The organism is Bradyrhizobium sp. 23AC (assembly GCF_054863025.1).
This window is the reverse complement of the sequence record NZ_JAVAYN010000031.1, coordinates 1-55,737: the sequence shown is the minus strand read 5'-3', so window position 1 is coordinate 55,737 and position 55,737 is coordinate 1. Positions and strand designations below refer to the sequence as shown.

Here is a 55,737-nt window from a genome sequence, read left to right as displayed (position 1 = left end):
TCAATTCGAGACCTTCGTCGAACCGGGCGAACTCGCGAAACCGCTTTGCGGCGCGTTCAGGCCGGGACATTTTCGCGGGGTCGCGACGGTCGTAAGCAAGCTGTTCAACATGGTGCAGCCGGACGTAGCGTTCTTCGGGCAAAAGGATTTTCAGCAGTGTGCGGTCGTGCGTCGCATGACCATTGATCTGAATCTGCCGATCGAGATCGTTGTCGTGCCGACCGTTCGGGAATGGGACCGTCTCGCAATGAGCAGCCGCAACCGGTATCTCAGCGAGGAAGACCGGAGGCAAGCCCTCGCCATCAGTCGTGGACTCTTCGCCGCAGCAGAGGAGTTCGGCTTGGGAGAGCGGAACGTGGACCTGCTGATTGCAATCGCCCGGAGGCATTTGGAAACGGTCGATAGTGTGCAGTACCTTGAGCTTGTTGACGGCGACACGCTCAAGCCCGCCGCAAGTCCGCTGCATCGCCCCGCGGCACTGTGCGTGGCGGCCTATGTCGGGTCGACGCGGCTAATCGACAACGTCGTACTTCAGCCAACTCCGTAGCGCGACTGGGCCGAAAGAATCGTCTTGATTGATGCTGCTCCGACGCGAAGCGCTTCCGGCAAGCTCCTCACCTCCGTGGGGCGGCTGAAGGGTCATCTTCGAACAGTTTCGGGCTGCGGACCTCAGGTTCTTGCCATTCCCGAGCTGAGTGCCAGATCGGCCTGATTGGGACAATGGTTCAGGCAAGGGCACGATGTTGCGGTTCGTGAACGGGTTGCTCCTGCCAGCACGCGGTCGCGTCGAGGTGGTGGGCCTCGAAACGGTGCGGGATCGCAAGGACCTTCCAGCCAGGGTCGGCTTTCTGTTTCAGAATCCCGACCACCACCAGCTCATCTTCCCCACGGTTGTCGAGGAGGTCGCTTTTGGACCTGCGGAGCGGGGACTACGGCGCTGCAGGCACGCCAACGGGCGCGGCACTGCTGGAGCGGCACGGCTGCACTCAATGTGCGGAACGCAACGTCAACGAGCAGTCCGGCGGCCAGAAGCAGCTGGTCTGCGTTCTGGCACTGCTCGCAACGGAGCCGTCATTTCTGCTGATGGACGAGCCGTTCTCCTGTCTGGACTTGCCGACACGATTGTTGCTGTACCGCAGGATCATGGCGCTTCCGGAGCGGGCGGTGATGGCTAGTCATGATTTCGAGCTGCTCGCGGAATTCGATCGCATCATGCTGGATCAGGGCTACATCCGCCTCGATGGCCGGCCCGCCGAAGTGCTGCCTGCCTACCGGGCCCATGCAACGATCGTTGGGGCAGGGGACTCCCTGACGTCAGGATGACCGCGCCACCGACCTGGTTGCACCGTGTGCCGGTCGGCGACTGGCGACTTCTGGCGGGCGTGTTGGCGGTGATTGCCATGCTCGACGAGCGTGGCTTCCTGCAGGCCGCCGGCCGTGCCAGCCGCATGATCATCACGGCCGGCAGGAACGCCCATCGGGAGGAGATCGAGCGTGTACTCGAGGGAATATCGCCTAGCCGAGGCGGGGTTCTTGGCGCCGTCGACGAACGTTGGGGCGAGCGGCTGGTGGCTTTGCTGAGGCCGGGTCCGGGTGGGTGCATAGCGTCTTCCGATCTGATTAGGCATGCCCGCCTGAGCCCGCCGCTCTACAAGATCCCGCGCCGGTCTGCCGTGCCACCGCACTGGCCGATGACCTCCTCCGGCAAGACCGATTTCCATGCACTGCGCCGGCTCTGGGAATCCGACGCCTGCGAAGTGCTGCGATGAGCGCCGCCTAGCTCGTCGCCGCACGCCGGACGGCGGTCGCGCCTCGGGGCGGCGCGTTCAAGACGGTAGAGGTCGACGAACTTGGCGCGGCGCCAATTCGGGCCGTGCTGGCCGACACCGGCATCGCGCCGGAGGCGATCGACGCCGTCATCTTCGGCAACGCATTGTACGGGGCGGAATCCCGCCGCGGTTCAACGAACGTTAGGGCATGTATTCATAGTCGGGACGCTGCGGATAAGCGCACGCTTGATGTCCGCTTTGTGGAGGGTCGCTCAGGCCACGTCGGAGATATCAGCTCAAGGATCAACGGCGTCATCCGCTCTGGGGAACCGTTTCATGGACGCTCGAAGTCGAACGACGATTTCGCCCACTCGCATACCGTCGTCGGCAATGCCATTGAGAACTCGCCGGACTTGTTCCAGATCTGGCGGTTGAACTCTTAGCCAGTTTATCCCGGCCTCTGCATTAAGGATTGTCGCTGTGAGCGCGTCCACGATGGCACCATAGGAGCGTACAAATTCCGCCGGGGTCTCCATAGACGCTTCACCCTCCACGGGGTAACAACTCGCCTTCGATTTCCAGGACATAGAGCGCTCCTCTACTGGGCGGTGAGTACGATTGGCGCTGTCGGCCGGAGGCGCCACTCCAAGATGATGCAGCGAGCCACTTTTTCCGGCCGGCTGAGTTTATGAGCGTTTGCCCAAAAAAGCGGGATACGCTCTGGCATCTCGGTCTTTAAGAGTACACGCCCTAGTCGGAGACCGAGCGCAAGGCCGTGCACTCAATAATTCCCGGGCGCGGTTCAGCCACAAGATCAGCGCCCGGAAAATTGCTAGATAGGCGGCCCTTACCCTCCGATCAGTAGTCATTAACACTGTGACCCCGATGGCAGGGACAAGGATCCAGATGGTCTCATTCCGATGGCGCTTCCTCGAGCCGATCTCGCACGGCCCTGATCAAACTCTGACGGGCCCATTGAGCGGCAGCTGCGAGGGACTTTAGGGACGGACCCACGAGTGGTAGACCCTCATATGCATCGCTCAGCCGTCTAGACGCCCGGAAACGCCCAGATGTTCATGGTGGCTATGCCTTGGCGCAGCTTCTTAATAGGAACATAGTCCGGCGAATTCCAGAACCCTTCGATGGCCTGTATGTCTGGAAACTCAAACATGACGACCGGGCGCTGGTCATGTTGGCCTTCCAACACTTCCACCTTCGCCCCTCTAGCTCCAAGTTTTCCGCCAAATTTGGTTATAAGCGGCACAACGGACTGCACATATTTCTGGTACTGCGCTTCGTCCGTGATTGTGCTTTGAACGATGAAGTAGGCCGGCATTGCAAACCTCTTTACGCTGACGAGCCGGGCACGAACGAACTGTACCCGAGCAAGAGTACGTGCAGGCTACCACTTGTTGGTCAATAAGCAAGCGCTAAATGATGGTGCATCGCGGCATCGTGAAGAAGGTCCACGCCAGCGCCGGCGCCACGCTGGCGGTGGACGCGCTGATTGTGGAGTTTAACTAGAGAGAAGCCGTCGGGTCGATCTGACAAGCTCGCCGAGGGGACGAAGTTCGCAGCTTTCGACGAAGAGTTTATAAAAGGCTGAGATGAACTCATCCGACGGGCCGCTGTTCGCCACCGCGGAGGAGGTGGCGCGCCGGGCGGTCAAGAACGACGTCCACATCCTCGGCGTCGCCTGGCGCCGCGCACCTCACCGCGGTGTCAGAATTGAAGGTTGCGCAAGAAGCGGGGCGCGAGCACATCATGAGCTCCTCGGAGGCGTCGTGCGCAGCCGGCTGACGACAAGCTGAATCGCTTCCTCGCAGGTCGGCAGCGAGGCATTTGTTCACCGTTCTGAAACCAGGACTCGGTTTTGTGGGATGCAAGCGATGGGACGCCGATCTGAGAAGTTGATGCCGCAAGAGGGGACTGCGGCCGCTATTGGAAGCGCGCAGGTGATCCAAGTCATATCGCGCGCTTTCGACATCCTGCGCTGCTTTGAGCGTCCAAGCATGCGCCTGGGCAATCGGGAAATCGCCGACCGCTGTGGCCTTCCTCGATCGACGGTCTCTCGCCTCACGTTCACCCTCACGCGGATCGGTCAATTGATCTACCTGCCGCAAGAGCAGAAATAAGCATTGGCTTCGCATCCGATCGTGACAAGCTGCGGCGCTTCCTGACCCAAGGGCGAGGTTATCAATCGACAACCGTGCGGATGTTCCACTGATGATGAACAAGTCTGAACGGCCCCCGACGCTCGTTATCGCCTTGATTGCTGTCCTGGCCGTCGCTGTAGCGCGGTTGGAGCGCGCGGGCGCTGCACGTCGCCCGCGACGAACAGGCCTAATATTCCGACCGGCACGTCCTGTGTGTCAGTCGTGCAATCTTGTCTGGTTGAAATAGTACTTGCTTTTCGCACAACAAGTGTTGTTAAAGGTACCTGCGGCATGTCAGCAAGCGCCTCACTTTAGCTGGAGGCGGGGACTGCCGGTTGTTGATCGCATCGGACGTCGGCGATAGCATCGCTTGCCGACCGAACTCACTCTTTATTCGCGTACAAGTTTGAGAGGCATCATCGCATGGCTACCTATATCCTTGGCGAAGTCAGATTCTCGGACCCTGAGCTCTATGAGAAGTACACGTCGGGCTTTCCCGCCGTGTTCGCCAAGTTTGGCGGCCGGGTTCTTGCAGTCGACGATGCCCCAGTAACTCTCGAAGGCAAAGCGAATGGCGAGCGTCTAGTCCTCCTCGAGTTTTCTGACCGGGAGGCCGCAGAGCGTTTCTGGAATAGCCCAGAGTATCGAGAGCTCGCCAAGTACCGCCACGCCGCGGCCGACTCACGAATATTGCGCTTCGAAGGTCTTTGACAGGACCCGGTGAGGAAACACATGGTTGCAGGCTGACAATGCAGATAGACCACTTAAAACTCCCAGCTTGGACATGGCAGCTTGTAATTGATGGAGTGGCCTTCGACGACGTAACGCAGGATCCTCGACGCCGTCCGAACCCAATGGGCAGGGGAAGGGAGGACGGATTTCTTTCGAACATTCACCCAGTTGATCTGTTCGCGACTGTTTTCAAAGGCGCTGATCAGTCGAAATGAGCTAGACCCCGTCACGGTCGGCGGCGTGGTCGTAGGCTGCGTCACCCAATCCGGCGAGCAGGCGAATGTCAGACGGTGGCAGTTTTCTCGCCCGGAGCGCCACTGCACGTCGAGGCCGCGGACCGTTGGTTGCGACGAAGGTGGAATGTGGCGTGGTTTTCGAGATCGCGAGAATCGACGAGCAAGCCGGGTCCCCATTCTGGGCGTTTTGCAGGACTCACCCGGGATTCCGCAGCGGCCCCCAATTTTCTAAAAAATCGAAACGGGGCGTCGATTTGTTGGTCATATAACAACTCGATCTTGAAGGCATACGATTTTCATGTGAATAAGGCCACTTCCCCTGCCACCCCCTTAGACGAGGTTTCGCATGACTTACCGCGCGCCGATTAGCGACATCCTGCTTGCGCTCAACCATGGTGCCGGGCTCCTGGCGGCGATAAAGGCCGGCAATTACGGCGATTTCGACGGCGCCGCCGTTGCGGACGTGCTGGAAGAAGCCGGAAAGTTCGCGGCGGGCGTGCTGGCGCCGCTGAACCGCGTCGGCGACAAGCACGGAATTAGGCTGGAGAACGGCAAGATCACGACCGCACCAGGTTGGCGGGATGCCTATAAGCGATGGAGTGAAGCGGGCTGGAGCGCAGTGTCCGGACCGGAAGCGTTCGGTGGCCAAGGCTTGCCGCTGGCGATCAACGCTGTTTGCACGGAGATCTGGAGCGCAGCCAACGTTTCCTTCGGCCTTTGCCCGCTGTTGACGCTCTCCGCGATCGACGCGCTCCATGCCCATGGCAGCGAGCAATTGAAGCGGATCTATCTCGGAAAACTGGTGTCGGGCGAATGGACTGGCGCCATGCAACTCACTGAATCGCAGGCTGGCTCGGACGTGGGCGCTTTGCGCACCCGCGCCGAACGCGCTGCCGATGGAAGCTATCGCATTACAGGCACTAAAATCTTCATCACCTACGGCGATCACGATATGACCGACAATATCGTGCACTTCGTGCTCGCCCGGCTGCCGGACGCCCCAGCCGGTAGCAAAGGCATTTCACTGTTTCTGGTTCCGAAATACCTGGTCAACCCGGATGGCACACTTGGGGCGCGCAATGACATCTATCCAACTGGCGTCGAGCACAAGCTCGGCCTCCACGCTTCTCCCACCTGCACCATGACCATGGGCGACCATGGTGGCGCCATCGGCTATCTCATCGGCGAAGAAAATCGCGGCATGTTCAGCATGTTTACGATGATGAATCAGGCCCGGCTCGGGGTTGGCCTCCAGGGCGTCGGCGTTGCAGACCGCGCCTATCAACTCGCTCTGGCGTTCGCGCAAGAGCGCCGTCAGGGCCGTGCCGTCGGCAACAATGGCAATTTTTCCAATCCGATCATCGTGCATCCCGACGTGAAGCGAATGCTGATGCAGATGCGAGCGCTGACGGCAGCCGCTCGAACCGTCTGCTACTCAACGGCGGTTGCACTTGATATCGCCACTCGTGCAAGAGAGCCAAAAGTACGGGCCGAGGCGGCTGCGCGCGGTGCACTATTGACGCCAATCGCAAAAGCCTTCTCCACCGATATCGCCAATGAAGTCGCTTATCTCGGCGTGCAGATCCATGGCGGTATGGGTTTCATCGAGGAAACCGGCGCCGCGCAGCATTATCGCGATGCTCGCATCACCTCGATCTATGAAGGCACCAACGGCATTCAGTCGATCGATCTTGTTATGCGCAAGCTCGGTGCAAACGGCGGCGCGTCGGTTTGGGACGCGATCAACGATCTCTCCGAGATCGTTGATCAGCTGGAGGCTTCCAACGACCCCGCCTTTGGCACCGCTGGCCGAAAACTGCGCGAGGCAATCGGCTCGCTCGACCGCTCAAGCAGGTGGCTGTTGGCGCGGATTTCGACTGCATCGGACGACGCACTGGCAGGGGCAACACCTTACCTGCGCTTGTTCGGTGTGACACTCGGCGGCTGCTTGCTGGCCGGCGAAGCGCTTGCCGTGAAAGGGCAGGGTGACGGTGAGTCTCGGCGTTACGTAGCCCTTGCGCGGTTCTTCGCGGAGAACATCGCGGTGCAGGCCGGCTCGCTGGAACTGACAGTGATGGAAGGTGCCGACGCGATAACCTGCGCGGATACGGTGCTGCTAGCTTAAGGCAGGTCACCGACCGTCACCCTGTCGTCCCAAACCACGGTGCGTCCCTTCCAGTTTGATGCAGCGTAATGCCGATGTGTCGGAGGTAACGTCGGCTCGGGCGCAGAATGGAGCTTTCTAAGCGAGTGGCAGCAAGCCGATCGGGTTCTCCCTAGACTTGGCCGGGATCCTTAGAAAGATTCCGGCCTTTTTTTGCTTCCTATCCTCTTCAACCGCATATTCCCACACACGCATCGGTCGCCCTACATTTCACATTTGTCATGGTGTTGGATATCCTCGAGCGTGGGCATGGCCCAACTCAATTCGATGCCCCGACGCATTGGCTTGCCGTGATTGCCGACTGACACACAGGCATTCCGTCGGACTACTTGGCCAGGTGCGTTTGCCGGGGTTACGAGGAAAGACCGCTGCTCTCCAACCGGCTACCGCTTGTTCGGCCAAGTCGCGGCGTTCGATGATCCTTTTGCGTGTTTGGTCCAGGTCGATCCCATCCGCGCTCTTCTTCCCACCATGTAGCGGGCGTAGACGCATGCAAGATCACCGCGCTCTTCCAAGGTTGAAGCCAATCGAATAAGCGATATGCGACAGGTCTCGGCCGGTTCGCACCGCATAGCTGTTGGCCAGCGTGGTGCGATCATAGCCCACAATCTGTTCGGGGTTCGTCATCCAGCCTTAGCCGGTTAGGCCAATAAATGCGACGGTTTGACCGCCGATAGAACCCAATAGGCGAATGATCCGGAAAGTGTCTTCTTCACTCACTCGACGCTTATGCCCGAGTCTTGAACCAAGCGACGCACCTTTTCACTTTCGCTACGATGAAAGGCTTCAACTCCTTCTTTCGCCTTTGGCGGTAACACTCGTGTACCCGTCGCCTCTAGGTGCGAGATCACTTCCGGAGCAGCCAATGCTTCAGCAAACGCCGTTGCCAGAAAATCCACAATCTGAGGCGGAGTGCCGGCCGGCGCGACGACCGTAGACCAGCCTGTCCATTCCACCGGATAGCCAAGTTCAGAGAGGGTGGGGACATCTTTCAACACCGGAAGGCGCCACGAAGCTGTCACTGATAGCGCCCGTAGCTTGCCGGACTCAAGCTGCGACTTTGCAGGGCTGTAGTAGTCAAACGTAGCGTCGATTACACCTGCGAGCAGATCGGTCATCGCCTGCGTAGAGGCACGATACGGGACATGGGTCGCCTCGAAGCCGCCAGCAAGCTTGAAGAGCTCCAATGCAATGTGTTGGCCGGTGCCGTTCCCCGCTGATCCGAAATTGAGCTTGCTTGGATTCTCCTTTGCATACTTCACAAGATCCGCTGTACTCTTGAAGGGGCTCGATGCCGAAACCAGGAGAATTGGAGAAGCCTCCTGTAGCGTATGGATGGGTGTAAACGACTTGAAGGGATCGTAGGCGAGTTTTTTCTTGTAGATCCACGGACTGGTGGCAATCGCTCCTGACGATGCCCACAATAATGTGTATCCATCGGGTTTCGCGTTCGCGACGAATTCCGTCGCAATCATGCCTCCCGCCCCAGGCCGGGGTTCAACAATGACCGGGCGCCCTATTTTAACGGATAGCACCTTCGCAATTATGCGCGCGTCAATATCCGTGACGCCACCGGGCGGGGATGGGACGACGAAAGTAACAAAATGGGCTGGATACGATTGGGCTCGAGCGGGCTCGGAAATGAGAAGCCCCACCAACGCAGTGAACAGAGCTGCGTATTCTGAGATCCTTTGGTTCATACATCCTCGATCATTGCTGTCAGGCAGTCCAGTACCCGGGAAAGCCGAACCCAACCGATAGTAGTGTTTGCCTTGGATTGCGTGCGTCCGACCCAGCTCCGACAACTCCGATCAACAGAGCATTGCAGCCCTAGGCTGCGGACTTCGCCAAACTGGCCACGGTCGCGGCCGACTATCATGCTCTCTCCAATGTCGTCGCTCACAGCTCCCTCATGACGGCCGGTGACGCGCGCGGCGATGCGTCACGACGAAGGCGAGGGTCACCATGCCATTTCCAATATCTCCATGACCTGCGCCGTGGACGTAACCGGTTTCGGGTTGGTTTTCATGGGCCCATCATGCAGAGACTTAAGCGCGATATCATCGAGCTGGTCGCGCTTGATACCGGCATCGCGCAGCCGCGTAGGCACACCGAGCTTCGTCGCGAACGCGCGCACCGCGTCCGCGAGCTTGTCACCGGTCACACCGATGACCCGGCCCGTATGTGCCTGCCGGGCGGCATTTGCATCATAGTTCCATCGCAGTACGGAGGGCAGGCAGATTCCTGTCGTATGTCCGTGTGGCACGCCATAGCCACCGATCACGTGTCCGATGGCATGGCTCGCTCCCGCTGGAGAGCCACTGCCAGCGCCAAAAATCGATAGCCACATGCCGAACTGGCAATCCATCCGCATCTTCAGATTGTCATTTGGACCACCGAGCTGCGGCAACGACGTGTACAGGAGTTTCAGAGCGGATGATGCAGCGGCGTCCGCGAGCGGCGGCGGATCAAGCCCGCAAAGCCGCTCGACGGCGTGGTCGACGGCCTTCATGCCGGTCGCAAGCAGGAGCGGTATTGGCGTCGCCAGGGTGGCAACTGGGTCGAGCACCACCACTTGCGGCACCAGCAGCGGATGGGCGAAGGGTTCCTTCACATGGTGCGCCGGCTCGCTAACCCCAGCAAACCAGGTGAACTCGGCAGCCGAAAACATCGTCGGCACTGCAAGCATGCGGATGCGGCTCGCCGCGTTTGCGGGCCAAACGCTGGGATCCTGGCTCATTTCGCCGCGATGGGCGTCCATCTCCTTCGGATCTTTCAGATCGTGCCACAGGCATAGCAGCATCGCCTTGGTCCCGTCGATAACCGAGCCGCCGCCGACTGCAACCAGAAGATCAGCCTGCGCAGCACGTGCAGCGGCAGCGCCTTCGATCACACATTGGCGTGGCGTATGGGCCGTGATTCCGGAATACAGGCCAACGAATTTTTCGCCCAAAGCGCGGCCGATCTCTCGCGGCAACGCATCGTCAGCGCTAAGCGAGCCGCTGGTGGTAATAAAAATGCGGGATTTGTCGAGCTTCTCGGCCTCCTGGACGATGACCTCTGCCGCCGGCCGTCCATGCACGACCCGCTCCAGCAAGAAATTGCGGTGGGTACCGGTCTGCAATGTATCAGAGAGTTTCTCGAGCATGGAAGACTCCATTTTTTGCCGCACGCCTCACTTGCTGCCTTAGACTGCCTTGTGTGAACTGGAGGACTCGCATCGCACGGGCGCCAGGATCACCTCCGTTTTCGCGCTTGAGCAAGCGTCAACTGATCGTGGCGCCACCGTCGATGACCACGGTCTGGCCGGTCACGAAATTGCCCGCCGGCGATCCTAAAAACACCGCCGCTCCAGCGATTTCGTCCGGAGTTCCAATGCGTAACAGGGGTGAACGCGACGTTGACGCCTTCAGATTGTCCGCATCGCTCCAGAGCGCCTTAGCAAAATCGGTCTTGATCAGACCCGGTGCGATGCAGTTCACCCGAACATTGTGCTCGCCATATTCGCAGGCGAGATTACGCGCGAGCTGCATGTCGGCCGCCTTCGAAATTGAATAGGCGCCAAGGATCGTGGAGCCCTTCAGGCCGCCAATCGACGACACGATAACGATCGAACCATCCTTCCGCTCGATCATCCCCGGCACGACCATACTTATCAACCAGTTGTTGGCGACGATGTTGTTGTCGAGAATCTTGCGAAACTGTTCGTCCGAAATGCCGGCGAGGGGACCGTAATAGGGATTAGAGGCCGCGTTGCAGACCAGCACGTCGATCTTGCCGAAGGCACGGATGGATTCGCTGACCAGGTTTTGCAGGTTTTCCTTGCGAGAGATGTTTGCCGCAATCGCGGCCGCCACCCCGTTCCCGAACTTGTCGTTGATCTCCTTGGTCACTTGATCGCAGACGTCTTGCTTGCGGGAGGAGATCACGACCTTAGCACCGTGCTCGGCCATCCGTTCGGCAATAGCCCGGCCGATGCCGCGCGTGGAGCCGGTGATGACGGCAACTTTTCCCGACATATCAAACAGGGTCACGTTTCACTCCCAGGATACGCTCTTATTTCGATGGTGCGCCAAGCAGCGCTATCGCGATGCTCAGAATGAAGCTGGCGGCGCCCCGGGCGGTCGAGATGTGACCGAACGCAATCGCGCCGCAGCATGAATTACGAACATCCATGGCGCCGCGGGCTTAACATACTTGTTATCTGAAAAGCAAATACCATTGGTGTGATATCGTTTCGAACCTCTTGGCTTGACAAAAAAGGAGGGGTCTTTGAAGCGAAGCGCCTTACCGGGCGGCTTGGGAAATCAATCCGGACGAAAGAGGATTTGCGGCATGGAAGCACTGGGCTTGAACACCGCTCGGTCGATGAAACGCCCCGCTCACGAGCGCAACGTCAGACGGCGACGCGTCCCGAACAATGCACGGGCATCTTATGTAAAGACATGACTAACGCTCAGTTTCAAGCTCGAAAGCAGATGTTCGAAGCAGGGCGCAATATGCCGTCAGCATGGGAAAGGACATCGTGGCCTCCAGCAGCTCACCCGATGGACCAGCAGGTGCCGGCCGTCTTCAGTGTCGCCGTTGTAGGATTCTCTCGCAGGCAGATGATTTCTTCGCCAAGGACTCGCCTCTCGGGAGGTGCGCCCGCCTCGTATAACGAGGGTGGCGGAGGGTCACTCGCAACCACCTCGCGACCGGATGCTGTCTTCCGAAGGCCCATCCTGGCATTCAAGCAGGATGCTTGAAGATTCGGGTAAGATGACCATATTCTTAAGATCGTCCGCACGGCCGCCCGGAATTCATCTGGCGTCACGCTTTCAGCTTCCTTGCGCGCGTACGAAATGCGGACTGTTCTGCAGGCAACCATGAATGCCGCTGGTCAAATAGAACTCACCGCCGGTTCCAAGAGCCCACGACCGCTGCGAGGGGCATTTCCTCGGGCTCCCTAACTCTTGAGGGTGTCCTCGAGAACCGCGGCGCCGGGGCAGGCTGTAAGACTCCCTGGCGCGCAAGGAACACCTCCCGAGAAACCATGTGTTCGTGTCGTGATGCCTCTGTCATCGTTAAGACCGGGGCGAAGCAAACGTCGGTGCCTTCCATGATCTCGCACCACTCCTGGCGAGTCTTGGTTTTCAAGACTGCTGCAAGCTTTTGCTTCAACGTGGGCCAAGCTGTGCGATTCATTTGATCATCGAAATCAGGATCAAGCAGGCCGGCATGTTGCCGCAAGAGCGCGTAGAATTGCGGCTCTATGGACCCGATCGAGACAAAGTTGCCGCATGCGCATTCGAAGACGCCGTAGAAGTGCGCGCCTCCATCCAGCATGTTTTGCTCGCGGCCTTCCACCCAATCGCCAGCAGCGCTCATATCGAAGAACATGGTCATCAACGAGGCTGCCCCGTCGCACATTGCCGCGTCTACGACTTGCCCCTTGCCCGACTTCCTTGCTTCTATCAGTGCTGCAAGGACTCCGACGAGGAGATAGAGCGCGCCTCCACCGAAATCACCGACCAGATTGAGCGGCGGGATCGGGCTTTTTCGCGTGCCGATCGCGGCGAGCGCACCTGTGATCGAGATGTAGTTGATATCGTGACCAGCGGCGTTGGCAAGGGGACCATGTTGGCCCCAACCGGTCATCCGACCGTATACAAGTCGAGGATTGCGAGTGAGAACTACATCGGGACCGAGGCCGAGGCGCTCCATCACACCCGGACGAAAACCCTCGATGAGAGCATCGGCACCGCAGAGAAGCTCGATCAACTCGCCTTTACTTTGGTCATCCTTCAAATCGACATGGACCCATTTGCGACCGCGTGCCGCAATTGCCTTCAAGTTCCTCTTTGCGCCGATCCGGTCAAGGGTCACCACTTCGGCGCCCATGTCCGCTAGCATCATGCACGCGAAGGGACCGGGGCCGATGCCGGCAAATTCCACAACACGAACTCCCGCAAGGGGGCCAGTACTCATCTGCGAGGCTCGATCTGCTACCACTTGGCATCCCCCATTGGCTTGACCGTCGCTATTTGCGCACGGCGGTTCATCCCGCGAACTCCAGAATCAACGCATCTACTGCCAACGTCGTCCGCGCTGGCGTGGATCTTCTTCACCGTGCGGTCCCTGGACGCGCAGCACATTCTGCATCTTCATGGCCTCGACCACCCCACGCAAGCGTCTCGCCGGTCCCGGACCTCTTGGCCACCGGTGACGGCAATAGAGGGTTTGCCGCCGTGAAGGCAGGCAAGACGCTCCGCAGCGTGATCATATTTGATAACTGAAGGTTGTCGTCCAAGTCGGAGCGAGCGACAGAGCCATGCATCAGTGGATGGTCGACCGGAACAACAATGTGTAGGTCCCGTGGCTCAGAACCTCGGGATGCGGTTGGTCCAGCCTCGCGGCCTGTTTGATTTTCGCCCTCAATGCCCTGGGGAAGACGCGTCGATGATGTCGCCAAATAGAACCCAGCTCTTTCCGTCGAACTTCATCATTTGCAATTGCTCAAGCGGATAGAAATCCGAATCAGAGGTGTTGGCGACGATGCCAGGCAGCATCATCTCAGATCTGAAGTCCTTCAGACGTGCCGCCTGTCGCATGACGTTTGCTCGCGTTAGATCGTCACCACATTGTTTGAGCACGTGGACCAGGGTTTGCGCGGACGCATAGGCTAGAACGTTCACTGAGTTGGTCTTGTCGCCATCCGGGAAGTACTTGTCCATGAAGGCGAACCACTCCTTCGTCGCAGGATCCTCCTTCCAGGTCGGATCACTGGGGTCCTTGAGAAAGGCAGTTGAAATAATGTCCTTTGAGTTCTCCAGCCCTGCCGGCTGCAGCACAGACGACACCGAAGTCGACACGTTCGATTGAAGATAAACCGGCTTCCAGCCGATTTCTGCAGATTTTCTGATCGCCTGAGCGGCAGCCTTTGGCGCGGTGAGAGATACGAAGATGTTCGCCCCGGAGTCCTTCAGGCCCGCGACCTGGGAGTCAACCGTCGGGTCGGTCGCTTCGTAAGAACGCTCAGCGATGATCTGATTCGCTTTGCTTCCAAGTCCTTCCCTTAGGCCAGTCAGGATGTCCCTACCGGAGTCGTCATTCTGCCATAGCACCGCGATCTTGCCGCCTGGATGATTGGCAACGATATATTTTCCGAGGATGCGCCCTTCGCTCTTATATGTAGGCTGCCATCCCATCGTCCAAGGGAAGTTGGCTGGGTCTCCCCATCGCGATGCCCCCGTAGAGACGAATACCTGGGGCACCTTTTTCGAGTTAAGGTATTTTTGCGTCGCCAGGTTCGTCGGGGTTCCAACTGAACTGAAGACGGCCAGCACTTCATCGCTCTCGACCAGCTTTCGCGTCTGCTCCATCGACTTCGATGGACTATACGCGTCATCGTAGGTCACCAAGACAAGCTTGCGTCCGTTGATACCTCCCTCATCGTTGATTTTCTTGAAGTAGGCAGCGTGACTCCTTCCGATCGTCGCGTACGCTGATAGAGGACCACTATACGGCACGATATTCCCGATCTTTATCTCGGTGTCCGATGCTCCCGGGTCGTATGTTTTCTGCGCTGATGCGCCGGTAGCTAAGATAAAGGCGAGGCCGGCAATTGCGGCCGGCAGCAACGACTTGAGGTATCTCATGTTTACCGCCTCCTCCGAAGTTAAACGGGCCTCTCGCGAACCCTGCGACCAGACTAATCACTTGCTTGTTCCTTAGCAAGTCTAATTCGGCGCGGTTTGAAAGATTGGATCACCTTCCGAGGCGAGACCTCGATGGGGGATCGCGCGTCGCCTTCCGCGAAGTCGCGCGCCGATCTGGCGATTTTGCCATCGTCGCCTGCGGGCACCGTGACCAGCGAGATGTCGACCAGTATGCAACGCGCTGCTGCGGAAGCCGCCAAGATTGCAAACGGCTGACCTGTGGTGATCGAGAAAAGGGGTTACCGTCGCCGGCGCAGCTTTTGATAAGGAGAAGTGTGAACGTTCCTAAGTAGATTCTGTAAATACGAATCGCATAACATAGATTATGGAATATATTTTTATTTTCCGAAAGCGAAAACTCGCCCGTTAGCTAGGTTTGTTACGACGCAGTCGCTTGTCTTCGCCGGATATCGTCGCGTTGGCGTCGGCTTCGTTTCCGCATGCGTCGAACTGGCGCGATCGAAGGCATCGGTGACCGAGCCGCAGCTGACGTCGGCTCCTCGACCGCGCGGACATTGGGCAGCTCCGTTGCTTGGGCGAGTGCGGGCCGCGCCTCCATGATCTCGAGAACCGCGCGTCCCTTGTCAGTGATACGCCAGCCTCCATTCAAGCCGCTCGATCAGACTTTGGGAGAAGATATCCAGGTGAGGCACGTGGGCTGCCAATCGCTTCGTGCGTTCAGCCCAGTCCCGTCCGCTGGTCGCCAGAATCGCCATATCGCGCTTGATGTCCTCCATGACGGCGAACTAGCTGACCAGCACCTTGAGAACCGTCACCTGGAAGTTCACTGCCCCACCCGTACCCGGCTTCCGCGAACTTACTTCCTCTCCATCTTAGGGGCATTCGGTAACCCGTGTCGACTCATGACATTTGTCAGGTGGTTTTCGTGGGAAATGCGCAGCGCAACGTTCCTCGTTGGGCATGACAATAGCTGAAGATTCCGCACCGGATACAACTGGCTCGATGAGGCTACTCGGATCTATGCAAGACAGTTGCTGCTGAGCACCGAACGCCGATCCTCGCAAAAATCACCACAGCAACCAAGCCTAAGGCGCCCCGGAAAGGCATGTTAAAGAATCGCTTCGAGCGACAACCCTTCTAAGAGTTGGAGCCTTTCGTACGAAATACCCGGTCGCAAAAGTACTTGAGATTAGCGGATCTCTGCGACGGGCCAATCGGCATAGCGGATGCGGTAAGATAGGCAGCGGGGCGAGCGACGGTAAGATAAAGAGTTTGCTCGCCTAACGCGCTCTAGGAGCGCGGCACGCATCGGGCGCTTCAGACCGCTCCACCACAAGTCAGACATACAGGTAAACTCTATGTGCTCAAAAGCGCATTGAACGGCAAGCGAAGCCATCTGCTCTCTCGGCAAGGCGGCGAAGGTGCGGACGAACTGCTCCGCGGCTTGGTCGCGATGAAGCCAAGTGAAAGCCAAAACTGCTCCGCCGTCGGCGGCTAGCAAGTGCATCGCTACATAACAACACAGGTCGACCGGCTTTTGGACGCGTCGTGCGGCGAAATCGTATATCGGCCGGAAGGCGCCAGCGGCCATCACAGCAGGTGCCGCGTCGAACCGCACGACGAGGCTACGGAGATCCTCGAAGCGTCGGGCCGCGATCAATCTTTCGGTACGGACTAAGGCCTGATGAGCCTCCTCGGAAGCCTGGTCGTTACACATGGCAATCCAGGAGAATCTGAGGTTGCGCGGCTCGTTTGATTGGTGGTCCAGCTCGGATTCCGCCGACTCGAGCTGGCTATTGCGCTGATAGAACTCAGCAGCAATTGCCCGGTAATAAAGCAGCGCGAGCTGCTCGGGCGAGAAAACGAGCGGCGCATCTTCGACCGGCGCGAAGAGAACCTTGTCATGACCCGCACAGAAACAGTTCATGGTAGAGAATTCACCGACGCCAGTTTCTTTCGCCTCGAACCCCGTCCGCTGCATCTTCATTATGGCTAGCAACGAGGTCGGAACGGCGACGATGTGGCCATCCTGGGCAATCTGCTTCAGCTGAGAGCGAGGGATGATGTGAGCGCGAATGATCTGGCCCTCGCACCGCGACCGATCGCCGGCAGCAAGGCATTCTTTAAACTTGAAGAAACGCTGGTGCTTCTCCGTGAATGACCAGAGCTGAGGAGAAATTGGCATGGTTTGCAGGGGAACGCGCTATGCGTGGTCGGCCCAAGACATCATTACTCGGCGGCCTCAATTTGGTTTTTAAGCTCCGCGAACTTCGCTGCCATCGTCGGATTTCCACGCGTCAGCTTCTTGATCGTCACGTCCTGGGCCTTGTCGTTCGCGAGGCGCAGGTTGCGGTCCGCACCGATCAGCGCGTCCTTCGTCTTCTGCAGATGGTCGATAGACTTGTCGATCTCATTGATCGCCGTCTGGAAGTTTCTGGAGGCGAGATCGTAGTTCTTGGCAAAGCCGTTCTTGAACGTCTCAAGCTGGCTCTCAAACTGGGTGATGTCGATATTCTGCGCCTTAACGAGCGCCAGCTCGGTCTTGTATTTCAAAGAGTTGGTGGCCGCGTTTCGCAGAAGCGTAATCATCGGCAGGAAGAACTGCGGCCGTACGACATACATTTTCGGATAGCGGTGGAAAACGTCGACAATACCCGCGTTGTAGAGTTCGCTGTCGGGCTCGAGCAATGAGACCAGGACGGCATACTCGCAGCCCTTTTCGGCTCGATCCCGATCGAGTTCCTTGAGGAAGTCCTCGTTCCTGCTCTTCGTGGCGGTTCTATCGCTCTCGTTCTTCATCTCGAACATGATGGAGATGATCTCGGTGCCGGCGTCGTCCGAGTCCCGAAAGATGTAATCGCCCTTGCTGCCGGTCCGTGCGTCGTTGTCCTTCTCGAAGTACGCCCGCGGAAAGGCCATCGAGCGCACTCGGTTGAACTCGGTCTCGCAGTGCTGTTCGAGGGTCTCGCCAACCATCTTGGTCGAGAGCCGGGCCTTCATCTCCTTAAGGCGATCGATCGTGTCATCGCGATCCTTGATCTGGGTCTCGTACTTGTCCTTGAGCGACTGTTCAGAGAGCTGCTTTTCAAGCTGTACCTGCTTGATGCCGTTCTTCAGCTCATCGCGCTCTTTTTCGATCGTGCCGACGGCTTCGGTCACTGCAAGCTTTTTCTCAAGCTCGACGGCCTGGAGCTTGGCCTTCAGCTCCCGGATTTCCTCTTCCTTGGCAGCAGAGACTTTGTGCAGCTCGCCGGCCAGAAGGGCATCAGCAAGCTCTGAGGCAGCTTTTTTCTCGCGTTCGGAATGCGCGAGTGCGTTAGCGAGCGTATCACGCTCCTTTTCCACTGCACTAAGCGCTTCAGTGACGGCGAGCTTCCGAGTAACTTCACTCGCGTCGAGCTTGGACTTCAGCTCCAGGATCTGTGCATCCTTGGCGGCCGCGGTCTTCTGCAAATCGCTCCTAACTGTTGCCTTGGCCAATTCCACAGCGGAATGCTTTTCGCGCTCGGCCAATTCCAGCCGTTCGTGCAGTTGTTTTTCAAAATCGCCGTCACGGACCTGCTTCAGAATCTCCGCATAGCCGGATTCGTCAACTTTGAAGGCCTTGTCACAGTGGGGACAGATGATCTCGTGCATGTTTCCTGTCCGAAGGTTCGAGGCAGCGGATGTGTTCATTCCGAAAATACCCGCTGATCGGGTCAAAGCCTGCCAGCATCGTTTGCGGGTGCGCGGAATGCAGCAGCCCTCACATGAATCACGAGAACAAAATTAGAACGCTTCAGTTTTGGGGGTCAAGCGGCAATAGGCAGCGGCCCGCATTTACTGCCGGCAATCCCCCGATTTTCAAGATCTGAGCAAGTTGACAGGTGAAAACGGGAGGAAGCCGCCCAAACACCGGCCTCAGCGTTCGAGACACCCTAGTCGCTCTGGATTTGCCGATCCGATCTCGTTGCGCCTGGATGTCTGGATGGCCCCAAAGTATCACCCACGCCCCTGTCGGGTGGCGATCGCAAGGCTCTGGCAAAAGAGCTCGGCAAGGCGCGCGCGATGGCTAGCATGCTCGCGACCCAATCGGCGGAGATGCGGGCCAGGGGAGAGGCGATGATCCAGCAAGCCGACAGGCTGCTCTGCGAAAGCTGGAACGAGCGGATGTGGAGTGACGGCGACCCGTCCCCTCGCCTGCTTCGCCGGCATTTGGACCAACTGGACATCCGTCCGGAAGGTCAAGGAAGGCAAGAGTTACACCGCATTCGTCGGGGATCTAAAGCAAAAGATCGCCGCTGCCCGTCACCAAAGCCCTGAATCTTGTAATTGACTTGATGGCAGCAGAAGGAATGCTCGAAATAGTAGCCGATACTGATTTCAACGCTTGAAATCGATAAATAGTATTGCCGCGTCGTTCGATTCGTCGCCCATCGCATAACGATAAACGTGGATGGGGGGGGGGCCAATGCCAGCAACTGCATATTCTGTGAGGTTCGCGCGCGAACTCGATGTCGACCAACTCACGGTTCTGATGACCGGCACACAACCAACGCAGGATCACGACGGAGCTGAAATTCTCAGCGCGTTTGGCGACGCGATCCGCGCCGACATTCAATGTTCATCATGCGGCAAATTTGGAGCTCGCATCGTTCGCTCGGCACGGTCGCGAGCATCTAGGGCAATTCTCCGTCAAGCCCATTTCAGGTTTGTCGACCCTGACGGCGGCGACGCCCACCATCCTTTCTGCGAATTCTACGGGGACGACGAAACTCGCACGACCCAGGTTAGCCTCATCGACTTCGGATCGGAGAAAAGCGCGGAAACCCGAGCCGTGCGCCTCCTCGTCTGCAAAGGCATCGAGCAAGGAATATTTGACCAACGTCGTATCCGGGACATGCGGCAGTGGTTCTTCGACCTTAAATCCGCCACCCGTTTCACAGTATCGATGCCGCTAGAGGCGATTTCCTGGGCACACGCGCTTCAGCGCCATCCTTACCATCAGCGCTGGCAATTCCACCCATCCCAGGCCGAGATGCCGGCCTTCAATTGGAAGGCCGCCGCGAAAAAGCAATTCACAGAGGACCACCTTCATCTGTTTGATCTGGTAAAGGGGGGCATAATACCTTTCGAGGACGCGACATGGCGGCAGGCGAGCGAGCTCGCCCGGAAAAACCATGGCCGCGAGGTATTCAATGCCACCGTACTCCAGCCCTATTACGAGGCCGCGATCTCGCTCTGCGCCTTCGTCACCACAAACGGTGGCATCGATTTCGGCAAGGGTCGGATGGAAGTTTATCGCTGGAAAAGCCCATCAGTCGCGTTGCTCGCGCTGTGCGCCTTGGTGTTGTTCGTCTCGGATTGGAATATGAACACTGCCGTCGCAGCGTTCGCGAAGCTCCTGTCGGCGCCAGAACCCAGCAACCTCGCGCTTGGCAATGTCATCGGCCTCAACCCTTTTCACGAGTACGCCGCATGGCGCCTCGTTATCGCTTCCGCTGAGGTAACGTCTTTAAGCCCCAATGGGCTGGATTACGATGACCAACTCGCCTCGACTGAGGCAAAGCTTCGCGAACTTCATCGTCGGTGGAAAGCTGAACAACCCTAGTGGACGGGCTCCCTGACGTTAGTGATCGGCTTTTGGATAGGACTTAATCATGGAAGATAGTTGGCCGACTTGGCTCAAGGTGATGGAAAATGGGACGGTCGGCGAAGCGCGCACGCGCTCCTTTCTGATCGACCGCTTCTGGGTGCTAGAGCGCAGCGTCGACACCGACGGCGCCGATTTCCTCATTCAACGCCGCACCACGACACAGCGCTTCACGGACAAGGTTCCTCCTCGGGTCGGCGTGATCCAAGCCAAATACTTTCAGGACCGCCGCACCACCCATCACATACCGAAGAGCTATGTCGTCGACGGCCGAGGCACTCCGCTTGAAGGATTCTTCGCGCTTCTCCACGTCGGCAAAGAGGATGATGGCGAGATGTATCTCATGTCAGCGCGGCAGATAGCCGACGCGCTGTCCCTCAGCGCGAGCCACTCACCAGAAAGCTACGTCGTCGGCACCGCGGCGCTCCAGGAAAGCTACCGGGTCAAATCGCGCAAACTCGCGCTCGATCAAATCGAGCACAGCTTGAAGAGTCAGACCTACTATCAGTCCGCCGCTTTCCTGGACCAGCTCAACATCCCCTATCGACGCTTCAGCGAAGACGACATTGATTTCTCCTGGACACTTCCGCTTCCAAATCCGATCGGCGAAATTCCGAAGATGTTTGTGGAGCAAAAGGAAGGGCTACGGAAGATCGTCTTCGACATGGAAGAGGTGTTGGCCGCTATCGATGCCGTGCTGGTCGAGAAAGACCCACGCCGCGCGCTCGAACTGATGGATGACCTCCGATACCATGTCGATGGATACGGAAAGATCACCTTCGGAGGGAGGACGGACTTCCACTGGGGCGACTTTCCCGATGCTCTTGAGACGCACGATCGTTGGCGCAAGAGCCTGCAAACGGACGGCCTCCTGGAACCTTACATCTCTATTGGAGAGAAGCTGCAAGAGGCTCTCCTCTCGCACACCACAGATCATCCTTTGACCGACAAAGGCGATTTCTTGCAGGCGTCTCTCGAATATGAGCCGACCACGCTCGCCGTTTCCAATCTGTCCGTCACCTCGGGCAAGCCCTCCGAACGAGAGCCGCCGATCAAAACCCCCGGGCACGTTCGGATGGCAAGCGCTCTCGACGATTGGGCGCCTCGCAAGATGAAGCCGATGGACTACACAATTGAGAACGTTTGGTGGAACATCATGCGCAACGTCATCGAGGAGCGCTATCCGGACCCGAACTTCGACTAACGATGCGCGATCGCGCTGTCAGGACGCGCGTCCATTACCAGAAGCTGTTTCAACAGAATGAGCCTGATGCCGTCATCGGTGGGGCCGGCCTCAAGGGCGGCGTCGGCGGCGACGAGATCGCCGTGGGCCAGGCGGGCACAAATGGCGATATGAACAAAATCCATGAACTGATCCGCTCAAGCGTTAGCGATCCGGAACCTGTCCGTTCCGCACAAAATGGTCGAAGACGTCACTCTCCTCTTCTTCCTCCTGAAAGCGCGGGCCGTCCGATTCAAACTGCAGCACCGTGATCTCTTGATCGTAGCGGTCGGAGCGAAGGCACATCTCGTACACCGGCTCCGGAAACCACACGCCGGCTTGTTGCATGACGCCGGTCAACGCCGCGTCGGAATAGTCGCGTCGTGCCGCAAAGGCCTGCAGCGGGAGTTCGAATACGGCGTCCCTCGTGCGGATATAGCGCCCAGACCTAAGCGCCGCCTTGCTGGGCTTGGCCCAATGGGCGAACCCCTCGTTCGATACCACCACGATTGCCCGCGTCTCGGTGTATTCGAGCCAGCGCAGGATCGCCGCTGTCAGCGAAACGCCGTAGCGCTTTGCCAGTCGACCGAGCGCTTCGAAATCGGCGCGAGCCTTGGCGGGCAGTTGACGACGGAAGTCATGAAACGGCATCAGCAACGCGGCGGCGAACTCGTCGGCTTCCTGCTCGATGCCGGATCCGTCGCGACGAACCACCGCGTTCTCGTCGCAATAAATGCCGCCGTCGAAAAGCCCATCCTCCTCAATCAATTGGCGGTGCAGCACGTAGTGAGCGAACTCGTGCCCCACGGTGAACGAGCGGCGTCCGTCAGACTGACCGACATGGTACATGATCGCCCATTGGCGCGGCCGCTCCTCCCCATACACCAACGCGCCGACGCAGCCCGGGATGTTGCGCTCGACGACCTCGTGGATGGGGCTGTCGGGCTCGACCTTGCGAGAGTACTCCAACGCCAGGCCGATCACGTCGACCGGAGCGCGATCAAACCGATCCGCTCCAAGCACAAGGTCGAGCATCTGCGTGATGCGGGCCGCCTCCTTCAGCGGCCGGAGGTGGGTCGGCTCGCTCATTTGCGGGTCTTCGTGTCGAGGATGCGAGTCATCTCGCGAATCTGCCGGCGCGTTTCCTCCGGCAGGCCGCTATACTGCCGGAAGAAGGCGGTGTCCTCCGCCTCGCTGAGGGTCTGCGTGTCGGCCCCGATCAGGTAGTCGACCGTCACTCCCAAGGCGCCTGCAATCGCGGACAGCTTCTCGGCCGATGGCCTGGGCGGATTCTTGTTCTCGAGCTCCCAGATGTAACTCTTCGACGAGCCGGTCTCCTGCGCGAGCTGATCGAGCGTCAGCCCCTTGTTCGTGCGTAAGTCCTTGATCCGATGACCAAATTTCATAATCGACCCTTCTGCTCGATCCCCGCAACCTCGAGTTCGGAGTAGCTATATTCTATGTCCCTTGACAGACGCATTCAAGGTTCCCATCTTGTTCGGAGTAGACGCAAACGAACTCATATCATCCCGAACACCGCGCGGGCGGTGGCGAGATGCACAAACGCAGCCCCGCCACGGAGAACGATGTGAACATCCAACTTGCGCCGACTGGCCTCAATCCCTTCGACGACCCTCTCGACCGCATCCTCGCGGAGATCGCACTCAGCGTTCAGCTTCCGCCCTCGCTGCATGACAAGGCGAAGTCGCGCTACGAGGCTGTACGCCGCCACCTCGAAGCGACGACCGCCTTCTTCGACCAGATCGAGCACTTCTACCCGCAGGGCTCCATGGCGATCGATGCCACGATTTCAACGCGCGGCACCGACGATGAGTATGATCTCGACATCGTCTCGCAGCTCGGCGGCCGCTTTCGCGGCATGGCGCCGCTTGAAATACTGACAGAGCTCGAAGCCGCGCTCGCCGACTATCCTGTGCAGCGGGTGCTGCGGCAGACGCGCTGCGTTACTCTGTTCTACGCCGACAAGATGCATCTCGACGTCACGCCGTCGCTGCGCGTCTATGGCAGGCTCGATCGCGAGAGCCTGATCACCCACGCCAAGGGTCCGCGCCGGACGGTCGACGACCGGTTCGTCGACATGAACGCCTACGGCTTCGCGCAATGGTATGCGAGCAAGACGCCTCTCGAATTGCGCATGGCGAGAGAGTTTCAACGGCGGTGGCTTGACCATGCCGGCCTTGCCGCTCGCGCCGACGCAGATGTGGACGATGTTCCCGATCAGTGCGACTTCATCGTCAAGAACACTGCGACGCTCGCCCTACAGCTCCTCAAGCGCTTCCGCAACATTCGCTACGCCAGCTACACCGGCCGCATTCCGCCGTCGGTGATGCTCTCCTACTACGCCGGGCTCGCCGCACAGCCGAACATGTCGCTCAGCGCGATGCTTGTTCGCCTTGCGAGCTGGATCATCCGCGACATTGAGCAGGCTTCGCTTTACGGACGGCTCCTGCATATCGCCAATCCGGTCTGCGAGGCCGACGTCTTTACCGACCGCTGGCCGGAATCCATTGCTCAGCAGAACGAATTCGCCGGGCATCTGCGCGAGATGGTCAGTTCGCTTGAGGCGATGCGCAAGGGCGAGATGTTCCCCAACACGATGATGGACGCGTTGCGCGAGAACTTCGGAGACCGCGTTGTGACCCGGGCCGCCGACCAGATCGCGACCGAGATCGGTGGCGGCATCCAGCAATCCCGTCAGCTCTACACACGGCGGGGCGGTGTGCTGTTGCCCTCGGCCGCCACCATCGCGGCGCCGATCGTCAATCCGGCGGTTTCGGTGGCGCGCCCGCACACGTTCTTTGGGCGTAAGATCTGATGGTGGCAGCGATCCTCTCCATTGACGAGCAGATCGCCGCGATGAAGGCGACTTGGCCGCAGTTCGCTGCGCGCCGCGTCGACCGCCGCGCTCAGTCAGCGCGGTGGGTGGGAAGTGTGAGGCCGCAATATTCAGGCTACTCACTGGAAATCCGTTATGGGCTCGGGTCGTTCCCCGAGGTGCGGGTCCTCTCACCCGAATTGGTTCGGTTGCCCGGCAATCCCGAGGGGCAGCTGCCTCATGTCTATCCGCCTGTCGAGGATCCGACTCTTTGCCTGTTCGATCCTCGCGAGAGGGAATGGTCATCGGCGATGACCATCGCCAGCACGACCGTCCCTTGGGCGCTCGACTGGCTCGCCTGCTACGAACTTTGGTTGATGACCGGGCGCTGGACCGGGGGCGGGCGGCACGCCGGATCAGAATTCGCCGATGTAATGGAGACCACCCAATGAATTATATTCCGCCGCGCCGGTCCGACGGCACGATCCAACATGCTCGCCTGAAGCAATCATGGCCGCAGGCCCGCCCCTTTCGCATCCTGTCGATTGACGGTGGCGGAATTCGCGGCGTATTTCCTGCGGCCGTCTTGGCCGAACTCGAAAGCCGCTTCCTGGGCGGCGCCTCCATCGCCAATCACTTCGACATGATCGCGGGCACCTCGACGGGCGGCATCATCGCGCTCGCCCTTGCCCATGGGATGACGGCTGGGCAGGCCTTGAACATCTATCTTGAGCGCGGTGAGCGTATCTTTCCACCGTCGGCTGGGCTCGGCAAGGTGTCGAGGGCGCTGCGCTGGGTGTTCAAGCCGAAGCACGACCAGGCCGCGCTCAGAGAGGAGCTGCTGCGGATCTTCGGCGACAAAGTGCTCGACGATGCCGTCACCCGCCTGGTCATCCCGAGCTTCGAAGGGCGCCACGGCGAGCCGTTCCTATACAAGACGCCGCACCACCCGGACTACCAGAAGGACCGCCACAAGAAGTTCGCCCATGTGGCGCTCCATACGACAGCGGCCCCGTCTTACTACCCCGGTGTCGAGGACGACGGGTACATCATGATCGATGGCGGCATCTGGGCCAACAATCCGGTCATGAACGCCCTGGTCGACGCCTTGGCCTGCTTCAACATTGCGCGCGAGGACGTGCGTATCCTGAGCCTGGGAACAGGTGAGTCCACTTTTACTGTCGATGAGCGGGCGCGCAACGGCGGCATCAAGGATTGGGCGTTCATGCGGTCATTCAATGCGGCCGCCCGCGCACAATCCCGCAATGCGCTCGGCCAGGCCTATCTCCTGGTCGGCAAGAACAACGTCACACGGATCGATGTGCCGGAAAGCGACGCACCGATCGCGATGGATGACGTGCAGCGGTCGGTTCGGGAGCTCCCGATGGTGGCACGCAGTCTCGTTGAAGGCGCCGGACATCACATCGAGCGGGTGTTTCTCGATGGCGCGGTCGAGAAATTCATGCGTTGCCCGATGACGCAGGCGGCTCATCAGCCACTCGTCCTTACCGGGCTGTGAGCAAACGGCAGGCGAGCTCGCGCTCCCCCCAACGGGTCGAGAAGGTGTCGGAAACCTCAAACCAGCTTCCATCATTGCCGATGCCATGATTGGCGCCCATGCAAGAACACTGGCATTCATGCCCCAGCGCTTCCTGGCACGCCAGCGCGCAGATCTCCTGCTCGCGGTAGGGCTGGATAATATAGACTTTGCCGTATCTCAGCAGGGCTCGATCGACGCAGTCATTGAACCATGCCTTTGGCAGCTCCCAGTACGCGTGATCGCCGCCGATCCATTCAGGCTCCGTTCGCCGGCCGTTCTGCAGCCATTGCCGATTACCATCGGCGAACGGCAGTCGCACTCGGAGCTTCTCACCACGTCCGGTTCGACGCAGCAAGACGGGAATCTGCTTCTGCTTCCAGACGTAGCCAAGTGTAAGACGGTGCATAACCATTCGATTATTCAACCAATGGTTCGTGCTTCGCGCAATCACAGTCGCGACGAGATATACAGTTCACAGCGCGACCGCCCACGGGGCGACCACCTGGCTTTACCGATGCCGGTCCCACCCTCAATGGTGCGTTTCGCCGTAGAGCCGGCGGTTGTCGTAGCCACGCTCCCGCTCCGAGGGCAACGGGACCGGATTAACAGACCTTCTGCCGATCAGGGATCGGTCAGGAGAAGTCCTATCGAAGTCGGGTGAAGGGAGCAGTTTCCGATGGACGATCCACACGACCATCACGTCGTTCCACAATTCTTCCTCCGCAACTTCGCCATCGACGAGACGCGCACGAAGGTAACCACTCTGGCTAAGGAGGGAGCCGTCGCCGTGTGGATGGAGCGCTCGATCAAGAGCATCGGGTACGAGCGCGACTTCTACGTACATATGCAGGGCAATCGCCCGATTTCGGTCGAGACGGATATCAACCGGACGGTCGAGACGCCGATCAGTCGGAGCGACACCTGGGCCAAGATTGTCGCTGGACGCTCCGCCGACCTCGACCAGACCGACCGGCCTATTCTCTATTCGCTCGTTCGGCATCTCGAGGCCCGCACACCCCACTATCTTCAAACGAGCGCAGAGCTCGCCGCAATGGCGGCCGATCCTTCTTCCGAGATGGAGTTCACCCAGGAAGAGCGGGAGATGTACACGACCCTGCGCTCCAACCCAGATCTTGCGAAGCTCATGTTCAACGCGATGGCCCTGCGCTCGTTCGCAGACGATTATGACCGTTCGCTGATCCAGGTGGCACGGTCGCCGATCCCGCTCCGGTCTTCGACCACGCCCGTGCTGCCCGCGCCAGCTCCTGCACACGCCGCGATGGATTTGCCCCTCCCGGGAATGGTGCCGTTCCAGCGCGTGCTGGCGGTCGACCCGCACACGCTGATCCTGGTCGTCGTCGGCGACTTCGACGGAGCCTTCGTGAACGGGGAGATGCCGATCGAGCTGGCGCACGGCTTCAACCGCAGCGTCGCGGGCCAGTTCGCGCACTTTCCAAAGGTCCGGCACATGATCTGCGGACGGAACCGACTCGTCGAAGACATGACGTGGGCGCCATTCGAACTCGCATCAGACACTCCGGCTAAGATGATCTTTAAACGGCGATCCGCGCAGGCCGCGGTTAGCGAAGGCCCCAAGGCTTGATTTCCACTCCCCGCGTCCGGTCAGCCCGAAATGAACAAGGAATTGCGGCCTGAGCGGTCGCCGTAGCAGCTGGGCAAAGGTGCTCGAGGCCAACCGCCGCGCCGTCCTGTCGGCCAGCATGATGGCGATTCGCGGCAGCGCGAGGACGACTTCGTTCACCTCAGCGTATCACCAAGCTTGCCATCGTCGACAGTCGCAACGCGGCGTTTCCGCTGCCTCACGGCCGTGGCGACCAGGTCCGCAACGGCGGCTCCGGTCCCGATCCGTGTGTGCTTCCCCCTAAGGGCCTGCGAACGCGCGACATTTACATCCTCGACCTCCACATCGATACCATTCAGGTGAAGACGCGAATTTTTTGATAGCATATGACAGGGTGATATTATCTCAGCACATTACACTCCCTGGATAGAAAAACCGTGGACTCTGGATTTGTAGATCTCGACATACTCCTCACCCGAATTCGGCATCCCCAGTCGAAGGTGCACTTTCTCGACGCTGTGAAGGCCTACAAGGCAGGCGCGTTGCGCGGCGCACTCACGTCCGCCTGGGTTGCTCTCGCCTACGATCTGATCGCAAAATACCGCGAGCTCAGCGCCCTGGGCGATGCGGCCGCGACGGCCTTTCTGCAATCATGGGACAACGCCACTGCCGCGGGCGACATCGCCAAGCTGCTGCAGCTCGAGGCAGGCATCCTCGAAGATGCGACGGCAAACACGCAGGTCGTCAACCGCATTGCCCGAACGCATCTGGAGCGCCTTCGCGAGGATCGACATCTTTGCGCCCACCCCGCTTTCTCAGCCGAGGCCGATCTCTTCGAGCCATCGCCGGAGCTGGTGCGGCTCCATCTCGTCAACGCGGTCGATCTCGTGCTGTCGCAGGAACCTCTGCAGGGCAAGGCGATCTTCGACCTCTACGACGTCGACGTTCAGTCACCGGGCTTTCCAACGGCCTATGAGCGCATCCTCGACTACGTCGAGCAACGCTACCTCGCGCGGGTTCGCGCGCAGAACGTCCGCAATTTCGGCACGGTGCTCGCAAAATCCCTTCTTAAGGGCGTACCGGCCCAGTGGGAGCCGCTCCATCGTAAGATCATCCCCTCGCTGGTCACTGTGCGTGACCGCGCCCCTCAAGCTTGGCCGGACATCTTTGCGGCCATCGTCAGGCTGATCGACAATCTCGAGCCGGGGAACCGGCCCCGCGCCATTGCATTCATCGCTGCTTTTCCGGATTTCTGGCTCCAGCTTCAAGAGGCGACACGGACAGCCCTGCAAGCGACTGTCAACAACGCCGTCCCCGCCGCCCTCACCGACTATCGCATCCTGGCTGGCGTCACCGTCCCGCAATTCCGCGCAGCGCTGTTAGCCGTCATCGCCGGCCTCGATCGAGATCACCTCGTCAACGCGATCGCCTCACAGCCGCTCGCCGACTTGTGGCCCCGGGCAGTCGAAGAATATCAAGGCTCTGGTAGCTGGCGTAGATCAGAAGCGAACTTCAGCGACCTCATCACGCCGTTCGCCGGCCGCCTCAACGGCCAGCAACTCGATCGGCTCCTCGATGCCGTGATCGACAACGGACAGAACTGGGACGCAGCCGAGACAGATACCCTTCTGCTTGCTCTGCTGCGCAACGCGACGCCCGCCGACCGGCCGAGCCGTGACGCACGGGATCGCTTCTATCAACACATTGTTCGGATGCGTCGGATCGACAAATACGAAGACGTTCTCACCTTCCTGCAGACCGACGGCTGGGTGCCGCCGCCCCCTGAGCCGCCGGCTGATGACGACTAAGCCGCCGCGGGCAGCCCGGCCCGACGATGCCCGCAGAAATGAGCGTCATACAGACGGCTCCGGATCGCAGGCCGCCCGATCGGCTGGCGCCTGAACCCGCCCCAGCAAAAGCGGCAACTTGCTATTCTTGAAATCCCAATCCGATAGCGGCGCAAACCATTCCGGCGCCGCCTCGCCATGGAGCTGGATGACCTGGTCGCCATCGATGGTCTGCGCGGCATAATAACGGCTGAAAATCCGACTCGCCCAGCCAATGCCATCCCAACCCTGGTCGGAAGGTTCTTCCGGCGTGGCGACGAACTCGACACCGGCGAACTCGCCGCCGTCGGTAACTGCAAGCGGACCTTCGGTGGACCACTCGCCATAGAACAGAAGCACCTCTGCGAGCTTTCGGTCCCTGGGATCGGTCAGCTCGACGTCACCGCTGAAGAGTTTCGCTGATCCGATGATGAAGTTGGCCAGCCCCTCCGGGCTCAGCGAACGCGGCATATCGGTCGCCGCCCCAAGCACAAGCCGCAGCGGTGGCTTGGTCATGATGATTACCTCGCCGAGCCGCTCGGACTCATTGGCGAGAACCGCATCCTTCATCGTGACTCGAAGACCGCCATTTTGAGTGCGAAAGCGATCCGGCGAAATGACCGTCCAGATGTTCCACAGCGACCAGAATATCGCCAGCTTCAGCGGCGTTCCGACCATGTCCGCATAGGCCTGCAGCGAAGCCAGATAGGCCGCGGACATCCGCGTCTCCTGCTTGAACGGCTCCTTGATCCGGACATTCTTGACCTCGACCAGCCACTGCTCGCCCTCGTCGAGGACCATCCGGAAATCTGGAGCGCGGAAGGTGCCAGCGGCATGAACGCGGCCGGCGTCCTCAGTCTTCAGTAAACGAAAACGCCCCAGGCTGAGGACCGTCGCCTCGAACAGGCGCTCGGTTCGCGAGCCATGGATCAGAGTCGGGTCTGCCAATGCCTCCATCAGCTTGGGGCCAGCGTTGGCGATGAATCGCTCCACCAGCGACGGATCGTTCAGCGCGATGGCGTGTTCGCGCGCAAAAGCGGCCACCGACGTGAGCAAGTCGAAGGCCTTGGTCTTCCCGGGTCGTGGTGGTAGCTGGTCGCTCACGATCCCATCAGCCGCCCAGCGCCTCGACATCGGGCGGGTTCATATAGGCTCGGAAGCTGGCCAGATCCTCGTCGCTCGGATTCTCCGCCTCTGGAATGAACCGGATGGTCTCGGCGATGTCGCGGCGCGTGACGTAGCTGATGATCGCACCACCATTGCTCAACTCATATTCCATCGAGCCGCACCAGCGGTTCGGACGCGCAAGACCCGGCGCGAACGCGATTGGCTTCTTGCTACCCTTCTTGCTCACCTCATGCTTGGCGAGCGCCACCCGGATGAATTCGAGCGTGGTGAAGCCCATCTCCGTCCGCCGCAGGTCGAGCCGCATCTGCTCGACAAGCTCGGGCCGCTGTTGGGCGTCCCGCAATTGCTGCGCACGCAGCTCGCGATCGTAGTGGCGATATCCCAGCGCTCGTTCCAGATGGGCAGCCTTGAGATCGATACCCGAATTCTCGGCAAGCTTGATGACCTCCTCGCATCGTTGACGCCAAGTCCGCTGTAACTCGTAGGCGGCATAGATCCACATCGGTGAGAGCGCGCCCAACAACGCGATCTTCCCGCGCGGGGGCTCATCATCGAACTGATGGCTCATGACCTCATCCTCGAGCGCGTTCAGCGTATTGTCGACGAGGCAAAGCTGGCTCGCCTGCATCGTAAGGCAACGATTCTCGGCAAAGCCGGCCAAACTGATCAAGGCTTCATAAAGATCACTCGTTCCGATCTCGGCGACCTCGCGGTAGCGGGGCTGATCGTCTCGCTCATCGTCAAATTCCTCGGCGTCGGTCATGCGATGTCCCCGCCCCTTGCGACCCGATAGGGCGGATCGGTCACAGCCATCGGCAGAGGATCGGCCAGCCCCCAGAACCGCGTGGTCGCCCAAATGTAGCGAACTAGGTCGCACATCCGGATCCTGAGGTGCTCGCTTGCGATCCGCGGCCCCGCCAGGAGATCGTGATAGTCGTTGGCAGCATCGTCCCACAGCGCGGGCGAGATCGTCTTCAGCTTCTCGCAAGAAGGGCCTTCGCCATGGCGAACGACATTGGCGGCCATGAACATCTCGGTCAGATCGGCCCCCAACGCGCCCTGCTGAAGGTCGATGCCGGCGCGTTCGGCGCAGAGCGTCAGAAAATCCTGGAAGCCGCGCGACTTCGGCAGGTCTATCCCATCGCCGCGATAGATGGCCCGCGCCCAGATGCTCAGTTGGCGCTCGAAGATCGCGGCGAGCGTCAGGCTGAACGCCTTAGCCGCCTCGTTGGCGGTATAGTTGTCGATCTGCGCTGCGGCGCGATCGAGAAATTGTTCTATCGCCGCCGCTTCGCCCCATTCGAGCGACGCGTGGACCGGCAGCGCCTCCATTGCGGGCTGAATAACCTGCTCAAACAGCCGCGCCAGATTGGCCTGGAAGATACGCGGCAACTGGTCGCTTGTTTGCAACATCCCCCCTTTTTGGCCCGGGGACGGCAAGCCCCTCGTGCCAATCTGCGACGTGAATGTCAGGACGTTGCCGCTCACGACGATTCAGGCGCCGTCCTTCGGCATCGAGGCCATCACAGTTTCCCGCCGATGGCGCGCCGTCCAGAAGGCGAGAAGCAACATCCCCGCCAGTTTAGTCGCTTCGAAGAAAGTGTCGACGGCCTCGAAGTAGGTTTCGTCCCTTCGATGAGGATCATGTCCGCTGATCTGGAAATAAGCCATGCGCGTTTCATCGTCCGTACGGGCGATCGACACTTCGAAATGCTTGCCCGATAGATGCACGAAGTCCGAGGTGCGTTCATACACCGGGCTGATCCACGGATGCGTTTCCGCGAGCTTCTTGCGAATATGCGCGTCTGATAGCTTGTTCCCGTCCCGGTCCTTGAGCCGGTTGAACTGCTCGCCGTCAAGAACGGCCTTGCACGCCGAATCCACGTCATCGACAATCGACAGCGCATTGACCCGCATTGCCGTGTCGAGCTGCAGACGCAAAATGGCGGCTGCGCAGGGAAAATTGCGAGCATTGATAAGGTCGCGGAAACCGCGGGCCTGCGCCAACGTCCGGCGCATCGCGCCAAAAATGAAGAAGTCGGCATGCGAGAGGTCGGCCCCGACGCCGAGGATCCCCGCACCTTTTCGCATCAGCTCATCCTCGAGCTGCTCTATCCGCTTCAGTCGATCCGCAAGATTGAGATCGGCCATCATGCTCCGTTCTGCCGCCGCCGCCTGCGGCGCACCTCAGCCCTTCTGCCCATTCATTATACATATTTCGGGAAAGGCTCTGCGCAAGGTCTTGCCCGCAAGCATGGCGCGCGAAGTGGGACGAATGTCATCGACGTTTCTACGGAATTCCGGCTTCCCGCCGCGCAGCCGCGGGATTCTGCCGGTCGCGTCAGCCTGCCGCTGTCCGACGCGAGGCGGTCGCGGCCGGTTCCGCCTCGCGAAGAATGGCGTCGCGCCCGGCATACAGCGGCATCGCCCCCTTGATGCCGGTGGCGTGCCGGCGCATCAGAGTGGCTGTCGCGTCGCGATCTCCCGCGCGCGCAAAGGCAAAGCCCCGAACCTCGCAGCCCATCGCCGGAGCTGCCTGGTCTGGACCTCCGCCTCGATTCCCTCGGCGATGACGCACATCCCAAGGCGCCGCGCAATGTCGATCAGGCCCTCGACGATCACCAGGCTCGGATCCTCGGGCCACAGCCGGCCGATAAAGGCTTGGTCCATCTTGATAAAGTCGACAGGCATGTTGACCAGATACGTCAGCGACGCGCAGCGCGTCCCGAAATCGTCGAGCGTCACCCGGACGCCGGCCACCCTGAGTGCCGCGATCTCGCGCGCCATCACCCGGTGCCGCCGCCCCGATATAGACGTCCTCGCTCACCTTCCATCATCAGATGTTCGAGACTGATGCCGGCGCGGCCGAAGGCGCCCTCGGCTTTTCGCGCCAGACTGCCGGTGTAGAAATCCGCCGTCGACACGTTGACGCCGACCTGGTTGATCGGCAGGCCTTGACCCTGCCAGAAGGCGATATCCTCGGCGCCCTTCGCCAGCATGCACTGGGTCAGCGCGACCGCGACATGAGCATCCGTCGTCCCTTCGCGGAACGCCTGCGCCGGGACCATCTCACCGTCGATCGTCCTCATCCGACATAAGGCTCCCAGGCCGACGATCTCGTTCGTGTCCAGCATCACAACGCCTGTATCCGCTCGTCCGCCAAAGCATTCGCGACGTCGCGAATAGCGTCCCGACGGTGCGTGATCCTCGTCCCGGTGCCAGGCCAATAGCGGACAAAGCCGCTGCGGCCGGTCTCTTGGCATGGTAGAGCGCGAAGTCGGCCGCCTCGTTCACCGAAACCGCCGTAGCTTCCGACGGCCCGAGAACCGCCCCGCCGATCGTCGCGCGCGGCACGACCGAATGGCCTTCGGTATGACGACGAATTCGTCCGCACCGAACATTGGCTGCAGATCAGGCGCCGCACCAACCATATGATCTCCATGTGCAAAATCGGCCCGCATCTCGCCGCCGACCCTCTGACTCCCCCTAATGTCCGCCGCGGCGGAAGGCGTGGGGTCAGTCATCACCGCAAAAGCTGCCGGATTGTCTATGACCGCAGCCATGATGGGCGCGGCAACTATGAGCGCCAAACCCGGGTAGTGAAGCCGGGTGACATGGGAAGGCGGAGGCGGCCCGCGCCCTCCAGCCGCCGGCACACAGCTCTTGTGCTGCCAGGTCCACCCATTGCATGTTATGATTATGATTCATCTGAAATATAGAGTTTTTGTTGCACACTTTGGCGGTGCACTTGTCTGCCATGGTCCGTTTCACTAGACAGTCGTTATGGCCCGGATCAATCTAAAGAAATTTATTGCCGAACACTATAAGGGCGGCGTCACAGCGCGGGACGTCATCCGCGAGGGCGTCACGAATTCGATCCACGCCGGTGCAAGAACCATTTCAGTCGATCTGTGGTTCGAGAGGCAGTCGGGGTTGTTCGGCGACGAAGAGCGTACGGTCCTCGACAGGATAACGATTTCCGACGACGGCGAAGGCTTCACGCAGGACAATCTTAATTATTTCGACGAGATCTGCACGGGCCACAAAGACGATATCGGCGGCAAAGGTGTCGGCCGCCTTGCGTTCCTCAAGTATGCCAATCGGGTCGAGATCCGGAGCCAGCTTTCGACACAGCTAGTCGAATTTCGCTATACACCCGACTTCAAGCCGGACGACGTCAAGCGAACGACCTCATCCGGGTCGCAGAAAACGACGATCACCCTCACCGAGCTGAGGGAGAAGATCAACACACAGGTCGCTAAGCTCGTCAATTCGATGTGCGACGATCTGCGGCTTTTGCTGTTTCTGAAGAAACAGGCTGGCCAAATTATAGCGATCAAGTTCACCCATAACTCCAAGCAGCCGTTCACTGAGGATTTCATATTTTCGGGCGAACACATCGAGGCCCTGAAGACTAGGACCTTTGAGGTCAGCGGTGAGATCTTCGATTGTTATCTCTTTCGGGAAGATGCGCCGCGAAAAGGCATCATTGCAATGCTTTGCGCGGATGAACTTTGCGTAGAGGAGTATCAGATTAGCAAGCGGTTCGACATTTGCCGCTACTTGATCTCGATCACTTCGAACTATCTGAACCGAAGCTCCAATATCGAACGCCAGAAGCTCGAAATACCAAAGGCCGATGCAGATACCGATCTGGTGTCGCCGATTAGCCGCGAAAAGCTCATGCCGCGTATTCACGAAGAATGCCTAGCCATGATCAACGAGACGGCGGAAGGGGATATTGATGCGTTCAAACTCGGAAACATTGACAAATTGAGGAAATACTACCCGTTCATCACGATCGAGTCGCTGCACGGGGACGCCGCCATGCTAGACGCGGACGAGATCGTCAAAACCTACAGAGCGCAACAAGCGAGACGCGAAGACCAGATCGTCGAGGCCATAGAAGAAGGCCGGAAGGTCGATTTCGACGATATTTCCCATCTCGCCAGTGACGACCTGGCGCGGTTCATCATCCATCGCGCTCTGCTGATCGATTCACTCGCCAAAATGCCGCGAGAGTCAGCGGAAGACGTTCTCCACAACGCGATCCTCCGCAAGAGAAGCGACGGAGACGATATCCGCGAAAACAACGTTTGGCTGGTGGACGACAAATTCCTGTCCTACAGCAGCATCTATAGCGATGAGACCTTGGCAAAAATAGTCCGCGAAGTTGGTGCGGAGACAGAATCGAAGCAGCAACGCAAGCCCGACGTTGCGGCGTTCTTTTCTAAGGACAACGAAGGCCGCCCAAATAAGCTTGTCATCGTCGAATTTAAGAAGCCCGGCGCGGATATTTTTGAGAACAACAAGGCTCTCCTCCAGTGCCGCTTGTACGCCACTGAACTCGTTGACCGGATCAAAACGGTAAGAGAGGTCTTTGCCTTCTCAGTGGTTGAGATTGACGACGAATTCTACAAAGACATGAAGAGAACTGGGTTCAAAGACGTATTTTCTTTGAGTGAGCGAGTTGTCTATGATGACTTCGTCATCGGAGCATCGGACGATATTCCACTGCATCTCTACGTTATGCCCGCCTCGGCATTGATCACAGATGCGAAGGCGCGAAATCGCGTCTTCGAGGAGGTGCTTCGATTCAACATGGCGCATAGGCGCGATGCCGTAAGTCCGAAGTAGCTAAGATCGCAGCCGTTCCAAGGATTACAATCCGAGTTCAACCCGAACGCTACGAACAATTTGCTACAGCGCGGCCGCAAGGACTCAAACCGGTGCGGCAGCGCTATATGATGATTTAACTGACGTTTTGGTAGCGGAGAGGGACTCGCCCCCTGTCCCCAGGTTCTATGATTCCGGCGTTCGCCTATCTGGTCCGCTCACCGCCTCGTGTTCCGTCGCGCCCGTCTCTGTCGACGTCCCGCTCCGCTCCGCGCCGTCGGCTATTGGCAAGCTCCGAAAGCTCGTTCTTCAGCGCACGCCGGCGGGTTTCGACGGCAGGCATGTCGTTGACGAATTGCCGGATCTGTTGCGCCAGCACATGATCTGCTGCCACACCTGAGCGCTGGAGCTCAGCGGCATAATCGAGATATCGCCGCCGGATCGCGTCCTGGCGTGACTTGATCTGTTCGTCCCAACGATGTTTGGCAGTCCTGCCGCCTCTCACCTCCGAAAGGACCTCCTTACGCGCGAACCGGTCGACATCGGGCATGGCTTTTCGCTTGCGCATAGCGAGGACCACCCCGCGGTCGCCCTTCCGAACCCGTCCGCGGGTTCGCCGCGGCGTTGCCTCTGCCGCGATCCCGCGAAGCTGAAGTTCGCCAGCAAACCGCTCCCGCCACGCCTGAAGATCCGCCTTGCGGGGATTGAGACGCTTGCCGTTATGGCCCAAGGATCGGACGGTCAAGTGCACGTGGGGATGTTTGTCGTCGAGGTGTTGGACGAAAGCGTAGTCGTGATTGTAACCAAACGTCTCGATGGCAAATGTCCGGGCTGAATCCTTGACTGCGACGGCGTCGGTGCCAGCCGGCATCGACAGAACGATGTTGATCGAAAGCGATCCATCGCGGCGTCGCTTGTCGTCGAGACCGGCATCATCCTCCCAGCGTTGCTGCAGATCTTTCAATCCGGAACGACCCGCCAGCGTCGCGCCCTGCTCTGTTTCTGCGTCGAGCTCGCCGTTTCGCGTGATGTATGCGAGGTGCGCCTTGAGATGCGCCACACCTTTGGTGCGACCGGTGATCTTGACCATCACCTCTGGTGCTCTGCGCACGATGCGTTCGAGCTTTGCACGCATCGCCGGCGTAACGCCACCTGGAGCAGCCGGATCGGGGATATCCCATTCGGCTCGCCGGGGACGCCGATTGGGCGTCTCCCAGACATACGAGATCGGCGGAAGTTCGGCGGCTAGGTCGGTCGGCCGCGGCGAGGAGCGTCGACTCATCGCCTTCCATCCCAATAATCCGCGTTGCCGTGCAGCGCATTACGCAATTCCGCGAGCTCTCTTTCGATGACCAATTTGGCCTCTTGAATTGCGGATAGATCGGGCTCAACCGCCCTGCCCTGCAGCACACTGGTGTTTGCGGCGCGCGCGATCTGGTTGATGTTGCCGCCGATCCGGTTGAGCTCGCGCACGATCGCGCGAAGCGCCTCATGCTCGTTCGGGGAATGCTGCACTGGCGACCCCAGCCGTGAGCGCACCAGCGCGACGATCCAACCGGTTCGCGTCATGCCACGCTGATGCGAGACCTCCGCGAGCTGCCGCATCTCGCTCTCGCGAAATCGCACCGTCACCTTTTCCGGCCGTCCGACCGGCAACGCCAAGATGCGCGGTGCGGGCGCAGCTAGTGCCTCAGCAATGAGACGCCGCAGAAGCGCGGACTTACCGCCGTGGGTTGCTGCCAAAGCTGAGAACTGCGCCGCGACTTCGTCCGAGACGCGAAGCGAGATCAGAGCCATGCACGTCAATCCCAATTGCGATGTAATACATCGCTGGCGCGAAGCCTATCCTGCACTAGAAGACGCGAAAACTTCCATCGCCTCCGTGTTGGTTCAAACCATCGGGCTCGGCAGTCAAGGCTAGGCGGTTGCCGCAGGTGAGATCCAACACAGTCGACGATCGATGAGGAGAGGTCTTCTGGGAATGGCGCAGCCGTAACCCCTAATGCTGGTACTCCACGACCGCCACGCGGGCAGAGTCGCAACATTGGCACCGAATATGTGGACCGCGGCTTTCCAGCAGCCTCCGGCCTCTCTACGGCGCTGTGGGGGGCGCGTTCGGCCTCCGGCTGCTGCGCTAGCGCGCCATCCTTCGGATGGGAAATCCGCTCCGCCGTCGCAGCAAATGTAGCACTGTCTCCGGGGAGGCTGTTTAAGAGGAGCTTCATGCCGACAGGATCTCTTCGATTGTGATCGTCGATGCTGGAACCTCTTCCGCGTCCTCTGCACCATCGATGAGCAGCACGGCATGGCGAGAACCTTGAGACGCGAGTCGATCGACCAGAAGACAGCCCTTGCGATCTCGGTGACGCACTCTGATCGTCAGTGACGTGCTCATTCCCTCGCTCCGATTGGCCGAAGAGTTGGGGAGCTTTCCTGCGGCAGCCCTCTCACGGCCTCTCTCTATGGCTTGCGACGCCACTTGCGGTGCGACCGGGCCTCGTGGTGGTTGAGCTCCAGGAGCCCCTTCGTCATCAGCAGGGGAACCACGGACTTTCGTGCGAACTTCGCGAGCCAGTTGCCGGGCGTGAGCGTCGGTGAAGCTCTCCTGTTCTGCGCACAAAGTCTCAATCGCGTTGGGCTGCTCACGCCAAGCCTGGTAGAGCTCATACACAGCGCGGATTGATGAGCCGGCAAGCTTCGAGCGAAGGAACTCCGGCATATTCTGGACCGATGCGTAGCGAGATACCCAATCCCTGGGTTTGCCGAGCTTGCGCGAGATGTCGGCTTGATTGTCACCCTGCTCCAAGCGGTCCGAGATGAACGCCGCTATTTCTGGGGCATTGAGGTCATCGCGCTGGATATTCTCGATCATCTGAACATAACGATCGGCAGAACCAGCCACATGAATGAAAGCCGGGATATCACGGAGCCCGGCGCGCTTAGCAGCACGATACCGCCTCGCACCCATGACGATCACGTACCGCCCCTCCTCGGTCGCTTGCCGCAGCACGATCGGTTGCAGCACGCCATGCTGAAGGACCGATTCTGCAAGCTCGTCGAGTTTCTGCTCATCGAAGCTGCGACGGGGCTGGTCCGGATCCTCGTCAATGCGGTCGATAGAGATGCAAGTCGGTTGCCCGATTGTGGCCGCACCATCTTCCGCGGCGGCGATGAGCTGCTTGAAGCTGAGATCAAGCGCCATGTGCCGACTCGTCCATCTGCGCGACGATCTTGGCGAGAACATCGCGGATTTCCCGACCAGCCTCCTGCGCAGAGCGGCGCTTCAGCTTCCAGACCGGCAGGCGTTCCGCGACGGCTTCAGCGTAGCCGTCCCTTGCAACGATCTGGCCCGGGAACACATATTTGCCAGCCTCGCGCAAGAGCTGCTCAAGATGTGTCCTTTGACGGGGCGATTTCGTGTTGAAGTTCGAGGGCAGCAGCCCGAGGAACTTCGTATCCTGACGGCCATAGCGCCTCTGCACGCCGATCACGGTCTGCATCAGACCTTTGACGCCCTTGATCGAATAGTCCTCCAGATAAATAGGGGCCAGCACATGCGACGCTGCAACCAAACAGCCGACACTGCGAAGTCCAAGTGACGGCGGCGTATCGATGACGCAGGCATCGAACTGATCCGACGCGATCGCGAGGTTCTCTTGCAGAGTCGTTATGGCGGCTGCATTGCTCCGATCGAGATCAGTCAGTGAGCTATCGGCCGGCGCGAGCGTCAGGCCTTCATCGGCTCGAGGTACGACCCGTACCCCCGGCTTGAACAAATCCGCGGCTAACGTTGAACCGGCGTACTGCCTCAACGTGTCCGACGCATTGCTCTGCGCATCAACGTCGATCATGAGAACGCGGAGATTTGTTTCCGCCATGAACCACGCCAAATGCACAGCAAGGGTGGTCTTGCCGACCCCGCCCTTTTGATTGTTGATGACAATGGTCTTCATATTAAGGTCCGAAATGGGTCTGACGGCGCGGAGGCATGTCCTCGTCCGTCATGACACGGGGGATGTTGGTTTGAACCAACAGCGATCACCGGAACGATCCCGGAATTCATCCGACGAATCCCCTGCCAGAAGAGACAGGTCAGTCATAGTCGTCGGGAGGAGCAGCTTCTGGGAAGCGAGACAGAGCTTATGCGGTGCCTGGCAGCCGCAACACTATCGCGAGAGGATCGTCACGCGAATGCGCGGAGACCGCTTGCGGGCTCCGGGAGCGTCGCCGCAGCGGCGCGAGTAGAGCCGTCCCCGGAGGGGCTCGCCCAAGCGGACATGGCTGTCAGAGTGGACCCGCCTGGATACGAAATTTATTTTTGCGACGGCTATCTGCACGCTCGGAATACGTTCTACCTATCGCGAGAAAGATTCGTGTCGTTCCTCTCGAGGCCGCCCGCTGTAGCGACAAAAATTCCGACACCGCCAAAAACTGGCCTTAGGAAGTTTGAATCAAGGGCCGATCTCTTGCGGCCGGCTGTTGTGACGAAGCCGGCGCAATTGCAAGTTGGGCATTGCGACGCGCGCGCCCCGAAAGCGAAGTCGCCGTTGAAGAAAGATTTAATTGGGCAACGGGTCCCGGAGCAACTGACCTATCGATAAAATGAGACGTCTGCCCGGTCGATTCATAAAACTCATTGGACGGCATTTGCGAGGGAGAGCAAGAATCCGTCTGTGCCGAAACCCGAACCAGACTGCTTCATCTGCGCCGCATCGATGCCACGTGCAATATGCGGCGGTTTTATGCGCTGCCCACGCAGCCGACCTTGTTCGGCGAAATGTCGCCGATCCGCGATTGAGGCCGGATGGGGACGAATGGCCAGACCAGGATGCAGACCTTCGATGGCAGTGCAGAGGCGGTTGACGCGTTAGGACGGCTGCAGCGTATCAAACGGAGGCGCGGTTACGCTGCAGTGGACGAAAAGCTGCCATAGTCTAGAAATTTTTCCGGGACTGCGGCTCCGCCTGTGATATCGGCTCTATCTGTTCCACTGCTGTGATGTCAGACGAGCACGATCGAAACAAGACGGAGCTCGCCTCATGACGACTGCCAATGAGATCGCCGAAAAGATTGCAGCCGAGAACGACCTGACAAAAGCTCAGGCGAAAACAATCGTTGACAGCGTGTTCAAGGCGATCGCTGATGCGGCCGCGGGCGGAGCCGAGACGAGCCTTCCCGGGTTTGTCAAGGTCAAGGTCAAGGATAGCCCCGCTCGTGAGGGCCGCAATCCGTCGACCGGCGCAACGATCGCGATCGCAGCTTCCAGGAAGCTGACCTTTACGCCTGCCAAAGCTATGAAGGATGTTCTGAACGGAGGCGCGGCAGCTAACGACGGTGCATCGTAAGTCGCAAGACGAGGGGGCTTATGCCCCCTCCTCGGCTGCGAGCGCTTCGTTGCGTTGGCGGATGAGTTCAGCCAGTTCGAATTCGAGCGCCTTGCGCTCCGCCGGCGTGAATACGCATCCGCTCTGCTCGGCGCGCAATTCTTCAATGGTGTCGATGGTCATGATCGCATCTCCGGTCGAGGGAAAGCGGGCCCCGCCTTGCGGCGGAGCCCACTGACTGAGCTTCAGTCCCGGTTCGGCCGGGACCAGATCAGTTGGAAGTCTTCCGCACCTTCGACCTCGGTCAGAGTGGCGTAGATCGGAGCGGGGAAGCTCGGATCGTCCAGCTTGACGGAGAGGTAGTCGCGCTCAGTGTCCTTGGCGGTCTTCTGCCAGGCCGCACCCAGCTCGACATTGCCTGAGTAGATGCGGAAGTGCGGTCCCTTGTCGGAAGGATTTTCGACGCGGATCAGCTTGGCCTTGACGTTCAGGTTGAGCGTCTTGATCGCGCCGGAGAAGCCATTGCCCGTAGAGGTGAAGGTGCCGATGGTAGCCATTGTGTCATTCCCTTGTTTTCTCGGGCCGCGCCTATCGCGACCTCGATGGCGGTCGTGAGACCGGAGGCGATCGACCTGCACCCAGAGGGCTGAAATGAAATGGAGGGCGGCCGGCAGCGACTTTCTTGGACCGCGAGGAATGGTGCGCAGCGCCAGGGGAAGAAAGTCGAGGACGGACGTTGCGGGGACAAGATCGAGAGCCCGCGAAGCGGGATCGGCCTTCGGTCAGACCAGCCTCTATCGAGGACGCAGATGGGTACGCCCGTCGCGAAAACACGTGGAATGAAGGCAGGCTCTAGTCGGTTCAGCCACTCGGATCTCAAGGCAGAGCACAGCGGCAAAACGCAGTTCATCGTAGTGAGCACCTAGACCACGCGTCAGCACCCGCAATGGAGATCGTCACTATCGGCAAACTCGGCGCGTCGTTGCCATCGCAAGATTGATAATGAGGCCAGCGACGTATCCGCCATGGATGCAATATCGCCCTCCGCATCCGTGCCGCCCAGCCTGCGAGACATCAGAGGTCCTGGCCGGAGTAGACATGCCTGTCACCGTGGATAACCCTGTGCGCGATAGGCGTGCGCTTCCGTCAGCACCTCAGGGGAGGCATGATCCCGCCCGGTTGCGCCGGCTCTGTCCGGCGTGCCTGGAGGAAAGCTGGCACCATCGCTTCTGGTGGGACGTCAGAACCATCTCGACTTGTGCGCCTGCGGTGCGCCTTTGAGCTGGCGCGGCGGAGAGCTGGTCAGGTGCTTGTCATGCTCCAACGGGGAACTCTCCCGACTTCCGCCGTACGCCTGCCCATTCGAAGTGCTGCGAACGGACACAAGCGCGTACCCGGCGGCCGCTCCCGTAGTTTCGACCTCCTGGGACTTCAGGGCTATCATCCACAGGGCGCGGAAACACGGGGATAAGCCGGACGTCCGCGGATTTGGAATCCCTGCTCCGTGCTAACCGCGCGGAACAAGCCAGGAGGTCAAGGATTCTTCGCGGTAGGAGTATCTCGATGCTGATGACGAGGGAACGACGGCCGGCGATCCGGACGCTGCGCGGCTGGGCTATCAACGTGCTGCAGGAGGCCGGGGCCATCCACGAATGCGAGGAGCACGGATGGGCGCAGGACCGTGGCGACCCTCACGCCCGCGAACGCGCCATCGATCTCGCCCGTCAGCATCCGCCAGCCGGCGTTTCTCGCGACGAGGCAACCGCGGAAGTCCGAGACGTGCTGGATTCGATCGGCGATACGTGCCCGGAGTGCCCGCCAGGCTCTGGCTAAGCCGCCTGTTCGGATTTGGCTGCGAGCGGCGGACCCGGGACTCGGGCAATTTCCTGCCAGGCCAGCGCCAGTATGATCCAGCGTTGCCGTTCGGCTCCATCGGCGTCGGCGGCGAGCTTCATGGCCGCGACCGCCTCGCGCTCGGGGTCGTACTCGATGTCCATGGCGATTATATAGTCGCTGATGGTAAACGATCCCGAAGCAACCAGACCGTAAAAATCCGGGGTCATGAAGGCTGACGTCTTCCCAAGTCTCCGGAAGTGCCAACCCTGCGTCGCATATTCGGTCCAATAAGAGCGCCGCCCCGCTTCGGACCACTACTTGCTGCGAAGCGACAGGCTGATGCGGGTGACGATGTCGTCCCAGTCGTGCTCCTCGCTGGCCGGGTAATTGATCAGCACGCAATGAACCAGCCGGCCGACGAAGTTGCAGCGGTCGTACCAGACCTTGTCGCCTTTGTAGCTGGAGACCGCGAAGAAGCGGGGCGTCACCCGCTTGTACTGAATGCGCGACGGCGGGCCCTTTTTCGCCAGGAACGCAGCTGGCGAATCGTTTGCGACGTTGGGGGCGGCCTGTATCGTGATGTCGGCGCGGCCATCGGCGGTCCGGAAGCGTTGTCCATATCCATCCGGTCGACCGGCCTCCTCGGTAAATATCGAGGACGGGAAATCGACTGACGTGCCGGTTTGAGGAATGCTGTAGGTCGTCCACCTGACCGGTTGCGCCGAGACTGCCGATGCGGAGGCAGCGAATGTAAGACCGATCGCCCACGCTATCGCTCTCATCGAAAATCTCCTCCCGGCCTTCCCCAGCGCTTTGCTGCGAGCCGTGCCTTGGGAAAAGCTGAATGACCCACTCCGTTCCAAGAAGTCTGGCCAGCTACAGCTGTCCGCCTTCCTCGACCGGGTCGTTGGACTCGAGCCACGTCAGGGCGGTCTCGATCTTGGCGAGCAATCTCTCGATTTCATCGCGCTCGTTCGGACCTGGATCGTTTTCCAGTCGCTCGAGCAGCTGTTGCTTTTGCGCTAGCAGGTTCGCCACCGTCGACATCGAACTTCCTCCAGCAGGCTTCTTCAAGGGTGGTGCGCCGGCGCGCCGCGTTCCAGTGACGCGGCCTTCCCTCAGAAGATTCCAAGGAGGGCAAAAACCGCGACTTCGCCGACGAAGGCGATGGTCATGACGGCGACAGTGAGAGCCATGTCGCCTACCGGCATGCTGGACATTCGCTGCGCCTCGCGTTGCAGCCCCTGTCCCTGAATTCGTGAGGCCACGAAAAGGTTTCGGTTCCGGAAGTCCGGTTCCGGATATGGCGTCCGCATGGCGGAAAGTTCGAGCGGGGCGCCGTATGCGAATTCTTGAGATGTCAGTGCTGGTGCGTGGCTATGTCCGGCCTGCTCGCCTTGGTCGCGGTCGTTGCTCTGCTCAAAAGCGGCGGCGAGACTCCTCCCTCAGAGAGGAGCCGGTCCGATGTTGAGAAGCTGCGAGACAGCGGTGACGAGCTGAGCGGGGGCGAAGGGCTTCGTGAGCAGAACGCTGTTGGGCACTCCGAGTCTCGCCCATTCGTCGGCGGCCGCGCCGGTCATGTAGACGACGGGAAACTCGGGATCCCGCTCCCGAACAAGACGCGCGAGGTCCCAGCCGCTTGTCTTGCCCTTCAGGTTCACGTCCGTGACCAGCGCCCGGAATTCGTAGAGGCCGCTTTTCAGAACGGTCGCCGCTTCTTCCGCCGACGACAGGATCTGCGGCCGGAAGCCGGCGTCAGTCAGCGCCTCCTCCAGCATTTCCTGGATCTGGTAGTCGTCCTCGGCCACGAGGATGGTGAGGGATTTGGTCAACTTGCGCCCTGCTTTAGATGGCTACGCAGCGCGGATGGCTAGGTTCCCTTGGAGCTGTTCAAAAGTGAACACTCCGGAGGCTGACACCGCAACGATTTTTGGCCTCGAATGTTGGCAGGGACGAGGAGGATAGCTGGCGTCGATGAGAAATCCGGACCGCCCTGATGACCTGCCTGGTCGCGCGCTGCGGCCGAAATGGGCGAACGGCTGGGCCAGATGATGCGCCTCGAGATGGAGCCTCGGCCCTCTCTGAACTCCCTGCTTGATCGATTGCGAGTCTCGGATCGCGCCTCGTACCTAGCTAGGGTGTGCGCGCACGCGGACGCATAGTCCTGGATCCTGCCGCTCGTAGGTGAGCTCGCCTTCGAGCTGCTGGGTGAGAAGCTGTACGATCCGCGACCCCAGACCGCCCGGTGCGGAGTCATCCGCCAAGCCAACGCCATTGTCCGAAACCGACAGCTCTATCTTGTCCATGTTCAAAAGCGTGACTGTGACGTGACCTGCCCTTTCGTCCGGAAAGGCGTACTTCAAGGCGTTGGTGACAAGCTCATTGGTGATCATGCCGATCGCGAGCGCATGGTTGTGCTGCAGGAAGAATTCGGCACAGACCACCTGGAAGGCGACCGGCCCTGACGGCGCCAAAGACTGGAAGACCTTCTCGACGACGTCGTTCAGGAAGTAGCGCATGTTGACCGAGCGGGAATCCTGTTTGACCGAGAGATGGTCGTAGACCTCGGCCATCACCTGCACCCTCCGCGCGGTTGCCTCCAGCGCGGCCGCGAGTTCGGGGCTGCCGTGCCGGGCCTCCAGCCGGATCATGCCCCCGAGGATTGCAAGGTTGTTCTTGGTCCGGTGCGCCATCTCCTGCAGCAGGACGGCCTTGGTCTTGTCGGCTAACATCACCCGCCGGAGCTCCGCCCGCTGGAATTCAGCGACCGTCGCGGTCCCGGCCGCGGTGATGGCGAAGAGCGAATTCGTGGCCAGAAAATCGAGGCCGATGCTGCCCGCGTAGCTGACGTAGGTGCCGACCCCGACGGCAATCACGGCCGCGAAGATTCCCGAGCCTCGATCGAAAATCAGGCCCGACAGGAACACGCCAGGCAGCAGCAGGAAGTACCCCGGGGCGCCCGTCTGCATTTGAAGCGCCATCTGCAGGACGGCGCAGACGAGCATGATGCAAGCCGAGATACCGTACCGGACGACGACCGGAAGCGAGTGCTCCAGAACGAGCGGAGAGAGCCTGTTCATGGATTTGAAACCGTCTGGCACGGAGGGCCGTTCCCACCAGTCCAACGTTCGAGCGAAACCGCGGCGCCCCGTCACCCGGAGCATCGTGGAACCGGACGCACAGCCAGCGAATTGAGTCCTTTCCGGCCGCGGTATTGAGCTTTCGGTGGGCCGCCCATAGTCGCGCGAACTCGGGCATGATGACGATGAAGTGGATGCTCGTGGTTCTGGTCGGCGGCGTAACTCCGGTGAATACCGACCTCGTCTTCGACAAGTTCGCCGACTGCCTCGCGGCTGAGGAGCAGATGCGCAAACACTATGCCGATGCATTCGAGGCGTGGGACCGCTGGGCCGCAGTCAACATCGATAGACGGCGCGAGTATTCGAAGGCACGCGATCTCCAGGCCAAGCGTCTGCTCAGCAACATCGGAACGTGCGTCCCGCACGGCGGCGATCAGCAAACCGTCCCGACGCCTCAGCAACAACAACCTTCAACGCCGGCTCTGCAACCCTCCTCGCCAACGGCTACGCCGACTCCACAGCCAAGCCCACGCACGTGAGCCCCGATTTCAAGTCAGGTCGATCGCTCGCCAGACCGACGACACGCGTGGCGGTCCTCAGCGGTCTTGAATTCTATGACTCCTTGGGCGCTTTCGCGGCTTGGCGCTCGTAGCGCCCGCGCCGCTTTCGGTGGACGCAGCTTCGCGAGCCAAGCGCTCCGCCTTCAGGCGCTCCCGGTTTGCATGGAATGCCTGTTGGTCGCGCTCATGCTCGGAGACCGGCGCCTTCGCGCCCGTATCGCGAAACGCCTTTTGCGCTTCCCGTTCGGCCGCGGTCGGCATCCTCCTGCCCAATGTCCGATTGCTCATTGCTCCCTCCTTCGGGCGCAAACGGTCCTTGCGCTATGTTGCGCATTCGGACCGCCAACCTAGTGGGTAGGTTTTCCCCCGGCGGGGCTTGGGGGCGCAGCGCCGGAGGCAGGATATCGACGCCCGGCTCGCCCGTTCGTTCCTACTGTGATCACACAGAACTGCGTCTCGGCCGCCTTCCAATTGGACCTTTCAGATGGGTAAGCATCTGGGCGGCGAAAGCGGACGACGGGGGGCCTTAAGCATCCGACGAATGCCCTGGTGATCGCACCGGCGCGGTTCAACCTTGGAACGCGACCCGGAGCGGGAGCCTCTTGCTTTCTGGAGGGGCCGCCAGACTTCGGGGCCGCCCGATCAAGTAGCCCTGCATCTCGTCGCAACCCTCCTGCAGGAGAAGCGACATCTGGGCCTCGGTCTCGATCCCCTCCGCGAGCACCGGGACCCCAAGTCCGTGGGCGAGGCCAATCACGGCCCGGACGATGGCGAGCGACCGCTCGCTTTGGCCGAGCGCCATGACGAACGAGCGATCGATCTTGATCCGATCCAGGGGAAAAGCCTCGAGATACGATAGGGAGGAGTATCCCGTGCCGAAGTCATCCAGAGCGATCTGAATTCCGAGTGCCTTGAGCGACTGCATCGTCTTCTTGGCGCGCGCGATGTCCTCGATCAGCACCCCTTCGGTGATTTCAAGCTCGAGCCGCGAGGCCGGCAGCCCGCTCTCGCGCAGCGCCCTGCGGACATGCGCATCTAGATTTTCTCGGCGGAACTGCGCGGCAGAGACGTTGACGGCGACCCTGAGAGGCTGGTGCCATGACGCAGCTTCCCTGCACGCTTCCATCAGTACCCAGTCGTCGATCTGCGCGATCGCGCCGCTCCGCTCAGCGACCGGAATGAATTCTCCTGGCGGAATGATGCCGCGAACCGGATGGCGCCAGCGAACGAGCGCCTCATACGCCTTCAGCGTGCCGTCCCGGTGCTGCTGCGGCTGATATTCCAGAAAGAGCTCCCCTCGCTCCACGGCGACCCGCAGGTCATGCTCGATCGCGCGGCGATCCCGCAATTGCTGGTCCATGGCGCTCGTGAACAGGCGGATCGCTCCCCTGCCTTCATGCTTCGCGCGATAGAGGGCGGCATCGGCGTTGGCTAGCAGCGAGACGGCATTATCGGCGTCTCGCGGATAGAGTGCAGCGCCGACACAGAGATCGATTTGGAGTGCGTGGCCGTCGACCTCGATGGGCCGTTCGAACTGGGCCCGCATGCGCGTGGCCAGCAGTTCTGCGGTTGCGGGCAAGGGCAATCGATCGATGATGCCGATGAACTCGTCGCCCCCGACGCGCGCCACGTATGCCCCTTCCGCGGCCTCCTGCAGGCGCCTCGAAGTTTCCCGCAGCACGGCGTCGCCAATGGCGTGGCCGAAGAGGTCGTTGATCTCCTTGAAATGGTCGAGATCGATGCAGAGCACTGCGAAGGGGCTGTCCGTGATCTGCGCTCGTTCGATCGAGGTTCGCAGGTGTTGATCCAGGGCCGCTCTGTTGGGCAACTCAGTCAGAGCATCGTGGCGGGCTAGATAGCTGATTTTCTCTTGGGCCCGATTCCTGTCCGTCACGTCGAAGGCAACACAAACGTGCGCCGCCCGTTCGCCATAGACGAGGGGCCGCGACTCGATGACGACCTGGATGGCCTCGCCGTCGGCGGTTCGGTGTAGATCGAAATCACGCTCCGTGCCATCGGATTCTCCGCACTGCAGCTGCCCCTCGAACATGGTCAGGAGAGCTTCGCGGGGGTAACCGTAGTGGCGGCACATCGCGCCGTTCACGGCGATCAGCTGCCGAGTCTTCGCATCGGCCACCCACATAGGGAGGGGGTTCTCCTCGAAGAGCAGCCGGAAGGACGCTTCCCGCCGCTTCAAGTCGGTGATGTCGATCCGAACACCGATGCTGCCGCCGTCCGCCGTGCGCCGTTCCTCGACACGCACCCATCGATCGCCCTCCAGATACTGCTCGTGCGAATGCTGTGGAAGCGCATGCCGGGCCAGGCGCTCGGTGAGCCACTCCTCCTCCCGACCGATCGCATCCGGGTACTGGCCCGCATCCAGTCCGGTGCGGATGAGCGTCTCGAACGACGTGCCAGTAGTAAGGGCGCTGCGGCTGACAGCATAGAGTTCAGCGTATTGCCGATTCCAAAGCACCAGCCGGTCGTTCTTGTCGAAGATCGCAAGGGCCTCGGGAACGACGTCTAGCGCCTCGGTGAGGTGGGCGTGGGCCGCTCGGGCGCTCGCTTCCGCCTGCTCGGCCGCGGCCTTCGCTTGCGCAAGCGCCGTCTCGGTCCGGTGCCGCTCCGTGATGTCCTCGTGCGTTGCGACCCAGCCCTTGTCCGGCATCGGGCGATGCCGGATCCGCACGATGCGGCCGTTGGTCAGTTCGACCGTGGTATCGGAATCCTCCGCGATCACGGGAGAGCTGTTGCGCCAGACCAAATAATCCTCCTTGGACATCTTGGGTGCGCTGCCTACGGCATAGCGGAGATCAACGATGTCGTTCAGCTTCATGCCCGGACGGACGACTTCCGGATCGAGATCGTAGATCTGCAGATACTGCCGATTGCAGACGATCAGGCGCTGGTCCTCGTCGAAAAAGCAGAGGCCCTGGGACATGTTGTTGAGGGCCCGGTCGAAGCGCTCAGTCAAAGCGGTTGCCGTCTGCTCGGCAACGCGTGCGCGCTCGCCTTCTTCGGTCAACCGGCTTTGCGTCCCGACGAGTTGGACGAAAGACCGGAAATTGGTGTTGATCATCCGTCCGAGCAGGACGAGCAGCAGCAGCAGATTGATCCCGAGCGAGATCATCATTCCATCGCCCGACAGCAGCAGCACCGTCGCGATCGGGAGGCCAGCGATGATCATCGTCAGCAGGGAGGCCGGCGGAAAGCTGCCGAGGCAATAGGCCGTGCCGACGCAGCCCATGAAGACGAGCAGCGCCACCGGAGCGCGGAGGCCGGGATCGACGACCCCGAACAGCGCGAGGATCCAAAGCACGAAGCCCGTATTGAGGACGATCGCGACGAGACGGGTTTTGACCAGCTGACGATAGGCCTGCTCGGGCGTGAATTCCGCGCCGCCCAAGCGCACCCACTGGACCAACCGAATCATGCAGATGACGAGCAGTCCGGCGGGCACCGCGAACCGAAGCCACGGCGAGACGCTCGACGGGAGCACCAGGCCCACGCTGATGCTGTCGATCAGCAGGACCGCGTAGAGAACCGGCACCTGTTTCCGCAGCACGCGGAATTGCTCCACGAGCAGCGAACGACCGAGCGGATCGGTCGTGCTGCCAACGGAGAAGGCGGCGCGCATTCGCGAGAGTAGGTCCATCAAGAAACCCCTAGCCGATCAACAGGCTAGGGCAGAGTGTCGAACGACACGTAAAGCGGGCAGTCGCGCTCTGATGAAGTTGGGCCTTGGTGATTTTCGGCTTAACAGATGGGTCGCAATTGCGCCGTCCCGTCGAATGGCCGTACCTTGCTACCTCAGCGGAAGACCGACGTTGCCTACGCCGATTTCCGCCGGGCCCCCGCAGCCGGCTTCTTGGCGGCGGCCTCCTTCGCCGGCTTCTTCCCGGCGATCGGCATCAACATTTCCTTCTGGCCGGCAGACGCCTTCTTCGGCTTCTTGCCGGGCTTCTTCGGCGTCGCTGCTTCGGCAGTAGCGCCGCCCACGCTCTTGCGCAGCGCGTCCATCAGATCGACGACGTTCTCCCCCTTCGGCCGCTCCTTCGGACGGATGACCTTGCCGGCCCGCTTCTGATTGATGAGGTCGACCAGGGCGCTCTCGTAGTGATCCTCGAACTTCTCCGGATCGAACCGCCCCGCCTTCTGGTTCACGATGTGCTTGGCGAGATCCAGCATATCCTTCGTGACCTTCACGTCCTGGATCTCGTCGAAATACTCCTGCTCGCCACGGACCTCGTAGGGGTAGCGCAGCAGCGTGCCGATCAGACCTTTGTCGCGGGCTTCAAGCGCGATGATGTGCTCGCGGTTGGTCAGCACCACGCGCCCAATCGCGACCTTGTCCATCTCGCGGATTGTCTCGCGGATCACGGCGAACGCGTCGTGCCCGACCTTGCCGTCCGGACGCAGGTAGTAGGGACGGATGAGGTAGCGCGGGTCGATGTCGGACCTGTCGACGAATTCATCGATCTCGATGGTGCGGGTGGACTCCAGCGCGATCTCCTCGAGCTCTTCCTTCGAGACCTCGATGTACTGTCCCTTCTCGAGTTCGTAGCCCTTGACAATGTCCTCATTCGGTACCTCGTCGCCGGTATCGGCATCGACCTTCAGGTACTTGATGCGATGACCGGTCTGCCGGTTCAGCTGGTTGAACGAGATCTTCTCGCTCTCGGACGTCGCCGGATACAGAGCGACGGGACAGGTGACGAGGGAAAGTCGCAGGAAGCCTTTCCAGTTGGCACGCGGGGCCATGTACACAGAACTCCGGTTGGGTGCGGCTCGGATTCAAGACGAACGGACGTGACGGGTTCCGACAAACCCTGTGGTCATCCCCGAGATTCATTTCCCGAATGGACTCGACTCTTGTTCTTGATATGTTCTAATTGCATCATGACCCATGCCGCTGGCTGGCGCTTCCCAACGTTGAAGCAGATGCAGAGATTGAGATCGACCCCCGCGACGGACCCGATAGCCGCCCAAGCGCCGGCCCTTGGACCGGCAGACGACCTCCCGTCCGAATACTGGCAGTCGCTCCTGGAGGACCCGCGCGCCGAAGCTCGGCTCGCCCCGTCGGGAGCGACTCCGCGCCTGAGCCAGATTCCTCAGCATCTTCTGAGGGTCGGATGCCGCCGCTGCGGCAGGACTGTCGAGATCCAGAAGGTCGATGCGGTCCGACTGCATGGGCAGGAGGCATCCTGGAAGAGCGTTGGCCAGCGCCTCTTGGACAACACCTGCACGCAAAGGACGGGGCGCCATGAGGAGGACGGCTGCTGGCCGACGTTCGAGTAGTCGCCGGCGCGGTCGACACTGGATGCTGCAATGGCACCAAAGCACCACCCGACGCCGCTGAGCGGAGGCGACCGCAAGGCGCTCGCCAAGGAGCTCGGCCGCGCGCGAGCGATGACCACGATTCTCGCTGCGCAGTCGGCCGAAGCCCGCACCAAGGGGGAGGCACTCCTCCGCCAAGCCGACAAGTTGCTCTGCGAGTCATGGAACGAGCGCATGTGGGCCGACGGCGGCCCGATCGATCCGTCGCCGACCGTCGACCAGGCCATCAACGGAGGTTACGCATGGCTCGAGATCGAGTGCTCGCGGTGCAAGGCCCGCCGGGACGTCGATCTGACCACGCTGCTCCACCCGCCGTCCACGTTCGTCCACGACCTGGCGAGCCGCCTCCGCTGCAGCAAGTGCGCCAAGGCCGGTCGCCGACCGCCAGCGACGCTGCTACAGCTGTCGCAGCGAGCCCGCCATTCGAATCCGGAAGCCTGAATGTGTAACCTTTACTCGATCACCACCAACCAGGCGGCCATCAGCGATCTGTTTCGCGTCGTCAATCGGTACGTGGGCAATCTCCCGCCGATGCCCGGCGTGTTTCCGGACTACAAGGCGCCGATTGTCCGGAACGGCGCCGACGGCCGCGAGCTCGCGCTTGCCCGCTGGGGCATGCCATCGTCTTCGAAGGCGCTGATGGACGCGACGAAGAAGCGCGCCGAGAGGCTGCAGGCCAAGGGCAAGACTGTCGACTTCAAGGAGTTGCTCCGGATGGAGCCCGACGGCGGCACCACCAACATACGCAACGTGAAGAGCAAACATTGGACGCGATGGCTGGGCCCAGAGAACCGCTGCGTGGTGCCGTTCAACTCGTTCAGCGAATTCAACAAAGCCGAAGGCGGCGACATCTGGTTCGCACTCGACGAGCCCGCCCGCTCCTTTGCTTCGCCGGCATCTGGACAAAGTGGACGTCCGTCCGAAAGGTCAAGGAAGGCGAGACCACCAACGATCTCTACGCATTCCTGACGACGGAGGCCAATGCCGAAGTGTTCGCCATCCATCCGAAGGCGATGCCCGTAATCCTGACGACTCCTGCCGAGGTCGAGACCTGGATGACGGCACCCGCCGAGGAAGCCCTGCAGCTGCAGCGCCCCCTTCCGGACGGGACGCTCCGGATCGTGGCGCGGGGTGCAAAGGAAGATCAGGTCGGCTAGAGGGGCCCATGACCGACATACGCGAAACCCTCAGGGCCCAGCAGCTGCGGATAGGGCACTCGGCAATGGACCCATCCGCTTCGCGGCGTGATCGGGCCGTGCGGCATCCCCGGCGGGATGCTCCAGCACCATCGGACCTGAGAGCCAGTTCACACTCAACGCCGAGGGAATGCCCTAGGATGCATCCTCCTTTCGGTCTCGGAGGTCGCGGATGCTGGCAACGCTCGCAAAGGTGCTTTCGCAAGCAACTGGCGTAGACGTCGACGCTGACGAGCTCAAGATCATCCAGATCTTTTGCGGCGCCGGCCTCCTGGTTTCGCTGGTGGCTGCCATGGCGGCCGGCCTGGACCCCGGCGCATCTTTTCTCTAGCGCGCTCGCGAAAAGTTGGAGGCCAACCGGCTAGGACTGGCTCGGCGGCTTCAGGGGGCCGTCGATCCATCTGCGGGCAGCGGGGTCGTGCAGCGGATCCTCATCGCAGTAAGAGCAAACATAGAGATCGCGGCCATTGCCCTTTTCACCGGACACGAGCTTCAGTGGCCGCCCGCACGCCGGGCACGCCTTCCGGATCGGATGCCGCATCGCCATGATGTCCCTGCCACCGAAAAGCTTAGGCCCGCGCAGCCGCTCGCCTCAAGCAGAATCAGCAAGAAATGCGGAACGTATGATCCGTCCTTGACGGCCGCTTCGCACCCGTTCTGTATTGCCGGCAAAGCAGTAGGAAGGGGGTGCGTCATGGAGCAGGAATTCTACAGAGGCTTGGCGCAGCGCGTGCGCGACATCGCCGACAAGGCGGATCCGTTCACCAGGCGACGCCTGATGAAGCTTGCCGAAAGATACGACGCCAAGGGCGGCGTTGCGGTCAGGCTCCCCCAGCGCGCCGAGCGCCCCCTGCCGATCCCGCGCACCACCCCGCCGACCTCGATCTTCTCCGGACCGGGAGAGGCCTGAGCCGAGCGGGCCATGGTTGCCCTTCAGCAAGGCGCACCACCCATCGATCGAGCGCCAAGTCTCAGAACCGCAACATTCCGAGCATGAAAAGCAGCACGACCGTCACGAGGGCTGAGATCACTAGCGATCCGAGGCAGCCCAGCCGGTTGGAGAAGAAAAAGAACATGGCGGCCCTCCGGCGACGGACGTCAGTCCTCGACCAAGGTGGCGATCAACGCGAGCAAAGCCTGGTGCTCGGGTCCGTTGCCGCCCGCTCGTAGGAATTGCCCGATCTCGGTTAGGGACGCCCGTCCGCCAGAGTTTGCGTTCTGCTGATGCTCGACGAGCGGGCCGCCGCTCTGCGGATCACGGACCAGCCGCCAGATGTCGCCGTTGGCGCTTTCGTTGAGAGTTCTTCCACTCATGCGCATCAACCTCGGGCGTGGGATTGCGGTTCCTACCGCTCATTTCCCTTTGCGTCGCGGCCGCTATCAGGCAACCGCGCCTGCTTTTCCTTGACCAGCGCGAGCCCACAGGAGAGCGAGCGGTCCGACCGAAATCCCGACGGCGAGCACCACGAAGACCAGCAACCATCCACCCGCATTCTGAGGCCCGCCGGCAACATCGAGCGCCAAGCCCGTTCCCCAAGCGCCGGCGGCCGAGAGGCCGAAGCCAACGGTGGAGTGAAGGGCCATCGTGGCCCCCCGATGGTCTCGGGTAGCCGCCGCCGCCATGCCGGCGGGCAGCGCGCCGGAATCTGCAGGTACGGTCAGTCCGTACGCGAGCAGCAGGAGCGCGAGGACCCAAGCCGGCGCGCTCACGTTCGCTCCGAGGAGCAGAGCCACCGCCGCCGAGGCGATCATCACGATCGTGATGGCGCGGTGCCGGCCGAACTTCAGCGCTGCCTCGTTGCCCAAGATGCTCGCAGGCATCGACAGGATGGCGAAGAGGAAACTCACCACGACGGGCGAGAGCCACGAAGGGGCGCCCTGATGGCCGATCACGAAGGTCCAGAATCCGACAAGCCAGGTCCGGATGCCATAGAGCTCGAAGCAATGAGCACCATAGCCAAGGATGTAACCGAGCGCCTCGCGGTTTGAGACAACCGGCTTGAAATCCAAGAGGCGCCCCTGCTTCGGCTCGGGACGATGCGCGTCCATGAGGAGGCACGCGATCACCATAGCCATGGGGCCTGCGCCCGTCAGAACGAAGGCCCAGCGCCACCCCCACGTGTCTGCGATGACCTGGGCAGCCAGGAAAGAAAGCCCGACGCCCAGCGAGAAGCTCGACGTGTAGAGCGTGACGGCCCGCGAGGTGTCGCCCGCCGGCAAGCGGTCGGTTAGAGCGTTTCACCTTTTGATTGAAGCATAACCGGCGCTGGCGAAGTAGTTGGCGCATTCGGTCGGCTGGATGTC

The 55,737-nt window shown here is 60.5% G+C and carries 53 protein-coding genes and 8 pseudogenes (1 of these 61 only partly in view); 26 read left to right on the top strand and 35 right to left on the bottom strand.

Annotation, left to right across the window (positions count from 1 at the left end; all coding sequences use genetic code 11):
* From panC to RAD10_RS38890, 5 genes and pseudogenes are all read left to right on the top strand, one after another.
* On the top strand, window positions 1-547 hold the 3' portion of the coding sequence (gene panC, locus RAD10_RS38910; protein WP_461621614.1) for a pantoate--beta-alanine ligase. 302 nt of this gene lie to the left of the window's left edge; only the last 547 of its 849 coding nucleotides appear in the window; its start codon lies beyond the left edge, outside the window; it ends in the stop codon at window positions 545-547.
* 193 nt (window positions 548-740) lie between these two features.
* A pseudogene (locus tag RAD10_RS38905) lies at window positions 741-953 on the top strand (energy-coupling factor ABC transporter ATP-binding protein); the annotation flags it as partial.
* On the top strand, window positions 892-1,323 hold the full coding sequence (locus RAD10_RS38900; protein WP_461621613.1) for an ATP-binding cassette domain-containing protein: 432 nt from the start codon (window positions 892-894) through the stop codon (window positions 1,321-1,323). The pseudogene RAD10_RS38905 and the gene RAD10_RS38900, both read left to right, overlap by 62 nt.
* Window positions 1,320-1,769: a hypothetical protein gene (locus tag RAD10_RS38895; protein WP_461621612.1), complete on the top strand. Its 450-nt coding sequence runs from the start codon at window positions 1,320-1,322 to the stop codon at window positions 1,767-1,769. The genes RAD10_RS38900 and RAD10_RS38895 overlap by 4 nt, the downstream gene beginning before the upstream one ends.
* 26 nt (window positions 1,770-1,795) lie before the next feature.
* Window positions 1,796-2,212 (top strand): annotated as a pseudogene (locus RAD10_RS38890) (thiolase family protein); the annotation flags it as partial.
* Between the two features lie 605 nt (window positions 2,213-2,817).
* Here the strand turns inward: RAD10_RS38890 and RAD10_RS38885 are convergent.
* The gene (locus tag RAD10_RS38885; protein WP_461621611.1) at window positions 2,818-3,105 is read right to left on the bottom strand and encodes a DUF1330 domain-containing protein; all 288 of its coding nucleotides are present in this window, start codon (window positions 3,103-3,105) and stop codon (window positions 2,818-2,820) included.
* Window positions 3,106-3,376: 271 nt separating this feature from the next.
* Between RAD10_RS38885 and RAD10_RS38880 the strand changes: the two genes are divergently transcribed.
* The 4 genes and pseudogenes from RAD10_RS38880 to RAD10_RS38865 all read left to right on the top strand — a co-directional run bounded on the left by RAD10_RS38880 (window position 3,377) and on the right by RAD10_RS38865 (window position 7,018).
* On the top strand, window positions 3,377-3,580 hold the full coding sequence (locus RAD10_RS38880; RefSeq protein ID WP_461621610.1) for a hypothetical protein: 204 nt from the start codon (window positions 3,377-3,379) through the stop codon (window positions 3,578-3,580).
* Between the two features lie 78 nt (window positions 3,581-3,658).
* Window positions 3,659-3,901 (top strand): annotated as a pseudogene (locus RAD10_RS38875) (helix-turn-helix domain-containing protein); the annotation flags it as partial.
* Window positions 3,902-4,348: 447 nt separating this feature from the next.
* On the top strand, window positions 4,349-4,636 hold the full coding sequence (locus tag RAD10_RS38870; protein ID WP_461621609.1) for a DUF1330 domain-containing protein: 288 nt from the start codon (window positions 4,349-4,351) through the stop codon (window positions 4,634-4,636).
* Between the two features lie 603 nt (window positions 4,637-5,239).
* Window positions 5,240-7,018, top strand: coding sequence for an acyl-CoA dehydrogenase (locus RAD10_RS38865; RefSeq protein WP_461621608.1), 1,779 nt, complete (start codon window positions 5,240-5,242; stop codon window positions 7,016-7,018).
* Between the two features lie 755 nt (window positions 7,019-7,773).
* Here RAD10_RS38865 and RAD10_RS38860 read toward each other — a convergent pair.
* From RAD10_RS38860 to RAD10_RS38825, 8 genes are all read right to left on the bottom strand, one after another.
* Window positions 7,774-8,757 (bottom strand): Bug family tripartite tricarboxylate transporter substrate binding protein, encoded by a 984-nt coding sequence (locus RAD10_RS38860; protein WP_461621607.1) that lies wholly within the window; start codon window positions 8,755-8,757, stop codon window positions 7,774-7,776.
* Between the two features lie 260 nt (window positions 8,758-9,017).
* A complete protein-coding gene (locus RAD10_RS38855) occupies window positions 9,018-10,205 on the bottom strand; it encodes an iron-containing alcohol dehydrogenase (RefSeq protein WP_461621606.1) in 1,188 nt (395 codons plus the stop codon).
* A 118-nt stretch (window positions 10,206-10,323) separates the two neighbouring features.
* Complete coding sequence (locus RAD10_RS38850) at window positions 10,324-11,091, bottom strand: SDR family NAD(P)-dependent oxidoreductase (RefSeq protein ID WP_461621605.1); 768 nt, start codon at window positions 11,089-11,091, stop codon at window positions 10,324-10,326.
* Between the two features lie 859 nt (window positions 11,092-11,950).
* On the bottom strand, window positions 11,951-13,027 hold the full coding sequence (locus tag RAD10_RS38845; protein WP_461621604.1) for a CaiB/BaiF CoA transferase family protein: 1,077 nt from the start codon (window positions 13,025-13,027) through the stop codon (window positions 11,951-11,953).
* Window positions 13,028-13,473: 446 nt separating this feature from the next.
* A complete protein-coding gene (locus RAD10_RS38840; RefSeq protein ID WP_461621603.1) occupies window positions 13,474-14,697 on the bottom strand; it encodes an ABC transporter substrate-binding protein in 1,224 nt (407 codons plus the stop codon).
* A gap of 644 nt (window positions 14,698-15,341) precedes the next feature.
* Window positions 15,342-15,494: a hypothetical protein gene (locus RAD10_RS38835; protein WP_461621602.1), complete on the bottom strand. Its 153-nt coding sequence runs from the start codon at window positions 15,492-15,494 to the stop codon at window positions 15,342-15,344.
* Window positions 15,495-15,907: 413 nt separating this feature from the next.
* Complete coding sequence (locus tag RAD10_RS38830; RefSeq protein WP_461621601.1) at window positions 15,908-16,903, bottom strand: hypothetical protein; 996 nt, start codon at window positions 16,901-16,903, stop codon at window positions 15,908-15,910.
* 44 nt (window positions 16,904-16,947) lie between these two features.
* Window positions 16,948-18,354 (bottom strand): DUF2130 domain-containing protein, encoded by a 1,407-nt coding sequence (locus RAD10_RS38825; protein ID WP_461621600.1) that lies wholly within the window; start codon window positions 18,352-18,354, stop codon window positions 16,948-16,950.
* A gap of 331 nt (window positions 18,355-18,685) precedes the next feature.
* Here RAD10_RS38825 and RAD10_RS38820 point away from each other — a divergent pair.
* The 4 genes and pseudogenes from RAD10_RS38820 to RAD10_RS38805 form a co-directional block, all read left to right on the top strand.
* Window positions 18,686-18,900, top strand: a pseudogene (locus tag RAD10_RS38820) (hypothetical protein); the annotation flags it as partial.
* Window positions 18,881-18,958, top strand: a pseudogene (locus RAD10_RS38815) (SOS response-associated peptidase); the annotation flags it as partial. The pseudogenes RAD10_RS38820 and RAD10_RS38815, both read left to right, overlap by 20 nt.
* A 210-nt stretch (window positions 18,959-19,168) precedes the next feature.
* The gene (locus tag RAD10_RS38810; protein ID WP_461621599.1) at window positions 19,169-20,308 is read left to right on the top strand and encodes a hypothetical protein; all 1,140 of its coding nucleotides are present in this window, start codon (window positions 19,169-19,171) and stop codon (window positions 20,306-20,308) included.
* A 49-nt stretch (window positions 20,309-20,357) separates the two neighbouring features.
* Window positions 20,358-21,554 (top strand): hypothetical protein, encoded by a 1,197-nt coding sequence (locus tag RAD10_RS38805; RefSeq protein ID WP_461621598.1) that lies wholly within the window; start codon window positions 20,358-20,360, stop codon window positions 21,552-21,554.
* On the opposite strand, the gene RAD10_RS38800 is transcribed toward RAD10_RS38805, so the two are convergent.
* From RAD10_RS38800 to RAD10_RS38790, 3 genes are read right to left on the bottom strand one after another with little or no spacing between them, the layout of a single operon-like run.
* A complete protein-coding gene (locus RAD10_RS38800) occupies window positions 21,551-21,718 on the bottom strand; it encodes a hypothetical protein (RefSeq protein WP_461621597.1) in 168 nt (55 codons plus the stop codon). The two genes, RAD10_RS38805 and RAD10_RS38800, sit on opposite strands and share 4 nt — an antisense overlap.
* 19 nt (window positions 21,719-21,737) lie before the next feature.
* Window positions 21,738-22,661, bottom strand: coding sequence for an ImmA/IrrE family metallo-endopeptidase (locus tag RAD10_RS38795; RefSeq protein ID WP_461621596.1), 924 nt, complete (start codon window positions 22,659-22,661; stop codon window positions 21,738-21,740).
* Complete coding sequence (locus RAD10_RS38790) at window positions 22,658-22,978, bottom strand: helix-turn-helix domain-containing protein (protein ID WP_461621595.1); 321 nt, start codon at window positions 22,976-22,978, stop codon at window positions 22,658-22,660. Before RAD10_RS38790 ends, RAD10_RS38795 begins: the two co-directional genes overlap by 4 nt.
* A gap of 182 nt (window positions 22,979-23,160) precedes the next feature.
* Between RAD10_RS38790 and RAD10_RS38785 the strand changes: the two genes are divergently transcribed.
* Window positions 23,161-24,408, top strand: coding sequence for a nucleotidyltransferase domain-containing protein (locus tag RAD10_RS38785; RefSeq protein ID WP_461621594.1), 1,248 nt, complete (start codon window positions 23,161-23,163; stop codon window positions 24,406-24,408).
* A 448-nt stretch (window positions 24,409-24,856) separates the two neighbouring features.
* Window positions 24,857-25,927, top strand: coding sequence for a CBASS cGAMP-activated phospholipase (locus RAD10_RS38780; RefSeq protein ID WP_461621620.1), 1,071 nt, complete (start codon window positions 24,857-24,859; stop codon window positions 25,925-25,927).
* Here RAD10_RS38780 and RAD10_RS38775 read toward each other — a convergent pair.
* Complete coding sequence (locus RAD10_RS38775; protein WP_461621593.1) at window positions 25,914-26,360, bottom strand: hypothetical protein; 447 nt, start codon at window positions 26,358-26,360, stop codon at window positions 25,914-25,916. The two genes, RAD10_RS38780 and RAD10_RS38775, sit on opposite strands and share 14 nt — an antisense overlap.
* Before the next feature lie 264 nt (window positions 26,361-26,624).
* Here RAD10_RS38775 and RAD10_RS38770 point away from each other — a divergent pair, with 264 nt between their 5' ends.
* Both RAD10_RS38770 and RAD10_RS38765 read left to right on the top strand, forming a co-directional pair.
* A complete protein-coding gene (locus RAD10_RS38770; protein ID WP_461621592.1) occupies window positions 26,625-27,551 on the top strand; it encodes a DUF4238 domain-containing protein in 927 nt (308 codons plus the stop codon).
* Window positions 27,552-27,967: 416 nt separating this feature from the next.
* A complete protein-coding gene (locus tag RAD10_RS38765; RefSeq protein WP_461621591.1) occupies window positions 27,968-29,338 on the top strand; it encodes a hypothetical protein in 1,371 nt (456 codons plus the stop codon).
* 45 nt (window positions 29,339-29,383) lie between these two features.
* Here the strand turns inward: RAD10_RS38765 and RAD10_RS38760 are convergent, their stop codons facing one another.
* From RAD10_RS38760 to RAD10_RS38735, 6 genes are all read right to left on the bottom strand, one after another.
* Window positions 29,384-30,460, bottom strand: a complete 1,077-nt coding sequence (locus tag RAD10_RS38760; protein WP_461621590.1) for a hypothetical protein — start codon at window positions 30,458-30,460, stop codon at window positions 29,384-29,386.
* Between the two features lie 7 nt (window positions 30,461-30,467).
* The gene (locus RAD10_RS38755; protein WP_461621589.1) at window positions 30,468-31,247 is read right to left on the bottom strand and encodes a hypothetical protein; all 780 of its coding nucleotides are present in this window, start codon (window positions 31,245-31,247) and stop codon (window positions 30,468-30,470) included.
* Window positions 31,244-31,972 carry a hypothetical protein gene (locus tag RAD10_RS38750; RefSeq protein WP_461621588.1) on the bottom strand — a complete coding sequence of 243 codons (729 nt, stop codon included), beginning with the start codon at window positions 31,970-31,972 and terminating at the stop codon, window positions 31,244-31,246. The genes RAD10_RS38755 and RAD10_RS38750 overlap by 4 nt, the downstream gene beginning before the upstream one ends.
* Window positions 31,973-31,978: 6 nt before the next feature.
* Window positions 31,979-32,638, bottom strand: coding sequence for a hypothetical protein (locus RAD10_RS38745; RefSeq protein ID WP_461621587.1), 660 nt, complete (start codon window positions 32,636-32,638; stop codon window positions 31,979-31,981).
* 303 nt (window positions 32,639-32,941) lie between these two features.
* Window positions 32,942-33,271, bottom strand: a complete 330-nt coding sequence (locus RAD10_RS38740) for an EAL domain-containing protein (RefSeq protein ID WP_461621586.1) — start codon at window positions 33,269-33,271, stop codon at window positions 32,942-32,944.
* The gene (locus tag RAD10_RS38735) at window positions 33,271-33,618 is read right to left on the bottom strand and encodes an EAL domain-containing protein (protein WP_461621585.1); all 348 of its coding nucleotides are present in this window, start codon (window positions 33,616-33,618) and stop codon (window positions 33,271-33,273) included. Before RAD10_RS38735 ends, RAD10_RS38740 begins: the two co-directional genes overlap by 1 nt.
* Window positions 33,619-34,267: 649 nt before the next feature.
* On the opposite strand from RAD10_RS38735, the gene RAD10_RS38730 reads away from it, so the two are divergent.
* A complete protein-coding gene (locus RAD10_RS38730) occupies window positions 34,268-36,121 on the top strand; it encodes an ATP-binding protein (RefSeq protein ID WP_461621584.1) in 1,854 nt (617 codons plus the stop codon).
* A 184-nt stretch (window positions 36,122-36,305) separates the two neighbouring features.
* On the opposite strand, the gene RAD10_RS38725 is transcribed toward RAD10_RS38730, so the two are convergent.
* From RAD10_RS38725 to RAD10_RS38710, 4 genes are all read right to left on the bottom strand, one after another.
* Window positions 36,306-37,382, bottom strand: a complete 1,077-nt coding sequence (locus RAD10_RS38725) for a relaxase/mobilization nuclease domain-containing protein (RefSeq protein ID WP_461621583.1) — start codon at window positions 37,380-37,382, stop codon at window positions 36,306-36,308.
* Window positions 37,379-37,897 carry a plasmid mobilization protein gene (locus RAD10_RS38720; RefSeq protein ID WP_461621582.1) on the bottom strand — a complete coding sequence of 173 codons (519 nt, stop codon included), beginning with the start codon at window positions 37,895-37,897 and terminating at the stop codon, window positions 37,379-37,381. Before RAD10_RS38720 ends, RAD10_RS38725 begins: the two co-directional genes overlap by 4 nt.
* Window positions 37,898-38,321: 424 nt before the next feature.
* Window positions 38,322-39,302 carry a ParB/RepB/Spo0J family partition protein gene (locus tag RAD10_RS38715; RefSeq protein ID WP_461621581.1) on the bottom strand — a complete coding sequence of 327 codons (981 nt, stop codon included), beginning with the start codon at window positions 39,300-39,302 and terminating at the stop codon, window positions 38,322-38,324.
* The gene (locus tag RAD10_RS38710) at window positions 39,292-40,053 is read right to left on the bottom strand and encodes a ParA family protein (RefSeq protein WP_461621580.1); all 762 of its coding nucleotides are present in this window, start codon (window positions 40,051-40,053) and stop codon (window positions 39,292-39,294) included. Before RAD10_RS38710 ends, RAD10_RS38715 begins: the two co-directional genes overlap by 11 nt.
* Window positions 40,054-40,829: 776 nt before the next feature.
* Here RAD10_RS38710 and RAD10_RS38705 point away from each other — a divergent pair.
* Both RAD10_RS38705 and RAD10_RS38700 read left to right on the top strand, forming a co-directional pair.
* Window positions 40,830-41,033 (top strand): annotated as a pseudogene (locus RAD10_RS38705) (WGR domain-containing protein).
* A 106-nt stretch (window positions 41,034-41,139) separates the two neighbouring features.
* Complete coding sequence (locus RAD10_RS38700) at window positions 41,140-41,445, top strand: HU family DNA-binding protein (RefSeq protein ID WP_461621579.1); 306 nt, start codon at window positions 41,140-41,142, stop codon at window positions 41,443-41,445.
* Between the two features lie 18 nt (window positions 41,446-41,463).
* Here the strand turns inward: RAD10_RS38700 and RAD10_RS38695 are convergent, their stop codons facing one another.
* Together RAD10_RS38695 and RAD10_RS38690 are read right to left on the bottom strand one after the other, a co-directional pair.
* On the bottom strand, window positions 41,464-41,607 hold the full coding sequence (locus RAD10_RS38695) for a hypothetical protein (protein WP_461621578.1): 144 nt from the start codon (window positions 41,605-41,607) through the stop codon (window positions 41,464-41,466).
* 62 nt (window positions 41,608-41,669) lie between these two features.
* Entirely contained in the window at window positions 41,670-41,981 is a 312-nt protein-coding gene (locus tag RAD10_RS38690; RefSeq protein WP_461621577.1) for a DUF736 domain-containing protein, read from the bottom strand.
* Between the two features lie 1,006 nt (window positions 41,982-42,987).
* Between RAD10_RS38690 and RAD10_RS38685 the strand changes: the two genes are divergently transcribed.
* On the top strand, window positions 42,988-43,257 hold the full coding sequence (locus tag RAD10_RS38685; protein ID WP_461621576.1) for a hypothetical protein: 270 nt from the start codon (window positions 42,988-42,990) through the stop codon (window positions 43,255-43,257).
* On the opposite strand, the gene RAD10_RS38680 is transcribed toward RAD10_RS38685, so the two are convergent.
* The 5 genes from RAD10_RS38680 to RAD10_RS38660 form a co-directional block, all read right to left on the bottom strand.
* Window positions 43,254-43,487: a hypothetical protein gene (locus tag RAD10_RS38680; RefSeq protein WP_461621575.1), complete on the bottom strand. Its 234-nt coding sequence runs from the start codon at window positions 43,485-43,487 to the stop codon at window positions 43,254-43,256. The genes RAD10_RS38685 and RAD10_RS38680 overlap by 4 nt on opposite strands.
* 87 nt (window positions 43,488-43,574) lie before the next feature.
* Entirely contained in the window at window positions 43,575-44,042 is a 468-nt protein-coding gene (locus RAD10_RS38675) for a hypothetical protein (protein WP_461621574.1), read from the bottom strand.
* Window positions 44,043-44,136: 94 nt separating this feature from the next.
* Entirely contained in the window at window positions 44,137-44,307 is a 171-nt protein-coding gene (locus RAD10_RS38670; RefSeq protein ID WP_461621573.1) for a hypothetical protein, read from the bottom strand.
* A gap of 398 nt (window positions 44,308-44,705) precedes the next feature.
* Entirely contained in the window at window positions 44,706-45,092 is a 387-nt protein-coding gene (locus RAD10_RS38665; protein WP_461621572.1) for a response regulator, read from the bottom strand.
* A gap of 297 nt (window positions 45,093-45,389) precedes the next feature.
* Window positions 45,390-46,265, bottom strand: a complete 876-nt coding sequence (locus RAD10_RS38660; protein ID WP_461621571.1) for a sensor histidine kinase — start codon at window positions 46,263-46,265, stop codon at window positions 45,390-45,392.
* A gap of 251 nt (window positions 46,266-46,516) precedes the next feature.
* On the opposite strand from RAD10_RS38660, the gene RAD10_RS38655 reads away from it, so the two are divergent.
* The gene (locus tag RAD10_RS38655; protein WP_461621570.1) at window positions 46,517-46,879 is read left to right on the top strand and encodes a hypothetical protein; all 363 of its coding nucleotides are present in this window, start codon (window positions 46,517-46,519) and stop codon (window positions 46,877-46,879) included.
* 57 nt (window positions 46,880-46,936) lie between these two features.
* Here the strand turns inward: RAD10_RS38655 and RAD10_RS38650 are convergent, their stop codons facing one another.
* From RAD10_RS38650 to ku, 3 genes are all read right to left on the bottom strand, one after another.
* On the bottom strand, window positions 46,937-47,188 hold the full coding sequence (locus tag RAD10_RS38650; RefSeq protein WP_461621569.1) for a hypothetical protein: 252 nt from the start codon (window positions 47,186-47,188) through the stop codon (window positions 46,937-46,939).
* Window positions 47,189-47,468: 280 nt separating this feature from the next.
* The gene (locus RAD10_RS38645; protein ID WP_461621568.1) at window positions 47,469-50,555 is read right to left on the bottom strand and encodes an EAL domain-containing protein; all 3,087 of its coding nucleotides are present in this window, start codon (window positions 50,553-50,555) and stop codon (window positions 47,469-47,471) included.
* Window positions 50,556-50,731: 176 nt separating this feature from the next.
* Window positions 50,732-51,661, bottom strand: coding sequence for a non-homologous end joining protein Ku (ku, locus tag RAD10_RS38640; protein ID WP_461621567.1), 930 nt, complete (start codon window positions 51,659-51,661; stop codon window positions 50,732-50,734).
* A gap of 567 nt (window positions 51,662-52,228) precedes the next feature.
* On the opposite strand from ku, the gene RAD10_RS38635 reads away from it, so the two are divergent.
* From RAD10_RS38635 to RAD10_RS38620, 4 genes and pseudogenes are all read left to right on the top strand, one after another.
* On the top strand, window positions 52,229-52,678 hold the full coding sequence (locus RAD10_RS38635; RefSeq protein ID WP_461621566.1) for a hypothetical protein: 450 nt from the start codon (window positions 52,229-52,231) through the stop codon (window positions 52,676-52,678).
* Window positions 52,679-53,394, top strand: a pseudogene (locus tag RAD10_RS38630) (SOS response-associated peptidase).
* A gap of 211 nt (window positions 53,395-53,605) precedes the next feature.
* Window positions 53,606-53,764 (top strand): hypothetical protein, encoded by a 159-nt coding sequence (locus RAD10_RS38625; RefSeq protein ID WP_461621565.1) that lies wholly within the window; start codon window positions 53,606-53,608, stop codon window positions 53,762-53,764.
* Between the two features lie 363 nt (window positions 53,765-54,127).
* Window positions 54,128-54,343, top strand: coding sequence for a hypothetical protein (locus tag RAD10_RS38620; RefSeq protein WP_461621564.1), 216 nt, complete (start codon window positions 54,128-54,130; stop codon window positions 54,341-54,343).
* A 188-nt stretch (window positions 54,344-54,531) separates the two neighbouring features.
* Here RAD10_RS38620 and RAD10_RS38615 read toward each other — a convergent pair whose 3' ends face one another.
* Window positions 54,532-54,747, bottom strand: a complete 216-nt coding sequence (locus RAD10_RS38615; RefSeq protein WP_461621563.1) for a hypothetical protein — start codon at window positions 54,745-54,747, stop codon at window positions 54,532-54,534.
* A 66-nt stretch (window positions 54,748-54,813) separates the two neighbouring features.
* Window positions 54,814-55,668: pseudogene (locus RAD10_RS38610) on the bottom strand (MFS transporter); the annotation flags it as partial.
* Window positions 55,669-55,737: the final 69 nt, after the last annotated feature.

Coding starts and splice junctions, on each gene's coding strand:
- RAD10_RS38895 (WP_461621612.1), top strand. CDS start 1,320: ATGACCGCGCCACCGACCTGGTTGCACCGTGTGCCGGTCGGCGACTGG.
- RAD10_RS38885 (WP_461621611.1), bottom strand. CDS start 3,105: ATGCCGGCCTACTTCATCGTTCAAAGCACAATCACGGACGAAGCGCAG.
- RAD10_RS38880 (WP_461621610.1), top strand. CDS start 3,377: ATGAACTCATCCGACGGGCCGCTGTTCGCCACCGCGGAGGAGGTGGCG.
- RAD10_RS38870 (WP_461621609.1), top strand. CDS start 4,349: ATGGCTACCTATATCCTTGGCGAAGTCAGATTCTCGGACCCTGAGCTC.
- RAD10_RS38865 (WP_461621608.1), top strand. CDS start 5,240: ATGACTTACCGCGCGCCGATTAGCGACATCCTGCTTGCGCTCAACCAT.
- RAD10_RS38860 (WP_461621607.1), bottom strand. CDS start 8,757: ATGAACCAAAGGATCTCAGAATACGCAGCTCTGTTCACTGCGTTGGTG.
- RAD10_RS38855 (WP_461621606.1), bottom strand. CDS start 10,205: ATGCTCGAGAAACTCTCTGATACATTGCAGACCGGTACCCACCGCAAT.
- RAD10_RS38845 (WP_461621604.1), bottom strand. CDS start 13,027: ATGAGTACTGGCCCCCTTGCGGGAGTTCGTGTTGTGGAATTTGCCGGC.
- RAD10_RS38840 (WP_461621603.1), bottom strand. CDS start 14,697: ATGAGATACCTCAAGTCGTTGCTGCCGGCCGCAATTGCCGGCCTCGCC.
- RAD10_RS38835 (WP_461621602.1), bottom strand. CDS start 15,494: ATGGAGGACATCAAGCGCGATATGGCGATTCTGGCGACCAGCGGACGG.
- RAD10_RS38830 (WP_461621601.1), bottom strand. CDS start 16,903: ATGCCAATTTCTCCTCAGCTCTGGTCATTCACGGAGAAGCACCAGCGT.
- RAD10_RS38825 (WP_461621600.1), bottom strand. CDS start 18,354: ATGCACGAGATCATCTGTCCCCACTGTGACAAGGCCTTCAAAGTTGAC.
- RAD10_RS38810 (WP_461621599.1), top strand. CDS start 19,169: ATGCCAGCAACTGCATATTCTGTGAGGTTCGCGCGCGAACTCGATGTC.
- RAD10_RS38805 (WP_461621598.1), top strand. CDS start 20,358: ATGGAAGATAGTTGGCCGACTTGGCTCAAGGTGATGGAAAATGGGACG.
- RAD10_RS38800 (WP_461621597.1), bottom strand. CDS start 21,718: ATGGATTTTGTTCATATCGCCATTTGTGCCCGCCTGGCCCACGGCGAT.
- RAD10_RS38795 (WP_461621596.1), bottom strand. CDS start 22,661: ATGAGCGAGCCGACCCACCTCCGGCCGCTGAAGGAGGCGGCCCGCATC.
- RAD10_RS38790 (WP_461621595.1), bottom strand. CDS start 22,978: ATGAAATTTGGTCATCGGATCAAGGACTTACGCACGAACAAGGGGCTG.
- RAD10_RS38780 (WP_461621620.1), top strand. CDS start 24,857: ATGAATTATATTCCGCCGCGCCGGTCCGACGGCACGATCCAACATGCT.
- RAD10_RS38775 (WP_461621593.1), bottom strand. CDS start 26,360: ATGGTTATGCACCGTCTTACACTTGGCTACGTCTGGAAGCAGAAGCAG.
- RAD10_RS38770 (WP_461621592.1), top strand. CDS start 26,625: ATGGACGATCCACACGACCATCACGTCGTTCCACAATTCTTCCTCCGC.
- RAD10_RS38755 (WP_461621589.1), bottom strand. CDS start 31,247: ATGACCGACGCCGAGGAATTTGACGATGAGCGAGACGATCAGCCCCGC.
- RAD10_RS38745 (WP_461621587.1), bottom strand. CDS start 32,638: ATGATGGCCGATCTCAATCTTGCGGATCGACTGAAGCGGATAGAGCAG.
- RAD10_RS38740 (WP_461621586.1), bottom strand. CDS start 33,271: ATGGCGCGCGAGATCGCGGCACTCAGGGTGGCCGGCGTCCGGGTGACG.
- RAD10_RS38735 (WP_461621585.1), bottom strand. CDS start 33,618: ATGCTGGACACGAACGAGATCGTCGGCCTGGGAGCCTTATGTCGGATG.
- RAD10_RS38730 (WP_461621584.1), top strand. CDS start 34,268: ATGGCCCGGATCAATCTAAAGAAATTTATTGCCGAACACTATAAGGGC.
- RAD10_RS38725 (WP_461621583.1), bottom strand. CDS start 37,382: ATGAGTCGACGCTCCTCGCCGCGGCCGACCGACCTAGCCGCCGAACTT.
- RAD10_RS38720 (WP_461621582.1), bottom strand. CDS start 37,897: ATGGCTCTGATCTCGCTTCGCGTCTCGGACGAAGTCGCGGCGCAGTTC.
- RAD10_RS38715 (WP_461621581.1), bottom strand. CDS start 39,302: ATGGCGCTTGATCTCAGCTTCAAGCAGCTCATCGCCGCCGCGGAAGAT.
- RAD10_RS38710 (WP_461621580.1), bottom strand. CDS start 40,053: ATGAAGACCATTGTCATCAACAATCAAAAGGGCGGGGTCGGCAAGACC.
- RAD10_RS38700 (WP_461621579.1), top strand. CDS start 41,140: ATGACGACTGCCAATGAGATCGCCGAAAAGATTGCAGCCGAGAACGAC.
- RAD10_RS38695 (WP_461621578.1), bottom strand. CDS start 41,607: ATGACCATCGACACCATTGAAGAATTGCGCGCCGAGCAGAGCGGATGC.
- RAD10_RS38690 (WP_461621577.1), bottom strand. CDS start 41,981: ATGGCTACCATCGGCACCTTCACCTCTACGGGCAATGGCTTCTCCGGC.
- RAD10_RS38685 (WP_461621576.1), top strand. CDS start 42,988: ATGCTGATGACGAGGGAACGACGGCCGGCGATCCGGACGCTGCGCGGC.
- RAD10_RS38680 (WP_461621575.1), bottom strand. CDS start 43,487: ATGACCCCGGATTTTTACGGTCTGGTTGCTTCGGGATCGTTTACCATC.
- RAD10_RS38675 (WP_461621574.1), bottom strand. CDS start 44,042: ATGAGAGCGATAGCGTGGGCGATCGGTCTTACATTCGCTGCCTCCGCA.
- RAD10_RS38670 (WP_461621573.1), bottom strand. CDS start 44,307: ATGTCGACGGTGGCGAACCTGCTAGCGCAAAAGCAACAGCTGCTCGAG.
- RAD10_RS38660 (WP_461621571.1), bottom strand. CDS start 46,265: ATGCTCGTCTGCGCCGTCCTGCAGATGGCGCTTCAAATGCAGACGGGC.
- RAD10_RS38655 (WP_461621570.1), top strand. CDS start 46,517: ATGATGACGATGAAGTGGATGCTCGTGGTTCTGGTCGGCGGCGTAACT.
- RAD10_RS38650 (WP_461621569.1), bottom strand. CDS start 47,188: ATGAGCAATCGGACATTGGGCAGGAGGATGCCGACCGCGGCCGAACGG.
- RAD10_RS38645 (WP_461621568.1), bottom strand. CDS start 50,555: ATGGACCTACTCTCGCGAATGCGCGCCGCCTTCTCCGTTGGCAGCACG.
- ku (WP_461621567.1), bottom strand. CDS start 51,661: ATGGCCCCGCGTGCCAACTGGAAAGGCTTCCTGCGACTTTCCCTCGTC.
- RAD10_RS38635 (WP_461621566.1), top strand. CDS start 52,229: ATGGCACCAAAGCACCACCCGACGCCGCTGAGCGGAGGCGACCGCAAG.
- RAD10_RS38625 (WP_461621565.1), top strand. CDS start 53,606: ATGCTGGCAACGCTCGCAAAGGTGCTTTCGCAAGCAACTGGCGTAGAC.
- RAD10_RS38620 (WP_461621564.1), top strand. CDS start 54,128: ATGGAGCAGGAATTCTACAGAGGCTTGGCGCAGCGCGTGCGCGACATC.
- RAD10_RS38615 (WP_461621563.1), bottom strand. CDS start 54,747: ATGAGTGGAAGAACTCTCAACGAAAGCGCCAACGGCGACATCTGGCGG.